This window comes from Sphingomonas sp. Leaf10, from assembly GCF_001421245.1.
GTDB lineage: Bacteria > Pseudomonadota > Alphaproteobacteria > Sphingomonadales > Sphingomonadaceae > Sphingomonas.
The window spans coordinates 175,918-225,981 of record NZ_LMKE01000006.1 but is presented as its reverse complement, the minus strand read 5'-3'; the positions used below and the strand labels follow the sequence as shown (position 1 = coordinate 225,981).

Below are 50,064 nucleotides of genomic sequence, written 5' to 3'. Positions count from 1 at the left end.
GGGGGGGGGGGGGGGGGGGGGGGGGGGGGGGGGGTCCATTGTGGCACGCTCCGGGATCCTCTCGGGCCGACCCACCCCCAGCCCCTCCCTTCCAGGGAGGGGAGCATGTCGATCTGCTCTGGCACCCTTCAGCGCGAAGCCGGCATAGTCGGCGCGGGCCTGCTGCCATTCGCCTGCATCCAGCGCGCGCCCGCCGAACAGGCTGCGTTCGACCGCGGCGACGATGCCGGCGAAGACGCCACGCGCGGCGGGCGGCAGCGCGTCGGCGCGGGCGATGTCGCGGCTGGTATCGGCCGGGCGGACCACGTCGCCGCGCCATGCGACGATGTCGTCGATGCTGCGGAATAGCAGCAGATGGACGGCTTCGTCGAACCGCCCGGCGGCGGCGAACGCGTCGGCATCCTCCAGCAGCGCACGGGCGCGGGTCTCGGTCGGCGCCCATTGCGGTTCTTCAGCCACGGCCTTGCCGGCGAAGCGTTCGCGCAGCCAGTCACGCAGGCCGGGGACCAGTGCGAACAGGAGCGCGACGGCGATGGCGATGCCGATGATCCACAGGATCAGCTGCCATCCGCCGCCGACCCATTGGATGAAATCACCGATCGCGCGCAGCACCGGTTTCAACCAGCCGGGCGGCGGATTGCGTGGCTCGATCGCCTTTTCGGGCAGGTTGAACTGGATCGACGGATCGGCGCGGATCGCCTTCCACGCGGCGCTGACCCGATCGGAATCGAGTCCGGGCGGTGCCGACGCGGCATTGTTCACGCTGTCCGCGATCTGCCCCCGCGCCACGTCCGTCCTTTCGGTACGCCCCCGCGGCGTGTGCCCTGCTTGGAGCAAATCGCCGATTTACATGCAACGCTTTTCCACCCAGACTTTCGGGCGATGCCGGGGCAGGCATCGGGGGGACGGAATAGATGCTGGCGTTCGGAATGCTGGTTTTGTTGTTGCCGCTGGTCGCGCTGGCGATCATTCTCGTCGGGGCGTGGATGGAGGGGCGGCGATCGCCCCACGCGTTCGGCATTGGTCGCGTCATCTCCAACAGTTTCGGCGCGGTCGGTGGCGCGCCGCTGATCTTCCTTTCGGCCAGCTTTCTGCTCAACGCGCCGTCGTCGTTGCTGCCGCCGCTGCTCGGGAACGATCTGACCGGCATGTGGACAGTGTTCGCGGGGGGCGGGATCGTCGGCGCGGTTGTCTGGACGTTGCTGCAACTGGCGCTGACCCGGCTCGCGCTCGACACGTTGGCCGGTCGTGCACTCGATCCGGCAGCGACCTTCGCCTTGGCCGGGCGGCGGCTGTTGCCGGGGCTGGCGCTTTTCCTGCTGAGCGTGATCGGCATCGTCGTCGGGTTTCTGTTCCTGGTGGTACCGGGCATCATCCTGGTGCTGACATGGTTCGTCATCCTGCCGGTCATGATCGGCGAGGCGCGTGGCGTGTTCGACAGCTTCGGACGCAGCGGCGAATTGATGCGCGGGATGCGTTGGCGGCTGTTGCTGTTGCTGCTGATCCTGCTGGTCGTGTGGTCGTTGTTCGCCGGGCTGGGGCAGGGGCTGGCCTTTGCCATCGGTGGCGCGGACGGCGTTTGGCCGCGGGCGATCGTCGGCGCGATTGGCGGTACGCTGGTCGGCATGGTGCAGGCCGCACTGCCCGCCGCCGTCTATCACGAGGTGCGTACCGCGAAGGAGGGCATGGGCAGCCATGACCTCGAAGCGGTGTTCGCCTGAACATTATAAAAAAGGGAGTAAGGCGTGATCCGAACATTGACGATGGTGGCGCTCGCCGCCGGGCTGGTCGCCTGTACCGGCGACAACAAGGAGGTTCGGTCGGCCTCGGCCGATGCGCCGAAGGGCAAGGGGCCGGGTGCGGGCAAGGGCTATGACCATGACCCGTATCCGTCGACCTACCGCGCCTATCCGGGGCGGGCGACGCTGGTGACCAACGTCACCATCTATGATGGCGAGGGCGGGCGGATCGATAAGGGATCGGTGCTGTTCCGCGACGGCAGGATCGTCGAAGTCGGCCAGTCGATCGCCGCCGCCGATGGCGTGACGGTGATCGACGGGCAGGGCAAATGGGTGACGCCTGGCATCATCGACGTGCACAGCCATCTGGGCGACTATCCCAGCCCCGGTGTCGAGGCGCACAGCGACGGCAACGAGATGACCGGGCCGGTCACCGCCGATGTCTGGGCCGAACACAGTGTCTGGCCGCAGGACCCCGGTTTCTCGCGCGCGCTGACCAATGGCGGGGTGACGACGCTGCAGATCCTGCCGGGCTCGGCGAACCTGATGGGCGGGCGGTCGGTGACGCTGAAGAACGTCTATGGCCGGACGATGCAGGCGATGAAGTTCCCCGGCGCGCCCTACGGCCTCAAGATGGCGTGCGGCGAGAACCCCAAGCGCGTCTATGGGTCGAAGGGGCGGATGCCCTCGACCCGGATGGGCAATCTGGCGGTCGATCGCGCGACATGGCTGCGCGCGAAGGAGTATGATCGCAAGTGGGACAAGTATGAGGCGGATGGCGGCGAGGCGCCGTCGCGCGACCTTGCCATGGATACGCTGCGCGGGGTGCTGGACGGCGAGATCCTCGTCCACAACCACTGCTACCGCGCCGATGAAATGGCGATCGTCATGGATATGGCGAAGGAGATGGGATACAAGGTCACCGCATTTCACCATGCCGTCGAAAGCTACAAGATCGCCGATCTGCTGAAGGCGCAGGGCGTGTGCTCGGCGGTGTGGGCCGACTGGTATGGCTTCAAGATGGAAAGCTATGACGCGATCGGCGAGAATTTGCCGATCCTCGACAAGCAGGGCGCGTGCGCGATGATCCATTCGGACGACGCGAATGGTATCCAGCGGCTGAATCAGGAAGTGGCGAAGGTGATGGCGTCGGCCAAGCGTGCGGGCATGGCGGTCACGCCCGAACATGCCTGGACGTGGCTGGGCATCAATCCGGCGCGGGCGCTGGGCATCGACAAGGTCACTGGCTCGCTCAAAGCCGGCAAGATGGCCGATGTCGTGTTGTGGAACGGTGATCCGTTCAGCGTCTATACCCGCCCGCAAATGGTGTGGGTCGATGGCGCGCTGCTCTACGACGCGAACAATCCGCGGCTGCGGCCGGTGTCCGATTTCGAACTTGGCCAGCCCGGCGAAGGGGATGTGAAGTGAAGCGCCTGATCCTTGCCGCGCTGCTTGCCGGCAGCACCACGGTCGCGCCTGCCGCTGCGCAGGATGTGACCATCACCAATGCCCGGCTGGTGCTGGGCGACGGATCGGCCCCGGTCGAGGGCGGCACCGTCGTCATTCGCGGCGGGCGGGTCGTGTCGGCAGGACGCGGCGCTGCCGCTGGCGGGGGCAGGACGATCGATGCGGGCGGGCGCTATGTCACGCCGGGCATCGTCGCGGGCTTCACGCGCCTCGGCATCGTCGAGGTCGATGGCGTCGGCACGACCAACGATGCATCGGCGCGCGAGAGCGTGTTCAATGCCGGGCTGGACGTGACCGCCGGCCTGAACCCGCGCGCGACACCGATCGCGATCAACCGCACCGACGGCGTCACCCGCGCGGTGGTCGCGCCCGACAATGGCGGGTCGATCTTCGCCGGACAGGGCGCGGTCATCGATCTGGGCAACGACATGGACGCGGTCACCCGTCCGCGCGCCTTCCAGTTCATGGAATGGGGCGAGGCGGGCGCACGCGCCGCAGGCGGCAGCCGACCGGCGGCGATGGCGATGTTCCGCAACGCGCTGTTCGAGGCGCAGGCGTACGGCCGCAACCCGGCGAGCTTCGCCGATCGCGGCAAGGAAGCGCTGCTGACCCGTGCCGATGCGCAGGCGTTGCAGGGCGTGCTGTCGGGACAGGTCCCGCTGCTGATCCATGTCGAGCGGGCGTCCGACATTCTCGGCGTGCTGGCGCTGAAGCGCGAGTTCGCCGGATTGAAGCCGGTGCTGGTCGGTGCGGCCGAGGGCTGGACGGTCGCGCAACAGATCGCGGCGGCGGGCGTGCCGGTCCTCGCCAGTGCGCTGGCCGACCTGCCCGCCAGCTTCGAGCAACTGGCCGCGACCCAGTCCAATATCGGGCGGATGAAGGCGGCGGGCGTGACGGTCGGCATCGGCATGATCGGCGACGATGAAGCGCGGCAGGCACGGCTGGTTCGGCAATATGCCGGCAATCTGGTCGCGCTGTCGAAGATTCCGGGGGCGGCCGGGCTGGATTGGGGGGCGGCGTTCGCGACGATCACCTCGCTGCCGGCGCGCGCGATCGGCATGGACGCGGAAATCGGGACGCTGGCTGCCGGACGACGCGGCGACGTGGTGATCTGGGACGGCGATCCGCTGGAGATCGGGTCGGTGCCGACGCAGTTGTTCATCGACGGGGTCGAACAACCGCTGACCAACCGCCAGACGCGGCTGCGCAACCGTTATCTGGTGCCCGAGGAACAGGGACTGCCCAAGGCGTATCAGCACTGATCCGGGGAACCGTCGGCGCGGTCGTTGATTGTCCGTAACGGACGGTGGCCGCGTCGGCGGCACCCTTGGGAGACGGAAACATGCGTGGGTTGCTGGTGATGCTGGGTGGATCGCTGATGCTGGCGGCCTGCGGGCCGAGCGCCGAGCAGCAGGCGGCGGCCAATCAGGCGGCGATCGCCAATGCGCAGGAAGCGACGGCAATGGCCGCAAAGGTCGATGCTCTCGCCCCCGGCCAGCGCGAAGGCGTGTTCATCCGCGCGATCCGCGACGCGGGGTTGCCATGTCAGGGCGTAACCGCGTCGGAACGCGGCGAACAACCGGGCAGCTGGGTCGCGACCTGTAAGGAAGGATCGCGGCATGTCATCACGTTCGGCGCGAACGGCATGGCGAACGTGACCAGCTTCACGCCGCAGCCGGCGGCGCAGCGGTAAACTCGGTCGCGTTCCGGTCCCAACCGATATCGTCGCCCCGGGTCAGGCTGCGGGTGACGATGAATTGGCTCTCACAGGGCCGCCGTTGCCGGACGTAGACGCGCCCCGAGATTGGGGCTTTCGTGGCGGCTTTGCGAGCCATTACCGGGGGGGGGCAGCCTTCGCTGGCATGACGTCCGCGTTTCGTCGAACCTCGCGATCGCCCTTTAATCCCCGACATATCCGCTTTGGAGGAAACGCCGCTCCGAAGCGGATTCGCTTCTCCTGTTCGTTCGCTAAACGATGCGGCATCAGCGTCGCATCGCGGGTTTGGCGGGGTTGGGGCATGACGGGGTTGGTGGATTCGGCGACGGCGGTGATGCGCATGGCGCAGGCACGGCTCGATGTCGCGGCACATAATATCGCGAACGTGGCAACGCCGGGGTATAAGCGGCGGATCGGCTTTGCCGATACAGTCGCGGCGCGTAGCGACGTTGCGCTGGCGATGCGGATCGATGCAGCGCAGGCTTCGCTGACCGAGACGGGCAATCCGTTCGACATGGCGATCAGCGGCGACGGATATTTCCGCGTCCGCGACGGCGAACGCACGCTTTACACGCGGCAGGGGCAGTTCCGCCGCGACGCCGATGGCGCGCTGGTGACGCCGCAGGGCTATGTCCTGCAACAGGCGGGCGGCGGCGATCTGGTGCTGGACGGCGCGACCATCGACAAGGCGCGCATCTCCATCGAACGCTGCGACGATCCCGCAGGCATGATCGCGGTCGGTGAGAGCTTCTTTACCGGGCAGGCCATGGTCGAGAGCGACGGGGCCGAGGTGCGGACCGGGATGCTCGAAGCGTCGAACGTGACGCTGGGCGACGAAATGACCCAGACGATGGTCGCGATGCGGCAGGCGGAAAGCGGCGCGCGGCTGATCCAGCTATATGACGAGCTGATGGGCCGTGCCGCCACCACCTTTGGAGGCCGGGGATGAGCGACGCCTATCAGATCGGTGCGATCGGGTTGCGCACGCAACAGCTGGCGCTGGATGCGATCGCCAATAACATTTCGAACATCAACACGTCCGGTTTCAAGCGGTCGGAAATACGCTTTGCGGATGTCGTCGCCAGCCGGCCCGATGCGATGTTGCTGCCCGCCGATCTGCAATCGGCGGCGCCGACCCTGGCCGGGGTGGCGCTGGATTTGCAGTTCATGCTGAACGATCCCGGCGAGTTGCAGCGGACCGGCGCGGCGATGGACGTGGCGATCGATGGGACGGGCTTCATCGAATTGATGGGGCCGGACGGGCAGAGCGTGTTGTGGCGCGGCGGGCGGTTGCGGGTCGGCGACGATGGTGCGCTGACCGGCGCGGGTGGCTTTGCACTGAAGGCCAATATCACCGTGCCCGACGATGTGACCGCACTGACGATCAGCGGCGATGGCACGGTGCGGGCACAGGGGGCCGACGGCGCGGCGCCGGTCGAACTGGGGCAGATCCGGCTGGTCCGGCTGAACGACGCGGCGGACGTGACGCGGATGGATGGCGGGTTGTACCGGGTCGCCGATGGCGCGCGCCTTGAGGAACTGGTGCCGGGCGAGGATGGCGCGGGGCAGGTGATCCAGGGCGCGGTCGAGCGGTCGAACGTGCAACTGACCGAAGAGATGGTGCGGATGATGCTGGTCCAGCGCGCCTATGCGGCGAATGCGCAGATATTGCAGGCGGCCGACCAGATGATGGGGATCGCGAACACGCTTCGGCGCTGACGCGGACACGGGGAAACGGACAATGCTGATGACGGTGGCGGCCGGGCTGATGCTCGTGGCCGAAGCGAAGGTGCGCGTGCGCGAGGTGACGCTCGCCGATCTGGTGCAGGGCGCCGGCGAAGCGGGGCGGCAGGTCGTGCTGCGCCTGCCGGTCGGGCGGCGGCAGATGACGTTGCCGGCGACGACGGTCGCGGCGATGGTGCGGCGGGTGACGGGCATGCAGGTCGGCGGGACCGGCACCGTTGCCATCACCTTTTTGGCCCCTGCGCCGGTGCGCCGCGACTGGACGCCGGAACCGGTCTTGCCGCACGGTAGCGACCTGACGCTGCGCTCGGTCGCGGGGCCGGTCATGATCGAGCGGCCGGTGACGACGCTGCAACCCGGCAGGTCGGGGCGATCGGTGTTCGTGCGCGACGGACAGGGGCAGGTGTTCGCCGCGCCGCTTGCGGTTGGCGACGACCTGTATCGGCCGGGCGGCTGGGGCGCGCTTGCCACCGATCAGCGGGCGGCGCAGGTCGGCGATGCGCTGACCATCGTCGTCTTTCAAAGCGCCGATGCCAGCAATTCGGCGCAGAATGCGACGCGCAAGGCGACCGATGTGTCGGCGTCGATCGATGCCGGATCGCTCAGCGAGGGCGGTCGCGCAGCCTTGGGTGGTGGCTTTACCGGGCGGGGCGAGGCACGGCGCAGCGAGCGGCTGGTCACGCGGTTGAGCGCGACGGTCAGCGCGGTACTGCCCAATGGCGACCTGATCGTCACCGGGCGGCAACGCATGGCGATCAATGGCGAGCGGACCGAGGTCGGGGTGCGCGGGCGTATCCGCGTGGCCGATATCGGGCCGGACAACAGCGTGTTGTCGTCGCGCATCGCCGATGCCGAGATCGATTATGGCGGGCGCGGCTTCGTATCGCGCGGCAGCCGGCCGGGGCTGCTCAATCGCCTGTTCGGCGCGTTGGGGCTGGGTTGATGCGGTTCCTCTTCGCACTTGCGCCGCTGTTGCTGCTGGCCGGGCCGGCGGGTGCGCAGTCGGTGCCGATCAAGGCGCTCGGCCGGTTCGATGGCTGGCGACAGAATGCGCTGGTCGGATATGGGCTGGTCGTCGGCCTGTCCGGATCGGGCGATACACGGCGCAGCGTCGTGACGCGGCAGGCGCTGCGCAATGTCCTCAATCGCCTGGGCACCAATGTCGCCGAGGCGGAGATCAGCAGCCGCAACGTCGCGGTGGTGATGGTGACCGGCATGTTGCCGCCCTCCGCCAATGTCGGCGACCGGATCGACGCGACGATCGCATCGATCGGCGATGCACGCAGTCTGGCCGGCGGTACGCTGGTGATGACGCCTCTGCTGGGGCCGGATGGCAAACCCTATGCGCTGGCGCAGGGACCGCTGCTGGTCGGCGGGCATCGCTTCGACAGCGATCTGAACCGCGAACAGCGCAATTATCCGACCTCCGCGATCCTCGAAGGCGGCGCGACGATCGAGACGGCGGTCGACAGCAATATCCTGAAACCCGGTGGAGAGGTGTCGTTCCTGCTGGCCGATCCGAGTTTCGAGACCGCCGAACGCGTCGCGGCCGGGATCGTGCGGCGCTTCGGCGCGGGTGTGGCATGGGCGCGCAACGCCGATGAGGTGCGGGTGCGTTATGGCGGCGGCGCGGCCGGGCTGACCGGGTTTCTGGCGGCGATCGAGAATGTCGGGGTCGAGCCGGCGGCGACGCGCCGCGTGGTCATCAACGAACGCACCGGCACCGTCGTGGCGGGCGGCGACGTGACGCTGTCGTCGGTCGTGATCGCGCAGGGCGATATCAAGGTGTCGGTCGTGGCCGATAATTTCGCGTCGCAGCCCGATTTCTATGCCGGCTTCGCCAGCGACGTTGAAGCGGGTGCGGGCGTCCGCAGCCTGATCGTCACCAACACCAAATTGGACGTGCGGCAGGGCAGCGGCGACGCGACCATCCGCTTCGCCAACACCACCATCGCCGATCTGGTGCAGGGCCTGTCGCGCGCCCGCGTCGATACCCAGCGGATGATCGGCATCCTGCAGGCCATCAAGGCCGCCGGCGCCTTGCACGCCGATTTGATCGTAAAGTGAGGAAGTTCAAATGGATGCGCTGACATCGGTCGTCATCGCCAGGGCGCTCGACGGGCTGACCGCCCGGGCCGAGGCGACCGCGGCGAATATCGCCAACGCCAATTCGCCGGGATACCGGCCGATGCGGGTCGATTTCGAAGGAGCGCTGCGCAGCGCCGCCGGGCGGGGTGCCGATGCGGTCGCGGGCGTCCGGCCGGTAACGTCGTGGGGCGTGACGCCGGCGTTCGGGACCGAAGCGCGGCTCGACCTCGAACTCGCCACCGCTTCGGAAACGTCGCTGCGCTTCGCCGCGCTGATCGACGTGCTGGGGCGCGAGATGGGGCTGATGCGCGCCGCGATCGCGGGCGGGCGCTGATGGACGCCGCCCGGATCAGCCGTACCGGCCTAGACGTCGAATGGCAGCGTTTGCAGGTCATCGCCGCGAACATCGCGAACGCCAATACCACCGGGTACCGCGCGCAGCGGCTGCTGACCGGACCGATGGCGGGCTTCGGGTCGCTGGTGCGATCGGGGGTCGGCGTCACGGGGTTGCAACCGGTCGCGAACGGGGTGCGCCGCGTCCACGAACCCGGCCATTTGCAGGCCGATGCCGAGGGGTTCGTTGAATATCCCGATCTCGATCAGGCCGGCGAAATGGCGCTGATGATCCGCACCGCGCGCGCCTATGAGGCGAATTTGACCGCGATGGGGATCGCGCACCAGCTGTACGCGCGTGCGCTCGATCTGGGGAAGCAGTCGTGAGCGGGGCGATCCCGCCACTGGCCGGGGTGACCGCCGCGCCGCTGGCGCTGCAACTGGGGCCGGTCGCCCCGCCGCCGCCGCCGGCGCAGGGGTTCGGGGCGTTGCTGCTGTCGGGGCTGCACGCGCTGGATGCCAAGCTCGACGCGGCCGACGCGCTGGTGCGGCGCTTCGCGGTCGATGACAGCGTGCCCATTCATCAGGTGAGGATGGCGCTGGAGGAAGCGCGGCTGTCGGTCGAACTGGCGATGCAGGTCCGCGCCCGGCTGGTCGAGGGATATCGCGACCTGATGAACATGCAGCTATGAGCGACGCTGCTCCTTCGCCGCGCCGGCAATGGATGTTGATCGGTGGCGTGTTCGTGGTCGTGCTGGGGTTGCTTGGCGGGGCGTATTGGGCGTTTTTGCGCGACGGATATTCAACCTTGGCCGATCATGTCCGGCCGGGGGAGGCGGCGGCGATCGTCGCCGAACTCGACAAGCGCGGTACGCCCTATGAACTGCGCGACGGGGGCACGACGGTGCTGGTGCCGAGCGGCGAGGCGGATGCGACGCGGCTGGCGATGGTCCGGGCCGATGTGGGCGAGGTCGGGTTCGAACTGTTCAACAAGTCCGACATGGGCCTGACCAACTTCGCCCAGAAGATCAATTACCAGCGCGCGTTGCAGGGGGAACTGGTCCGCACCATCGCACTGATGGACGGCGTGGAAAGCGCGCGCGTCCACCTCGCGCTGCCCGAACGCACGCTGTTCCGCGACGACCGGATCGAACCGAGCGCGGCGGTGACGGTGCAGATGCGGGAGGCTGCGGCGCCCGATGCGGCGAAGGTGGCCGGAATCCAGCGACTGGTCGCGGCCGCCGTGCCCGACCTGCCCGCCCAACGCGTGGTGGTGCTCGATGCCGACGGCCGGGTCGTCAGCGCCGATGCCGCGCCGCAGCCAGTCGAGGGCGATGCGACGACGGCGGTCGAGAATTATTACAAGGCCCGTGCCCGCGCCGCGATCGAAGGCGTCCGGCCCGGCCTGCGCCACGAACTGCGCGTCGAGGTGCTGGCGCAGGGCGATGCGATCGTCGATCCGGCGAACTGGACGCCGGGCGAGGCGGACGGCGCACGCAATTTCCGGCTGCGCATCACGCTGGTGACGCCCAAGCCGCTGGATGCGGGCGAGCAGGCGGCACTGGCGGGGGCGATCCGGCCGGCGGTCGGGCTGGACGATGCGCAGGGCGATACGCTGTCGTTCGAAACGGGCACATCCGCGCCACCGGTCGCGCCGACGGTGCCGACCTATGTGCCGCCGATCGTGGCGAGCGAGCCGGTGGCGGCGCCGGCATGGTGGCCATGGGCGCTGGCGGCATTGGGTGTCTTTGCCCTGATCGCCGTGGCGCTGCGTCGGATGCGGGCGACGCGGTTGTCGGGTGCCGAACAGGAAGCGTTCGCGGCTTTGCTGCGGCGGCGGATCGAGCCGGAGGGGGGCGAGCATGTCGCCGGCTGACGATCCGATCGCACGGTTGCGCGCGTTGCCGCCGGCCGATCGGCGCGCGGTGCTGGCGCGGCTGACTCCGGCCGAGCGGCTGCGGGTCGAGGCGGTGCCGCTAGCGACGCCGTTTGCTGCCGATATCGCGGCGCGGCTGGCCGATCCGGGCGAAGCGATGACGGCCGCCGGGCGGGTAGCGCTGGCCAAGGCGGCGGAAGCGTTCGCCACGCCGGTTCTGCCGGGACCGGGGCCGTCGCTGCTCGGCCGGTTGCGCGGCGCGATCGGGGGGCGCTGACATGGCGGTGCTCAAACCGACCGATGCTACCTCGGTTCGCGCACTCGTTGCGCCGCCGACGGTGGCGATTGACGAAGCCGAGCGTCTGCGCGCCGAACTCGCGGCATTGCGCGCGGATGCGGTCCGGGCGGCGGAGGCGGCCAGGATCGCGATCGCCAAGGCGCGCGAGGAGGGTCTGGCGGAAGGGCGCAAGGCCGGGATCGCGTCGGTCGAACGTAGCGAGCACGAGCGGGCCGACCTGCTGGCCAAAGGACTGGCGGCGGAAGCGCAGCGTCTGTCCGAACGGTTGCAGGCGCTCGATGGCCTTGCCGCGGCACTCGCGCGCGCCTGCCTCGACCGGGTGTTTGCCCGGCCCGAGGCGATGGCGGCGATGGTCGTCGATGCCCTCGACCACCGGCTGGGGAAGTTGCGCGACCGGACCGGGCTGACGGTGCGGGTGAGCGGCAATGATTTTACCGACGCGGCGTCACTGGCCGGGCACGGCCAAGTCACGATCGATCCCGGTTTGCCATCGGGGGCGTGCCGGATTGGCGTGCGGTTGGGGCAGATCGACCTCGACGTGCCGCAGCAATGGGCGGCGATCGCACAGGCGCTGGACGAAATGGCCAGGGCATGACCGAACATCGCTTCCTCACCCGAATTGCCGAGCTCGATCTCGCCTTGCCCTATGGCGAGGTGCGGCGGGTGATGCCCGGCCGGATCGAGGCAAGCGGACCGATGGCGACGGTCGGCGCGCTATGTCGGGTCGGCGGGCTGCTGGCCGAGGTCGCGGCGGTCGATGCCGATACACTGGTGCTGGTACCGGTCGAGGACGGCAAAGCCGTACCGATCGGCACGCGCGTCGAGCCGGTTACGCATAACGGCGTCGGGGTCGGCGACGGCTATGGCGGGCGTGCGATCGATGCGCTGGGCCGGCCGATCGATGGCGGGGCGGCGATCCGGCCCGACCCGCGCGTCGCCCCGCGCGGCGTAGCACCGGGGGCGCTCGACCGCATCGCTCCTACCGCGCTGCTGGAAACCGGGGTGCGGGCGATCGACGGGTTGCTGACGCTGGGGAAGGGACAGCGCATCGGCGTCTTCGCGGCGAGCGGGGTCGGCAAGACCAGCCTGATCGAACAGATCGTCGCGCAGACCGAGGCGACACGGCGCATCGTCTGTCTGGTCGGCGAGCGCGGGCGTGAGGTGTCGGGGTTCTGGCAGGCGCTGTCGTCGCGGGGCGAGGCGGCGACGCTGGTCGCCGCGACGTCGGACGAGAGCGCGGCGATGCGCGCGCGGGCGGTGTCGACCGCCTTGTGCCTTGCGGAATATTGGCGCGACCGGGGCGAGCATGTGCTGCTGGTCGTGGATTCGATCACCCGGTTGGCGATGGCGCTTCGCGAAATCGGCCTGGCGGCGGGGGAGCCGCCGACGGTGCGCGCTTACACCCCCAATGTCTTCGCCGCCCTGCCGCGCATCGTCGAACGGTGCGGCGCGGTGCGCTCCGGTGGCGCGATCACCGCGATCATGACCGTGCTCAGCGAAACCGACGAGATCGACGACCCGATCGTGGAGACAATGAAGGCGTTGCTCGACGGGCACATCCTGTTGTCGCGAACCTTGGCCGATCGCGGGCATTTCCCGGCGATCGATCCGATCCGGAGCATCAGCCGACAGGCGGTGCGGCTGATGACGCCCGCCCATGCAGCGGCGGCGCGGGCGGCGACCGCGCACCTTGCCACCTATGACGAAGCACGGGTGATGATCGACAGCGGACTGTATCAGGCGGGGGCGAACCCGGCGATCGATGCGGCGATTGCCGCGCGCGACGGGATCAGTGCGTTCCTGCGGCAGGAGCAGGGCGTGGCCGTGCCCTTCGCCGAAACGCTGCGACATCTGACCACACTGGCGCAGGGGAAACGGCATGGCTGATCGCGTAGGGCGCGCGTGGCGGGCGCTGCGGACGATCGCGGCGTTGCGGGTCGATTGTGCGCAGGCAGAGCATCGCCGGACGGTGTTGGCGGAGCGTGACGCCGAGCATGCCCTGGCGGCGGCCGATAGCGCGTTGATCGATGCGGCGGATGCGTGGCAGCGGCAGGTGCGCGAACGGTTCGATCCGGCGCTGGGCGGGGCGTATGCGCGGGTGCTGACAGCCCGTTCCGAAGCGCAGACGTCGGCCGCGGAAACGCGGCGGGCAGCGGCGCGGGCAACCGAAGCGGCGGCGGAGACGACGCGCCGGGAACAGGCGCGGAACGAGGCAGTCGCGACGCAGGCCGATGCCGCCGTGCGGAAGGCGCGCAGTCATGCCGACGAACGCGCGTTAATGGCGATCACCGATCGCGCGGCGCTGAAGTGGATTCAGCGATGATCCCGCCGCTGACCGACCTGCCGACCGGTTTCCGGGGCGAGGAGCCGATGGTGGCGGGCGTGCCGGTCGTCGCGGTGCCGACGCTGCGTTTTGCCGACTTGCTTGCCGTGGAGCCGGCATCGGCGACGAAGATCGAGGTACAGGCCGAGCGGTTCAATCAGGACGGGTTCTTCGGCACGTCGGTCGCGATGCCGGCAGCGGTGGTTGCGACGGTGTTGTCGGGGGCGTCGGTCGAGCCGGCCACCGAGGTTCCGGTGGTGTCTTCGGTCGAGGGGCCAGCCGCTTCCGTCGCCACGCCGGTCGCCGATACGAAAACGCCAGCACCCGTCGTAGCACCGATGCTGCCGGCCGTTGCCAAGTCGACTGCGCCGCAGTTCGTGGCACCATTGCCGGCGACGGCAACCGTCACCGCGCCGCGCGCGCCATCGTCCCGCGCGATCACGGCTGCACCGGTCCAGCCCCGGCCGCCGGTCCGCCAGCGTCCGATCCCGACCGGCTCGTTCGTGGCGGTCGTGGTGCAGGCGGTGGCACACGGCGTCGAGGTCGTCGCGCAGGTCGCCGGGCTGGACGAACGCGACCGCGCGGCCCTGGCCGACGAGGTCGCCGCCCTGCTTGCCGCGCATGGCTATGCGCCCGCGCACATCACCATCACCGCCATGTCCGGCACCCGACAGGAAGCACGCTGATGCAGACCGCCCCCGTTTCGTCCGTCACGTCAGGCAGCGAGGCCAGTCCCGCCCAGAGTGCGACCAATGCCTTCGGCCTCGGCTTCGATGCGCTGCTCAAGATCATCCTGACGCAGCTGACCTATCAGGACCCGTTGAAGCCGATGGACAATTTCCAGTTCGTCTCGCAGCTCGCGCAATTCTCGCAGGTCCAGCAGGGGCAGACCGCGAATGAGCGGTTGCAGGCCTTGACCGCGATGCAGGCGACCAATCAGGCGACCGGGCTGCTCGGCAAGCGGGTCGATATCGCCGCCGGATCGGCGACGCTGTCGGGCATGGTCACCGCCATCGCCCTGTCGAGCGGCACGCCCAGCATCACCATCGAAACCGACGACAAACGCACCATCGCCGGCCTTGCCATCGGCAATATCGTCCAGATCCGGGAGAAGAATTGATGTTCGGCGCGATCTATATCGGCCTGAGCGGCCTCAACGCCTATTCGAAAGGGTTGCAGCAGGTCAGCAACAACGTGTCGAACCTGAACACGACCGGGTTCAAGGGATCGACGGTCAGTTTCCACAATCTGTACGCGACGCCCGATCGCGGCGGCATGTCGCTGACCGGGCAGGGCGGTAGTGACGGCTATGGCGTCGAGGTCGATGACGGCACGCTGAATTTCAAACAAGGCGAGTTGCGCAGCACCGACCGCGATCTCGATTTGTCGGTCGATGGCAACGGCTTCCTCGTGCTGCTCGACGGCGATCGGACGCTGTACGCGCGGACCGGCAGTTTCGAGGTCGATCCGGCCGGGTTCATCGTGCTGAGCGGGACGAATTACCGCTTGGCGACGCTGGATGCGAACGGTCGCGCGGTCAGCCTGTCGGTCGATGCGCGCCGGACCAGCGCGCCCAGGGCGACGACGGCGGTGACCTTTGCCGACAATCTGTCGTCGACCGCGACCAGCTATACCGTCAGCGACCTTCGCGTGTTCGACGCGAGCGGTGCGGCGCATGTGTGGAAGGCGGGGTTCGCCAAGGGAACCGACGGGTGGACGGTGACCGTCACCGACGACAAGGGCGCGACGGTCGGTACGCAGCTGCTGAAGTTCAACGCCGGCATCGTCGATCCGGCGACTGCGAAGCTCGACTTTACCGATACGGCATCGGGCCTGACGGTGCAGTTCAATTTCTCGAATGGCGTCACGTCGTTTTCGGGGGGCGAGGTGTCGACGCTGCGCGCGGCGAAGGTCGATGGCTATGCGGCGGGGACGATCACCGGCATCGCTCCCGACAGCGCGGGCAAGCTGCAACTGACCTATTCGAATGGGCAACGGCACGATGGCGGCGCGATCGCGCTGGCCGATTTCCGCGATCCGACGCGGCTGGAGCAACGCGACGGGCTGTTCGTCGAGCGCGAGGCCGGCCAGTCGATGCTGCTCGCCAGCGACGATCCGCGTGTCGGGCAGGTGCGGTCGAAGCGGCTGGAGGCGTCGAACGTCGACCTGTCGCAGCAATTCGGCGACCTGATCCTGATCCAGCGCGGATTCCAGGCTTCGTCGCAGATCGTCAGCGTGTCGAACGACATGATCCAGCAGCTGTTCGGCATCCGGGGGCAGGGATGAGCGCGGTGGCATGGCTGCCGGCGGATACGCAGCCGCCCGCCGCGCTTGATGCGCTGTTCGCCGGGGCGGTGGCGGCGTGGGAAGCGCAGTGGTTCGTCGGCGGGGCGGGGCCGGCGCCTCGACTGCGGCGCGGCGGCGGATCGGGCTGGCGGTGCAACGCCGCCGGGCTGGCGATCGGGACCGCGCCCGATGCCGCGCTGCGCATCGGCGCCCGGATCGTCGGGGTGTCGGCGGCGGCGCGGGACGGTGTCGACCGGGCAGTGCTGGAAGCGGTTGCCGAGCCGTGCCTGATCGACCTGCGGACGCGGTTGATCGCGGTGGCGGGTGGCGATGACGGCTTCGTGCCGGTGGCCGGGTCCGATTGGGTCGCGACGCTCGGCGACGGGCTGGCATTCGGATTGTCCGAAGCCCTGTTCGCCGTGCTGGTGCGGCGGCTGTTGCCGCCGGTCGGGTTGCCGCGACTGGGGTCGGGGGCAGCGGCGTTGGCGGCGGTTCCGGTCGCGGTGGGTGCCGCGGTCGGGCAGGCGTCAATGCGGCTGGCCGACCTGCGTGCGCTGGAGGTTGGCGACGTCGTCGTGCTCGACCGGGCGCTGAATGATCCGGTGCCGATCGCGCTCGACGGGCGGCCCCTTCCACGTGGGCGGGTGCGGGTCGTGCCGGCCGAACCGGTCCCGTCGCTGCAAATCGTCGATGTTGCTGCGTGAGTATGTCCATGTCTGAATCCAAGCCTTCGCGCGTCAGTGCGACGTTGATCGACAGCGTCGCGGTCGAACTCGACGCTCTGTTGGGGCAGGCGAAAATGACCGTCGGCGCGCTGACCGCGCTCAAACCCGGCGCGGTCGTGTCGCTGGAGGCGGCGCTGAACCGCCCGGTCGAATTGCGGCTGGGTGAAGTGGTCGTTGCGCGCGGCGAACTTGTCGCGGTCGACGACAAGTTCGGCGTGCGCCTGACGGAGATCGCGGCGTGGCCGGAATGATCCTCGCCGCTGCACCGGCGCGGTTGGGCGGCGGGGCGGCGCTCGACGTGTCGTTGACGCGGATCGTCGTCGCGCTGCTGGTCTGCCTGATGCTGGCCGGGCTGGCGGCGGTGCTTATCAAACGAGGCGGCGGGCGGTTGACGCTGCCGAACCGGGCGGAGCGGCGGATCGCGGTGATCGAGAGCCGGCGGATCAGCCCGCATGCTGACCTCTGCCTGCTGCGCTGCGACGGGCAGGAATATGTGATCCTGTCGTCCGCCACCGGGCAGCAGGTGTTGCGCGAGGGGCCGGCGGCATGAACGAGATGCTGGCCGGCGGCGCGATCGGCAACGATGTGGTGCGCACCGCGCTGATCCTGACGCTGCTGGCGGTCATTCCGGCGGTGGTCATCAGCATGACCAGTTTCGTGCGGACCGTCATCGTGCTGTCGATGGTGCGCCACGCGTTCGGCATGCCGGAGACGCCGCCGACGCCGGTGCTGGTCGCGCTGTCGATGTTCCTGACCGCGTTCACGATGGCGCCGACCATGACCCGGATCAACGCCGATGCGCTGCAACCCCTGCTCGCCGGACGGATCGGGGTGGAGGCGGCGATGACCGCCGGGGCCGCGCCGCTCAGGCGGTTCATGCTGGCGCAGACGCGCGATGCCGATCTCGAATCGATCTATGCGATCAGCCGCACGCCGCTGCCCCGCCGGGCCGAGGACGTCGAGACGCTGAAGCTCGCCCCCGCCTTCATCCTCAACGAACTGCGCGTGTCGTTCACGATCGGCTTCGTCATTCTGCTGCCGTTCCTGCTGATCGACCTGGTGGTCGCCAGCATCCTGCTGGCGCTGGGCATGATGATGGTGCCGCCCGCGACGATCTCCTTGCCGATCAAGATATTGATGTTCGTGCTGATCGATGGCTGGGGGCTGGTGCTGCAAGGGGTGCTTGGCAGTTTCCGATGATGCGGCGCGTGGGGTTCGACCTGGTGCTGGTGCCGCCGCGCGTCGAGGCGTCGCTGTGGCGGCGGTTGCGCTTCGAGAATGAGAAAGGCTGTCGGGAGCAGATCTTCACCCGCTATCGCCTGCTCGCCCGCGCCATCGCCCGGCGCCAGCATGGCCGGCGGCCCAAACATGGCGCGGACCTCGGCGATATGGAGCATTTCGCCTACGAGGGGCTGCTGCAGGCGATCGACCGCTACGACCCGCTGCGCGGCATTCCGTTCGGCGCCTATGCAAGGCGGCGGATCGTCGGCAGCATCGCCGACGGATCGGCCCGGATGAGCGAAAGCGACGCGACCTGGTCGCAGCGTCGCCGGGCCGAGACCGATCGCGCGCGATCGCTGCGCCGCGACGAGGAGGACGATCCGGTTGCGGCGTTGGCGGCACTGGTGTCGGGCCTTGCCATCGGGCTGATGCTGGAAGGGAGCGCGCTGGTCGTCGGCGCGGACGGCATCGATCCGCGTCCCAATGCGTATCAGAGCCTCGAATGGCGCGAACTCCACGCGATACTGGCCGGCGGTATCGCCGCATTGCCCGAGCGCGAGGCGGTGATTATCCGCCAGCATTATGAAGCGGGCGTCAGTTTCGCCCAGATCGCGGACCTGCTCAACCTGTCGAAAGGGCGGGTGTCGCAACTGCATGCCACAGCGCTCGGCCGGTTGCGGCAACGGCTGCACGGATATCGGAGATAGGAACATGTGCGACGACGACGACATCCGCGAGTTGCTGGCCGTGGCGGAGGCTTCGCCGAACGACGCGCTGCCGCTCGCCGAGCAATTGATCGCGGCGTATCCCGGCGACGCACGGTTGCACTTCTTCCGTGGGTCGCTGCTCGCCGGCAGCGGTCGCCCGATCGAGGCGCATGCGTCGCTGTCGCGCGCGGTCGAACTGGCACCCGACTTCGCGCTGGCGCGGTTCCAGCTGGGGTTTTTCGAGCTGACCTCGGGCGAGCCGGTGCGCGCGCAGGCGACATGGGCGCCGCTGTCGGCGCTGCCCGACGACCATTATCTGCGGCAGTTCGTGACCGGGCTGACCCATCTGATCCACGACCGGTTCGGCGAGACGATCGCGGCGCTGGAAAGCGGCATCGCCGCGAATGCGGAGACGCCGCCGCTGAACCATGACATGCAGCTTATCATCGACCAGTGTCGTCCGTTGCTCGACCCGGCGTCCGAGACCGAGGAAGCGTCGCCGACCTCGTTCCTGCTCGGGCAGCTCGGGCGGGGCAGCCTGCATTGAAGGTTGCCGGTACCGACCATGTCCTGCTGCTGTTGCGTGCGAAACTGGCGCGAATGTCGAGCGAACGGACGGACAAAGCGGGACGAACGGCGCGCAAGGGCGATCCGCGGCCGGTCGAGCGGCTGCGGGCGATGGCCGGGTTCGATGCGCTGGGTGACGACGAACGCCGCCGCGCGGTGGTGCACGGCCTGTTGACCGAGGAACTGGGTGAAGCGGTCGCCAACGACCCGGCGTTCGCGGCGGTGCTGGACGAAGTGCTGCGGATCGTGGGTGACATGCCGGGTGGGCATGAGTTGATCGACCGGGCCGCGACGGCGATGCGGGGACGTTAGCCGGTCGTAGGGTTCGGGCGCGGACCATCGAGACGCGTTCGATGGCCGCGCCGATCGAGCTACCCGCGCGTCGCCATCCGTGCGAGTGCCTGCGCGATAGTGGAGCCTTGGTCGTCGAGCGGGGTGGATAGCGCCAGCGTCACGATCCGCTCCGCCTTCGCCGTATCGCCGTCGCCTGCCGCCAGCATCGCTGCCGCCAGCCCGCCGGCGAAACTCTCGCGGCCGAGGCGTAGCGCGACCGCTGTGCGCCGCCGGGCGCTGTCGGGTTCGCCGGCGAGCAGGTCGAGCACCGCCAGCGATCCATGCGCTTCGGCGAAATTGTCGTCGATCGCCAGCGCCCGATCGAAGCGCAGCCGTGCCGTCGCCGCGTCACCGGCGAGCAGATGCGCCCAGCCGGCGGCGATCCATGAGCCGAGATGCGATCCGAAACCTTCCGCCCCGCGATCGAGATCGGCGGTCGCGGCGGCGGCATCCTGCCCCGACAGCGCCAGCAGCCCGCGGCCGATCCGCGCGCGCGGATTGTCCGGCTGCACCGCCAGCACCCGGTCGAACAGCGCCGCCGCCGCCGGATCGGCGGCCTCCATCGCCAGTGTCGCCTGCGTCACCAGCCCTTCGGGATGATCGCCCGCGCGTTCGGCGGCGGCATGGGCGAGGTCTAGGTCTTCGAGATCGATCGCCAGCGTCGAGATGGCGGCATTGACGCCTTCGTGGTCGGGAAAGCGGTCGAAGGCCGCGCACGCGACCGCCTCGGCACGATCCATTTCGCCGCGATCATGGAGCAGGCCGATCAGCAATTGGGCCGCCTGCGGCAGTTGCGCGGCGAGATCGTCGTCGAGCAACGCCAGTGCTTCGTCCGTTTCGCCCTGCATCATGAGCGACCGGGCGAGATTGTAGCGGACGCCGGGCGCACCGACGCCGGCCTCGGTCAGCGCATGGAACGCGGCGGCAGCCTCCGCCCAATCCCTTGCCGCCATCGCCGCCAGTCCGATCAGGTGGTCGATCGCCGGCGATGGTCCCTCGATCGCGCGCAGCCGCTCGATCAACGCGCGTGCTTCCGCCGGACGTCCGGCGCCGATGGCGGCATGGGCGGTGTCGGTCAGCAGCGCGACATTGGCGGGATCGACGGCGAGGAAGCCGGCGAGCTGGTCATATTCGGTCATCATGTCCCCTGGTCCAACCGGACGATATCGAAGGATTTGAGCGTGATCCGCATCGGAATTTCGGCGACCGACAGGACCGACAGCGTCGGCAGGCTCCGCCGCGTCAACGTCTTCAGGTGGCGACGCAGTTCCGCCCCGCACAACAGCACCGGCGCGCGGCCCTGCCGGAACATCGCTTCGCTCAGCGGCATCAGCCGGCGGATCAGTTGCTCGGCGAGGCGCGGTTCGACCGCCATCGATCCGCCGCCGCTCGCCGCGCCGATGCTGGCGGCAAGCTGGTTTTCGAGGCGGGGGTCGAGGCTCAATACCGCGAGATCGGCATGACGCCCGCGCAACTGGTGGCAGATCGCATAGCTCATCCGCTGGCGGATCAACTCGGTCAGTTCGATCGGATCCTTTTGCGTGCGGGCGAGGTCGGTCAGATGCTCGACGATCAGGTCTAGATTGGCGATCGACACGCCCTCGGCCAACAGTGCCTGCAACACCCGCTGCACGTCGGACACCGACAGCGTCTGCGGCACCAGTTCTTCGACCAGCCCCGGTTGCCGCTTGCGCACGCCGTCGAGCAGCCCGACGACGGTGGCGCGGGTCAGCAGCGTGCCGACCTCGCCACGCACGATCTCGCCGAAATGGGTGGCGAGCACGGTCAGCGGGTCGATGATCGTGCATCCCGCCGCCCTGGCCGCATCGGCCTGTTCCGGCGCGATCCACCATGCCGGCAGGCCGAAGGCTGGGTCGGTGATGGCGATGCCGTCGATCGCCGGCTTCTGGCCCTGGCCCGCCACCGCCAGCACCTGATCGGGATGAATGTCGCCCGCGCCATAGCGTGCGCCGAACAGGCGGATTTCATAGCCATGACTGCCCAGCCCCGCACCATCCTCCAGCCGGACGGCGGGGAAGGGCAGGCCGAACTGTTCTTCATGCACCCGCCGCAGCCCGGCGATCCGGTCCATCACCAGCGCGCCTTCGCCTGCCCATGCGCTCGACAGCGCCTCGCCCAGCCGGATTTCCAGCGGCGGCGAGGCGGTCGATTCGGCGGCGACCTCTTCATCGACCGGTTCGGCCGCGGCGTCGGCGGCCGACTTGCGGATGCGTCGCCATGCGACGAAGGCGATGGTGCCGATCACGACGATCGGCCATTTCGGCATTCCCGGCAGCAGCAACAACGCGCTCAGGACCGCCGTGACGATCAGCGGGATGCGCGGCACCGACCCGAGTTGTCGGAACACCTCGGTCGACAATTCGCGGTCGGAGGCGGAGCGGGTGACGATGATGCCGGTCGCGATCGCGATGATGAGTGCGGGCAACTGGGTCGCGATGCCGTCGCCGATGGTCAGCAGGGTGAAATGGCCGAGCGCCTCGCTCCATTCCATGCCCATCTGGGTCACGCCGACGATCCAGCCGGCGATGATGTTGATCAACAGGATGATGATCCCGGCGATCGCGTCGCCCTTCACGAACTTCGACGCACCGTCCATCGCGCCGTAGAAGGACGCTTCCTTTTCCAGTCCCTTGCGCCGCGCCACCGCTTCGTCGCGGTCGATCAGGCCCATGTTCAGGTCGGCGTCGATACTCATTTGTTGGCCGGGCATTGAGTCGAGTGTAAAGCGTGCGGCAACTTCGGACACGCGCTGTGCGCCGCTGGTGATGACGACATATTGCACGACGACGAGGATCGCGAACACGACCAGCCCGACGACGAAATTGCCCCTGACCGCGAACGCGCCGATCGATCCGATCACCGCTCCGGCATCGCCACCGGTCAGGATCAGGCGGGTCGCGGCGACATTGAGCGACAGGCGGTAGAGCGTCGCAACCAGCAACAGCGAGGGAAAGGTCGAGAATTCGACCGGTTTGCCGACATAGAAGGTCAGCAGCATGATCGTCAGCGCGAGGCCGAAATTGGCGATGATCGCGAGGTCGAGCAGCGCCGGCGGGATCGGCGCGAACAGGATGACGAGGATGCCGATCGTCGCGGCGACGAGCGCCAGATCGCGATTGGCGGCGGGAAGCGCGGAAAGGCGCGGCAGGATGCCGGTCGACATGGCGGATCAATCCAGTGGAACCGCGCGGGCGCGGCGAAGGTCGATGTAAAGGTCGGCGACCGCCGCATAGCGGTCGGACGGAATGGCGTTGCCCACCGTGCAGGCGCGGAACAGCGCGCGGGCGAGCGGCGGGTCGGCGACGATCGGCACGCCGCGACGCACAGCTTCCTCGCGGAGACGCAGCGCGTGGAGGTTGCGGCCCTTCGCAGCGACTTCAGGCGCGATCATCGCGGTCTCGTCATAGCGTAGCGCCACCGCGAAATGTTCGGGGTTCACCACCAGCAGGTCAGCCCCGTCCAAGCTGCCCTTGCCCTGCGCCGCCGTTTCGCGGTGCAGTTCCTTGCGGCGCTGTTTTTGGCGCGGTTCGCCCTCGCGTTCGCGGGCCTCGCGCGTCACTTCGCGGCGGCTCATCCGCATCTGGCGGATGAATTCGCCGCGCGCGAGAATCTGGTCGAGGATGGCGATGGCGACGGCGACGATCAGGAACGCGAACACCAGCCGCAGTCCGGCCGCCTGCATGGTTGCGACCAGCCGTTCGCCATCGGTCGCATTCTCGGCCAGATGCGCCACCGCCCAGCGGACCACCATCCATGTCGCCGCAGCGTAGAGCGCGAATTTCAGGATGCTTTTCAGCGTCTGCTTCAGCATCAGCAGCGAAAACAGCCGCTTGATGCCCTTGGCGGGGTTGAGCCGGCTCCAGTCGGGCTTGAGCGGGTGAAAGGTCAGCAGGAAGCCGCGCAACTGGATCAGTTCGAGCAGGATGACGATCCCCGCCATCGTGCCCCCCAGCAGGGCGACCGGCGCGATGGCTTGCCGACCGAGCGTGCCGAGCAGCTCCGCCGCACCGCCCGGCTCGCTCGCCCCCGCAAAGCCGCCGGCCAGCGCCATCCGCATCGCCTGCGCGAGCGTCGCCATCAGCGCCGGTCCGGCGATCAGCGTGTAGGCGGCGAGCGTCAGCAGGCTGGCGAGGAAGCCCAGTTCGATGCTGCGCGCGACATTGCCCTTCTCGCGCGCCTTTTGCAGCTTGAACGGGGTCGGTGCCTCGCCGCGATTCTGATCCTGTTCGGCCATCAGCCGATCCGCGCCATGGTGTCGAACGCCGCCGACAGGATGGTGACGAACAGCGACCCCGACAGCGCCAGCGCGATCGGTAGCACGATCATTGTCGCCAGCGTCTTCACCTGAAAGCCGAGCAGCAGCACGTTCATCTGCGGCAGGGTGCGCGACATGAACGCGATGGCGAGGTCGAGCACCAGCAGCACGACCAGCAACAACCCCGCCAGCCCCAGCGCGATCAGGAACACGCCAGACACATAGCCGATCAAGATCTGCGGATCGGTCGCGGTCAATGCGCTGCCCATCGGCGCGCGTTCCAATGATGCGGCCCAGATCGCCAGCAACCGCGCCGGGCCTTCGGTCGCGAAGAAGATCGCGCCGGCGGCATAGGCAAGGATCGTCCCGACCAGCGGCAATTGCGCGCGCGTCGCCGGATCGACCAGCACGGCAAGGCCGTATCCGGCCTGGATATCGATCGTCCGTCCCGCGACCAGCAACGCTGCGAACGCCAGTTGCAACGCGAGCGCTAATGCGGTGCCGAGCAGCAGCTCGCCCGCCGCCAGCGCGACCCATCCCCCGGGCGGCGGTGGCGCCTGCCAGGTCGCCGCCGGATTGCCCGCGACCAACCATGCGGACAGGGCGATGGCGAGGCCGACGCGGACCATGGCGGGGATGCGGATCAACGTGAACGGCTGCGCGAAGGCCAGCGTCGGGACGATGCGGAGCGACAGCAGCAGCGTGGCCACGGCTTGCGGAACTAGTGGCTCCATCAGTGCACCAGCACCGGGATGGCAAGGTACAGGCCGCGCGCGAAATCGGTCATTCGCGTCATCATCCATGGCCCCAGCAGGATCAGCAGTCCGGCCGCGACCAGCAGCTTGGGGACATAGCTGAGCGTCGCTTCCTGAATCTGCGTCGCGACCTGAAACACGCTGATGACGATGCCGATCGCCAGCGTCGCGATCAGGATCGGCGCGGCCACCATCAGCGACTGCCACAGCATGTCGTCGAGCAGATTGAGCGCCCGGTCGGCTTCCATCGATCATCCCGCTGCCTGCGAAGCCCCCCGGCTCCGTCCTGCGGTCCGTCTACCGCGACGCGGTCGATCGCGCCCGTCGAACTTAGTCCTAAACGAACGAAAAACCTCCCCGACAAGGATCAGGAGAGCGGCAGGGCGCAGGCGCCGGCTGCGGGATTTCTTGGGGGATTTGGGACCATGGTGGCCATTTTCACGGGCGCGGGAACGGGGTTCGAGCGCGGGTCGGGCAATGTGCTGGGCGGAGCGGGAACGCTGGGGCAGGCCGCGCTCGGCCGCTCGGGCGAGCAACTGTTGCTGAACGCCGCCAACGGCAATCTGATGCTGATGCAGCAGGACGAATTGCTGCTCGGGCGCGGTCCCGATGCGGCGATCAGCCGGACCTATAACAGCCAGGGCGATCTTTCCGACGAAAATGGAGACAATTGGCGCCAAAGCACCGACCGGCGGCTGTTTTCGCTGGTCGGTACCGCGAACACCTTCGGTTCGACCATCAAGCGCGTGTCGTCCGACGGATCGGTCATCACCTATGCCTATAACGGCACCAACTACCGCACCACCGAAGGTGCCGGCGCGCATGACAGCATCACCTATGCCGACGGCACCGGCTGGACATGGACCGATGGCGATAGCCAGGTCGTCGAGCGCTACGGCTATCAGTTCGGCGGGCAATCCTACATCACCGAACAGCGCGATCCGAGCGGCAATGCGCTGACCTTCACCTATGCCAGTGGCAAGCTGACCGAGCTGCGCACCGCGAACGGCGAACGCATCCAATATGGATGGAGTGGCAATGCGATCACCGACATCCGCACCTTTGCGACGCAGGGCGGCGTCGAGCGGATGCAGACGCGCACCCGCTATGCCTATGACAGCCTCGGCCGGTTGAGCCATGCGACCGTCGACCTGACTCCGGCCGACAACAGCATCGCCGACGGCAAGAGCTATGGCAGCGCGTACACCTATGTCGGCGATACCCGCCTGATCGCATCGGTCGCGCAGACCGACGGGACGCGAGTCGATTTCGAATATGACGTCTATCAGCGGGTCACCGCCGTTACGCAGAATGTCGACGGTTCGGCGACGCGCGTGACGCGGTTGAGCTATGGTGCGGACAATACGACGATCACCGATCCCGCGGGGCAGGTGACGCGGCTGGATTTCGCGGCGGGCGATTTCGCGCTTGCCGGCGGAACCTGGAACAGCGGCAACGTGGCGCGGCAGGCCGATACCATCGATGGTGCGTCGGCCACCCGCTACACCGTCCAGACCGGTGGCCAATGGGCAGGTATCTCGCAAGGATTCCCGGTCACTGCCGGCGAAACGATCAGCTTCGGTATCAGTCTGAAGGCGGTTGGCGACATCACCACCCAGGACCTCGGCCTGTATTCGGATCAGACCGGATGGGGCGGCCCCGGCGTCTCGACGGCGCGGATCGTGTCCGGTCCGGGGACCATCGAACATCTGGGCGGCGGCTTCTGGCGCGTCGTCGGTCTCTCAACGACGCAGGGTACGCGTGTCGAAATCACGCGCACCTACGACAAGACCGGATCGGGCGGCGCGTATTTCTACGTCGATCAGGGCAGTAATTTCCGCGCGGGCACCTCGCTGATCGCCGGCGGGCAGACGCTGGTGCGCAGCAGCGACGCATCGTCGCTCGACCGGATGAACGCGACCAAATGGACCGCGAGCAACCTGAACCGCGCGACCGATAGCGCGATCGGCGGTGCATCCGCCTATAAGTTCACCGTCAAGACCGCCAACACCGCCGCGAACCTGCAACGCAACTTCACCGCCCGGGCGGGTGAGACCTACAGCTTCCTCATCACGCTGAAGGCGACCGGTTTCGATCAGGGGCACCATTTGGGGCTGGGTGGTTCGGCATCGGGCTGGGGTCCGGACGACCTTGCCAGTGCGCGGGTCCTGTCGGGACCGGGCGCGATCGATCCACTGTCGGGCGGCTTCTATTCGGTACGCGGCCTGTCGACGACCGAGGCGACCACGATCCTCGTCACGCGCACCTATGCCCGCGACGATACCGGTTTTGCCCGGCTGTTCGTGGCACTGGGGGCCGACGAACCGGCGGGCGCCGGCGTCATCGTTGCCGGCATGAACCTGATCGGCCCGGTGGACGAACCCGAAACATCGCGGCTGCTGACGAAGATCACCGCACCGGCGACCGAGGCAGGCGGCGTGCAGCAGGTGACGCAGTTCAGCTATACCAGCACCGGCAATGTCGCGACCGTCACCGACCCGTCGGGTGCCGTGACGAAGATGGCTTATGACACGGCCGGCAATCTGCTGACCACCACCGACCGGCTCGGCAACGTCGTCACCCGCACCTACGATGCCAAGAACCAGTTGCTGCGCACCTCCGCCAGCGCGGTGTCGGCGGGTGCTGCCGAGACGATCGCCAGCAACAATATCTACGACAGCATCGGCCGCCTGCGCTACGCGGTTTCCGCCGAGCGGCGGGTGACGCGCTACACCTACAACGCCAACGGCCTGCTGGTTCGCACCGACAGCTTTACCGCCGATACGCTCGGCACCTCGGTATCGCTGACCGAGGCCGCGCTGAACAACTGGGTCGGGGGGCTGACCAACAAATCGGCGCGGATGATAGTCCGCTACGAATATGATGCGCGCGGCGAAGTCTCGCGCATCCTGCGCGACGGCGCGGCGGATGCCAGTGGCGAGCCATCGACGGCGCAGGGCTATGCCGAGACCGTGTTCGTACGCGACGCATCGGGCCGGTTGCTCGAACGGGTGACCGGCGGGCAGCGCGAGCTGTTCGTCTATGACGGCATGGGCCGGATGATCGGTTCGACCGACGTGCGCGGCGGTCAGACGACGATCGCGTTCAACGATGTCGGCGCGCAGACGGTGGTGACGCTGGCAAGCGGCGCGGTGCAGACCTCGACCTACAATCGTGCCGGCGATCTGGTGTCGAGCAGCGAGGCGGGCAGCTATAGCGGCACCGGCAGCGCCAGCTATCGCTACGACCGGGTCGGGCGCGTCCGCATCACCACCGACAGTTTCGGCAAGAACCGCTATGTCGTCTACGACCCGACCGGACGGAAGACCGGCGAGGTCGATCCGCTCGGCCGGCTGACCGAATATCGCTACGACCGCAACGACCGGCTGGTCGCGACGATCGGATGGAGCACCGCGCTGTCCGCCGAACAGGTGGCGCGACTGGGCGATCCGGCGATCGATATCGATATCGCCACGCTCCGCCCGGCTTCGTCGGCGGCCGACACGTGGAACTGGATCGTCTACGACCGCGAGGGCCGCGTCGCCCAGCGGATCGACGCCACCGGTGCCAGCGTCGTCTATGACTATGACGCGTCGGGCCGGCTGCTGAAGGAAACCGCCTATGCCAACCGGCTGGCGGTGGAGGGGCTGAAGACGACGCTGCCGACCGCCGTCACCCGTCCGACGGCCGATGGCACCCGCGACAGCGTCAGCCGCAGCTTCTACGACCGCGACGGCAATCTCGTCGGCATGCTCGACGGGGAGGGGTATCTCAGCCGATCGACCTATGACGCGGCGGGCAACCGCGTGTCGGCGACCAGTTTCGCCAAGCGCACGACCGATACGCTGCGCGCATCGGCCAGCTTCACCGCGCTGCTGTCCGACGTCGGCAGCACTGCGAACGACCGCACCGTCCGCTCGGTCTATGACGGGCAGGGGCTGCTGCGCTTCACTATCGATACCGTCAACCGCGTTACCGAATATGTCTATGCGGGGCCGCGGGCCGGCGATGCGACCGGCACGGTGCGTCAGACGATCGCCTATGCCCGCCCGATCGCGGCACTTGGCAGCTACAGCGTCGCCACGGTCACGCAGGGGCTGGCCAATGCCGGCGCGACGAACGATCCGGCCAACCGCTGCAGCTTCGCGGTGTATGACGGCAAGGGCAATCTGACCTTTGCGATCGATGCCGCCGGATCGGTCACCGGGTACGGCTATGACACGGCCGGCAACGTCGTGAAGACGACGCGGTTCGTCACCGCCTATGCCACCACCGTCCTGCCCTCGCACGAGACGATGGCGGCGTGGGGCAGTGCCAATGGCGGCCATGGCGACAACCGCATCACGCGCAGCTATTACGCCGCACGGGGCGAGTTGCGCTTCACCATCGATCCGATGGGCTATGTCAGCCGCTATGATTACGACGCCGCCGGGCGGGTCGTCGCAGTCGTCCGCTACGATACCGCCATGGCCGGCGCGAATGACGCGACGACGATCGCCGGCGTCGCTGCGTGGCAGAATGGCAGCTACGTCGTCACCGCCACCAGCTACGATGCCGCCGGGCGCGTGTTCGAAACGACCGACGCCGCCGGCACCGTCACCCGCTATACCTACAACGTCAACGGCACCGTCCAGTCGACGACGATGGCCTATGGCACGGTCGATCAGGTCCGCACCCAGCTCGGCTATGACGCCGCCGGTCGCGTCGTCACCCGGATCGAGGATGCCGACGGTCTCCAGTCGACCACCCGCTACAGCTATGACGGCCTTGGCAACCTGCTCGCCCAGGTCGCACCCGACGGCACCAGCACGACCCGGTTCACCTACGACCGCGAAGGGCGGATGCTGACGCGCACCGATGCGCTGGGGCAGGTCCAGGCCTATGACTATGACTCGTTCGGGCAGCGGGTGCGGATCGTCGATGAAGCCGGTCGCGCGACCTACAGCCATTATGATGCTGCCGGTCGCGTCATCGCCGTCCGCGATGCCGAGGATTACGTCACCGAGACCAGCTATACCGCGTTCGACCAGATCGCGACCGTCACCCGCCGCAAGCAGCGCGCGACCAACGCCGCTGCGATCGGCACGCTGCCGACCGTGGCCGCCGATCCGAAGGACGCGGTCACCCAGTTCGTCTACGACAGGCTCGGCCGCGTCGTGCGCACCGTCGATGCCGAAGGGTATAGCGAGAACAGCCGCTACAACAGCTTCGGCGAGGTCGTGCAGGCGACCAATAAACTGGGCGGCGTTACCTTCCGTTTCTACGATCGGCGCGGACAGGTATCCGCGGAAAATGTAGCGAAGACCGCTTCGGACACAGCAGGATACGCGCGGGCGAACACCTCGAAGATCGTCGATTTCGATCCGGTCTATTACGCCAATACCTATGAGGATTTGGCAAGTATCGCCAACGATCCGGCGGCATTGCGCGCACATTGGCAAAATTCCGGTTGGCGTGCCGGTCGCAACCCGAATGTCGACTTCGATACCCGTTACTATCTGGCGACCAATCCGGACGTCGCCGCGGCCGGTGTCGATCCACTGGATCATTATGCGCGATATGGTGCGGCGGAGGGCCGTAGCCCCAACGCACAACTCGTCGCCGGCGCACAGGAGGCGGGCGGGGTCCGGACCGAGTATCGGTACGACGCCCGCGGGAACCGCACGCGGATGATCGAGGCGTGGGGCCTGCTGGAACAGCGCATCACCGACTACAGCTATGACGCACTCAACCGGCTGGTCGAAAAGCGGGGCGAGGCGGTCGATTACGGCATTCCCGGCTCCAGCGTGAACGCCGGCAATGCGCAACCGACCGAGAAATATCTCTACGACCGGCACGGCAACCTGACCCGGCGCACCGACGCCAATGGTCGTAACACCTGGTATTATTACGACGCGCTCGACCGCAAGAATGGCGAGGTCGACCCGACCGGCGCCTATGTCACCTATGCCTATGACAAGAACGGCGGCCTGATCCGCAGCCGCGCCTATGCGACCGCGATCACGTCGCAGTTGACGACCGACAGCCGCCCGGCGGTCACCGGTGACTATCGCGAAACGACCTATGCCAACGACGCTCTGGGCCGCCGCGTGTCGACCAGCATGGCCGGCATCCGCACCGGCGCGTGGGACGTGGCCAGCGGCAGCTATGTCTATGGTACCGGTACGCTGACCGACAGCGTCGTCTATGACGCGGTCGGCAATGTCGTGCGCACCACCGACGCCACCGGTGCGTCGGTCCTGTCCTATTACGACAGACTGGGCCGCAAGGTCGGGCAGGTCGATCAGTTGGGCTATCTGACCGAATGGACCCGCGATGCTGAGGGCAATGCTTTGTCCGAGCGTCGCTATGCGCTGGCGGTCGCCAATGCATCGGCGACCGAACGTCCGGCCGGGACCGCCCATGCCGACGACCGGGTGACCGACTTCACCTATGACCGCAACGGCCGCCGCCTGACCGAAACGCGCAAGGACGTGGTGGCGTGGAGCGTCGATCCGACCAGCGGCGCGCTGACCAACGTCACCGGCGATGCGCGCATCGCCTATACCTATAACGGTCTCGGCCTCGTCACTTCGAAGCGCGAGGCGACCGGCGATACCACGCTCTACGCCTATGACCGCGCCGGACGGCTGGTCGGTGAACAGCGTCCGAACCTGATCAACAGCACCACCGACGACGCGACCCCCCAGGTCGCCTATCAGTATGACGGCAACGACAATCTGGTCCGCACCGTCGAAGGGGCCGACCGCGTCACGACGCACCGCTATGACGAACTGGGTCGCAAGGTCGCGATGACCGATGCGATGGGTTCCACCCGCTTCTACTTCTACGACCGCGTCGGCAACATGGTGGAGGCGTATTCGCGCCGCAACAGCGCCAATACGACCGTGCGCGAAGGTGCGATCTATCGCTACGACGCTATGGGGCGGCTGCGCGGACAGACCTCCGCCACCAACTGGACGCAGTCGAACGGCAAGTTCACCAGCCTGACCACGTCCGGTGCCCCGCCCGAAGTCGCCTTCACCTACAACGTCTTCGGCGAACTCACATCCCGCTCGGTCGGCGGGCTGGTGCAGGAACAGCATGAATATGACGATGCCGGCCGCATGTGGCGCAGCACCGGCGGCGACGGGACGTGGCGCTATTTCCTGTACGACGGGGCCGGTCGGCAGACGCTGACGCTCGAAAGCGACGGCGCGACCAGCGTCCAGAACTACTCGCTTGGCAACGTCCTGCGCCTCGCGACGCTCGACGGGCGGGTGCTGGGCGATCCGGCCAACGGCATCGTGGCGACCGCCACCCAATATGACGCCCGCGGACAGGTGGCGCGCGTCCATAGCCTGCAACGCGAATTGGCCAGCGGCGTGACCGGCGGGACCGACCTGCGCACGTCGCGCAGCTATACCGCGTTCGGCGAGGTCGCGAACGAAACCGACGCGCGCGGCGCGACCACCTATTACGGCTATAACCGGATGGGCCGGGTGACGTCGATCCGGCGGCCGGTGGTGCTGGGTGCCGATATCGACGAAACCGGCATTGCCGAAACCCGCTATTACGACATTTCCGGGCGGCTGGCGGGTGCCAGGGATGGCAACGGCAATCTCACCACCCGGCGGTTGGCCGCCGGCACCGGCTATGGCGGGGCGGCCGAACTGGTCACCGCCGAATATCATGCCGATGGCGGCCGCGTGTTCCAGCGTTACGACGATGCCGGCAATCTGGTGACGCGCACCGACGAACTGGGCCGTGCGACCTATTCGACCTATGACAAGCTCGGCCGCCTGCTCACCACCAGCAACGTCAACAGCCGCGACGTCGCGCACAGCTACACCTACGACTCGCTCGGCCGGCGACTGACGCACAGCCAGACCGGGCGCGCCACGTCCGACCGCGAGACCACCGATTACGATGTCGCCGGCCGCGTCACGACCAGCCGCGCCTTTGGCGGCGAGGTGACGACCAATGCCTATGCATGGGACGGCGCCATCGACAGCGGCCTGGGCGCCACCGGCGGCTGGCGGCAGACCACCACCTACGCCAATGGCAAGCAGACGATCGAGGCCAAGGACACCTTCGGTCGCCTTACCACCCGCACCGACATGGGCGGCAACGTCGCGACCACCAGCTATGACCAGGCCGGGCGGGTGGCAACCATCTCCGGCCTCGAAAAACAGACCTTCACCTGGCTGAATTCGGGGTTGCTCGCCACCCAGACCAGCGACCTCGGCTCGGGCTATGTCCGATCGGTCGCGACCTTCGGCTATGATCAGGTCGGCAACCGCACGACCGAAACCTTCACCCGCGACGGCACCGTCTATCGCCGGTCCGAAGCGGTCTTCGACATGCAGAACCGGATGCGCAGCTGGGCGGACACCGGCGACGCAGTACCCGCCGCGTCGATGGGGTGGACCTACGACAAGAACGGCAACATCCTGCAGACGACGGCGACGCGTGCCTTGCTTAATGCGGCCGGCGGCGTCGCATCGACCAGCACCGAGGAACGCTGGTTCCGCTACGATTCGATGAACCGGGTAACGCTCGACGGTGGTCGCATGGGCGCCAACGGCATCGAACGTGGCAGCGGAACGGAAATCACCTATCGCGCAGATGGCAGCCGGGCGACGTCGACGCGGACGCTCCGGGCGTTCATGTGGGTCGACGATCCTTACAATGACGACGGCGTCGACATTCGGACGGTTCGTCGAAGCGACTTCGAAGATTCAACCGACGGGAATGCAACCGCGCGTCAATCCTCCGGTTCCGGTCGCATCCGCGCCTTCTACGATGCCGAACACCGCGAAACCTTCACCTGGCACGATGACGGCCAACTCTCGACCGTCCAGATCGAGAGGACGGGTGGGATCGATGAGGGCAATGGCACCGTCACGCCGGACGGCATTTTCGCCTACGCCGGTGCGGCCGAATATCAGTATGACGCAATCGGGCGGCAGGTTCGCCAAATCGATCGGAACGAGGGTGGTGCCGCCGTTTACGACCGTACGATCTCCCAGGACGACCGCGGACTGATCGTCTATGATCGGACGGTGGTCGTTCAGGGATCGGATACGGTGACTACCGTGACCACCACCGACTACGGCACCGGCACCGATTATGCGCTGGGTGCGGTCAAGAAGGTGACGTCGACCACTACCGTCAATGGCGGCAGCAGCACTACGACGACCAGCACCAACAGCTATGAATGGCGCGACGCCGCGCAGTTGACCGGTACGGTGACGACGAAGACAAACGCCAACACCGCCTACACCAATTACTATTACAGCGGCGTCGGCCAGCTCGATAGCGTATCGATCGGCGGCGATCGTCCGCGGACGGTGACCTTCATCAACGACCTCGCCGGTCAGGTCATCCGCCGTGACGAGGCGGACAACAAATACGACACCGGCGACCCGCACGAAATCTGGTACCGCCATGGCGGTCGCGAGATCGGCTATGTCGGCAATAACGGCAGCGCGTCGGACAGCTATGCCGAATCGATCCGTCGCCGCGCGACCAAGCCCAGCGACACGTCGACCTTCGCGCCGCTCAGCGGCCAGCCGCGCGGATCGCATTTCGCCGAGACGATCGATCGCATCAACAGCTTCGAAACCGGCAGCGCCGGGCGCAGTTATACGGTGCAGGCCGGCGACACCCTGAGCGGTATCGCCGAGCAAATCTGGGGCGACGCCTCGCTCTGGTACAAGCTGGCCACCGCCAATGGCCTGGGCGCCGACAGCATGCTGGCGGCGGGGCAGGTCTTGACCATACCCGCCGGCGTCGTCCGCTCGACCTACAATGCCGATACGTACAAGCCTTATGACCCGACCGACGTGCTGGGCGACGTCAATCCGAACCCAAAGGGAAAGCGCAACAACAAGTGCGGTGGGTTCGGACGGATATTGGTAGCCGCGGTGGCGATCGCGGTAGCCGCTGTCGCTACCGCCGGTATCGGCGCCCTTGCGACGGGTGCTTCGTTCGCCGGCTCGCTCGGCGCGCTCGGTACCGGCAGTCTGGCCACGTTCGCTGCGTCGAGTGGCGCGACGCTGGGAGTGACTGGTACCATCGCTGCCGGCGTAGCCGGGGCGATGGTCGGTTCGGCGGCGAGCCAAGGCCTCGCCATCGGTATGGGAATGCAGGATAAGTTCAGCTGGGGCGGGGTCGCCATGGCTGGCTTGAGCGCAGCGGTCGGCGGCACGCTGGGAACGCTCTCACTGGGCAGCGGCGTGCAGGGGGCGGTCGTTCGGGGCGTCTTGGGCAACGTCGTAACGCAGGGCGTTGCCATCGCGACGAAGCAGCAAAGCCGGTTCGATTGGGCCGGGCTTGCAGCGGCGGCCGTAACTGCCGGGGTCGGCCAAGCCGTCGCCGGTAACGGTACGTCAAGTTGGCGGCAGGGGGCGGCCGGCTATGCGTCCGGTTTCGCTGGCGCTGCGACGCGAAGTATTCTTACGCGTACAAGCTTTGGCGACAACGTCTTGGCGGTCTTGCCCGATGTGATTGGCGCAACCATCGGCAGATTGGCGGCAAGGGGTGTTGCGAGCCTAAGCCGGTCTGGCGGCGGTGGGGCGACCGGTGGGTCGGCTTGGGGAGAATATTCGGACATTCAGGGTATTCCCGACGCCATGAGCGCTTCCGATGGTGGGAGCAATAGTGATCTGCCGGCTCCAAGGGCGAGCGATGTCGACGCTGATAGTCGTCAATACACGCCGCGCATCATAAAAGACGCGGTACCGATCTACGAACCTCGCCAACCCAGTGTCGTGTATGCCGTCAATAACGGCGACGAACTTGTCGTAACCGGTGATTTGAGCAAACGTACGGTCACATCCAATTTCGACTACAGCCAGTTTCACTGGCTCCGCCAGCCTGACAACTACCAACCGTCCTTCTCACCGAATAGCTCGCTAGCTTCGTATGTTAGTTCGTTTTCGGGAGCCCGGTGGTTATACCAGCCCGGGTATCATTTCGCTGGGCGAGATTACAGTTCCCGGCAAGCCGCCATTTCCGCAGGAATGCTAATCGTAACGAACCCACCCAGCGACGCATCCATCGAAGCAATGCGACGCAATGTCGCGTTCGTGAACGCACTGGGCGTTGCCGATCAGGTTCCGACAGGCGCCGGAATAGTTGCTTATAATCTCGGTGCCGATGCGAACGTGATAAACGCCAGCACGAACGCTGATATCATAGCGGGTGGATTGCTTCTCGGTGCCTCGATGAGGCCAATCGGCAGGATATTTCCTGCAGGTGTTTCTCGTCCGGGGTTGGACCCCGTATCCGGACGAATGTTGGGCCCGGCAGAGTCGGCAACTGCTCGAGCAACTCGCTTAGGGCGTGAAGGCGAAGCGGCCGCCGGCATCGGAGGTCCGAAGGTAGGGGTAGAGATCAATGGTCGAATGCGCTTCCCGGATGAACTCTCGCCGACCCTGTTGAAGGAGGTGAAAAATGTTGCCAGACAGGGTTGGACGAAGCAGTTGAGGGACTACGCTGAACTTGCACGCCAACGGGACATTCCCTTTGAGTTATGGGTGCGTCAGAACACCAGACTCAGTGGGCCCTTGCGAGCCGCCGAGATACGGGGTGATGTTATCATTCGTAGGGAGTTGCCTAGGCAATGATTACGTTGAAAGAACTGGAAGCGATTTCCGCATCTCGTGGCGATATGCCAGCAGATGAATGGGCTGCGCTGCTGGAAAGCTGTCCCGAATGGGTGACGCAGCGAGATGATCGTGAAGCGCTGATGCAGGCGAAGGAAGCGCGTTATTTAACAGAAGAGGCACCGCTTCGCGAGGATCTTCGCCGTCTCGGTTTCTCGGTAAAGTGGGTGTGGGATTTCGTAAATGCGAAGGAGAATTATTACGTCAGCGCCGTGCCGACATTGATCAACCATCTCAAACGGCCCTACAGCGATGAAATACGGGAGGGGATTGCTCGGGCGTTGGCCATAAAGGAGGCCCGCGGCGTTGCCGGGACTGCAATTCTAGCGGTGCTGGAAGAGGACGGTTTGAGTGATCAGCTACGTTGGGCGTTAGCTAATACATTGACAACCGTTGCCGATCGATCGAACAAAGATGAAATCAAAAAATTACTTAGGGTAGAAACCAATAAGCAGGTGGCCGATCGCTTGAATAGAGCTTTGAAGACCGCTGTGAAGCCTTAGCTACCGGCTTGGAAAGGCGGCGAACATAACCTTGTCATGCTAATATTTGAGGGCGTATATCCCTGGTGCATGATGCGGACTTGCAGTGTGTGAAGAGTAGGGCAATGCGTGTTTCGCGCCAGCGTTTCTTTCAAAGGTATGTAGCCCTATAGGAGCGGCGGCTAGTTTCCTTAGAATGACCTTAACTTCGCAAAAAGGGGGGGCGGGAATTGCTAGGCGATCGAGCTTTAGCACCATGATGGTGTGACGATAAAAGGGTTGGTGGACTCGTCTGTTCTATATATGCGCCATGAATCGGACGGCAGAAGAGAATGGTACAGCGATTAATATTAGCGGCAGCGCCGTAGGCGAGATCGTGCCCGTATGAAGTTGATGTTGGAGCTTCATCAAACCAACCCCTTCAACCGATACAAGGCCTCCATCGCCTCCCTCGGCGACATCGCGTCCACATCCATTCCCTCCAATGCCTCGCGCAGCGTATCGACAGTCGGCTCTTCCACTTGGGCAACGGCGGCGAAAAGGGGCAGGTCGTCCAGACCGGCGGCAATCCCGCCGGTCTTGGCCTTGCCGGCCTCCAGCTTCGCCAGCACCGCCTTTGCACGGTGCAGCGTCGCGGGAGGCAGGCCGGCGAGGCGCGCGACGGCGATGCCGTAGCTGCGGTCGGCCGGCCCCTCGGCCAGTTCGTGGAGCAGGACCAGATCGCCCTTCCACTCGCGGGCGCGGACATGGTGGAGCGACAGCGCGTCGCAGCGCTCCGCCAGCCGGGTCAGTTCATGATAATGCGTCGCGAACAGGCAGCGGCAGCGATTGTCCTCGTGGATCGCCTCGACCACCGCCCACGCGATGGCGAGGCCATCATAGGTCGAGGTGCCGCGCCCGACCTCGTCGAGGATCACGAACGATCGGGGCGTCGCCTGCGCCAGGATCGCCGCCGTCTCGACCATCTCGACCATGAAGGTCGAGCGGCCCCGCGCCAGATTGTCCGATGCGCCGACCCGGCTGAACAACCGGTCGACCAGCCCCAATGTCGCCGAGGTCGCCGGCACGAAACTGCCCGCCTGCGCCAGCACGACGATCAGCGCGTTCTGCCGCAGGAAGGTCGACTTGCCGCCCATGTTCGGACCCGTGACCAGCCATAGTCGCGAGCTTTCCGACAGGCGGCAGTCGTTCGCCACGAACCGCCCGCCGCTGTTCGCGACCGCGCTCTCGACCACCGGATGTCGCCCGCCGGCAATCTCCAGACAGGCATGGTCGACCAGCACCGGCCGCGCCCAGCCACCCTCCGCCGCGCGTTCGGCGAGCGCGGTCGTCACGTCGATCCGGGCGAGCGCGTCGGCGGTCGCGGCGATCGCTTCCCGGTTGGCGAGCGCGGTTTCGGTGAACGACTCCAGATGCGCGGCCTCGGCCGCCAGCGCGTGAGCGCCGGCCTGCGTCACCTTCAGCGCTGCTTCGTGCAGGTCGGGCGCGTTGAAGCGCACCACCCCGGCCAGCGTCTGGCGATGGGTGAAGCCGCTATCGGCCGCCATCAGCTTGTCGGCGGCGCGCGCCGGTACCTCGACATGATAGCCGAGCACGCCGTTATGCCGGATCTTCAGTGCGGTGATGCCGGTGCGTTCGCGATATTCCGCCTCCAACGCGGCGATCGCCCGCCGCCCGCCGGCCCCCGTATCGCGCAGCGCGTCGAGCGCGGCGTCGAAGCCGCTGGCGACATACCCCCCTGCGTTGGCATCGATCGGCGGCATCGGCACGAGGCCCCGCGTCAGCAGGTCGATCAACGCGCCATGCCCGCGCAGGCGCGGCGCCAGATCGGCGATCAGCGGCGGCACCGCCGGCAGCTTGTCGAGCCGCTGCCCCAGCGTCCATGCCGCGCTCAACCCGTCGCGTAACTGGCCGAGATCGCGGGGGCTACCGCGCCCCGCCGCGATCCGCCCCAGCGCCCGCCCGATATCGGGCAGCGCGCGCAGCGTGGTGCGCAGTTCGTCGCGCAAACCGGGATCGTCATGCGCCCACCCGACTGCCGCCAGCCGCCCCTCGATCGCGGCACGGTCCATCAACGGCGCAGCGATATCGCCCGCCAGCAACCGCGCGCCGGCACCGGTCACCGTCCGGTCGACCTCCGCCAGCAAGCTGCCGGCGCGCGCACCGGCGGCGGTACGGGTGAGTTCCAAACTCTCGCGCGTCGCGGCATCGATCGCCATGCACTGGCCGTCGGCGGCGCAGACCGGCGGGCGCAGGAACGGCAACTGCCCCCGCGCATTATGGTCTAGATAGGCGATCAACCCACCCGCCGCCGCCAATGCCGCGCGCGAAAACTGGCCGAAGCCGTCGAGCGTGGCGACGCCGTGCAACGCCTTCAGTCGCGCTTCACCCGCTGCACTGTCGAAGTCCGCCTTGGCCCGCAGCAGCGTCGCGACCTCGGTGAACGCCGACGTTTCCGCCGCGACCACCTCGACCGGCTGCAACCGGGCGAGTGCTGCGGTCAGGCCGGCGGCGTCGGTTTCGATCACCTCGAACTTGCCCGTAGAGACGTCGGCGGCGGCGATGGCGACCCCGCCCGCTGCCTCGCCGACGCCGACGCACCAATTGGCGGCGCGCGCGTCAAGCAGCGACTCCTCGGTCAACGTGCCAGCCGTCACGACGCGAATGATCGCGCGGGACACCAGCGCCTTGGACCCACGGGCCTTCTTCGCTTCCTCGGGGCTTTCGACCTGTTCGGCGATGGCGACGCGGTGCCCGGCCTTGATCAGCCGCGCCAGATAGCCCTCGGCGGAATGCACCGGCACCCCGCACATCGGGATCTTCGCGCCCTCATGCTCGCCGCGCGCGGTCAGCGCGATGTCGAGGCACGCGGCGGCGATCTTCGCATCGTCATGGAACAGTTCGAAGAAATCGCCCATTCGGTAGAAGAGCAGGCAATCGTCGGCCTCCGCCTTCAACGCCAGATATTGCTGCATCATCGGGGTGGGGGCGGGGAAATCGTCACCCTGAACCTTGGTCGCCATGGGCGGTGCGATACCGGTGCAGGCAGGGCAGGGCAACGCCATGCTGCTTCCCAACTTCCGGGATAACACCCTTGCCCGATCCGCCTTCCCCTGCGTAAAGCCCATCCAAACGGGAGAAGCGCCAGTGTCCGAAGCCACCGACCAGTTTTCCGAGCGCGAGGCGCTGCTGTTCCATTCGGAGGGGCGTCCGGGCAAGATCGAGATCATCGCGTCGAAGCCGATGGCGACGCAGCGCGACCTGGCGCTGGCCTATTCGCCCGGCGTTGCCGTGCCGGTGAAGGCGATCCACGAAGATCCCGCCACCGCGTACGACTATACCGCCAAGGGCAATCTGGTCGCGGTCATCTCCAACGGCACCGCCATTCTCGGCCTGGGCAATCTCGGCGCGCTGGCGTCGAAACCGGTGATGGAGGGCAAGGCGGTCCTGTTCAAGCGCTTCGCCGACGTCGATTCGATCGATATCGAGCTGAAGACCGAGGATGTCGATCGCTTCATCGACGCGGTCGAGCTGATGGAGCCGAGCTTCGGCGGCATCAACCTCGAAGATATCAAGTCGCCCGAATGCTTCATCATCGAGCAGACCTTGCGCGAACGCATGAACATCCCGGTGTTCCATGACGACCAGCATGGCACCGCGATCATCTGCGCCGCCGGCCTCATCAACGCGTGCCTGCTGACCAAGCGCAAGCTGTCGGAAGTGAAGGTCGTGGTCAACGGCGCGGGTGCCGCTGCCATCGCCTGTACCGAACTGATGAAGGCGATGGGTGTCGCCCATGACAACGTCATCATGTGCGACCGCACCGGCGTGATCTATCAGGGCCGGGACGATGTGAATCAGTGGCAGTCGGCCCATGCCGCCGCCACCGATCGCCGCACCCTGACCGAAGCGCTGCACGGGGCCGACGTGTTCCTCGGCCTGTCGGCCGCCGGCGCGTTGAAGCCCGAAATGGTCAAGGACATGGCCCCGTCGCCGATCATCTTCGCGATGGCCAACCCGGAACCGGAAATCCGCCCCGAACTGGCCAAGGCGGCGCGCCCCGACGCGATCGTCGCGACCGGCCGCTCGGACTATCCGAACCAGGTCAACAACGTCATTGGCTTCCCCTTCATCTTCCGCGGCGCGCTCGACGTGCGGGCGACCGGCATCAACGACGAGATGAAGATCGCCGCCGCCAACGCCATCGCCGAACTGGCGCGCCAGCGCGTGCCGGAGGAAGTGGCGCTGGCCTATGGCACGCAGCACAGCTTCGGCCCCGAATACATCATCCCGGCGCCGTTCGACCCGCGCCTGATGGAACTGGTGCCGAGCGCGGTGGCGAAGGCGGCGATGGATTCGGGCGTCGCGACGCGCCCGATCCTCGACATGGACGCCTATCGCCAGCAGCTGCGCGCGCGCCTGAACCCGACCACCTCGGTCCTGACCATGGCCTATGAGGGCGCCCGCGCGCATCCCAAGCGCGTGCTGTTCGCCGAGGGCGAAGAGGAAGTCGTGCTGCGCGCGGCGATCGCGTTCAAGGAAGGCGGCTATGGCATCCCGGTGCTGGTCGGCCGCGACGACGTCTATGACCAGTTGCGCGCGCTGGGCGTCGCGAACCCTGAGGAATATGAAGTCCATAACAGCCGCACCAGCGAGATGGTGCCGCAGATGGTCGACTTCCTCTACGAACGACTGCAGCGTCGCGGCTTCCTGAAGCGCGATTGCGAACGCATGATCAATCAGGATCGCAACACCTTCGGCGCGGTGCTGCTGCAGCTGGGCGTCGCCGATGCGATGATCACCGGTATCACCCGCACCTATGCGCAGGCGTTCCGCGGCATCCGCCGGGTGATCGATCCGGTCGGTGGCAAGGTGCCGTTCGGCATCCACCTGCTGGTCGGGCAGAGCCATACCGTGTTCATGGCCGACACCACCATCAACGAACGCCCGAGCGCCGAGGAACTGGCCGACATCGCCGAACGCACCGCCGCCGTCGCCCGCCGCATGGGCCACGAACCGCGCGTCGCTTTCTTGAGCTATTCGACCTTCGGCAATCCCGAAGGGCAATGGATCGACAATGTCCGCGACGGCGTGGCCGCGCTCGACAAGCGGCAGGTCAGCTTCGAATATGAAGGCGAAATGGCCCCCGACGTCGCGCTCAATCCGCGTCAGATGGCGAACTTCCCCTTCGCCCGCCTGTCGGGTCCGGCCAATGTGCTGGTGATGCCGGGGCTGCAATCGGCCAATATCTCGGCCAAGCTGCTGCGCGAACTGGGCGGCGACGACGTGATCGGCCCGATGCTGATCGGCATGGAAAAGCCGGTGCAGATCGCGCCGATGACCAGCACCGCGAACGAACTGGTGACGCTGGCGGTGCTCGCCGCCGGTGGCATGGTGGGGTGAGGGGGCGGGGGCGCTCGCCGGTCGGCAGCGCCCTCTTCGTCCTGCGCGCGAATGACGAATCCGCCCGTCAGAACTCCTTGATCAGCCGGACCCCGCCGATCGGCCGCGCTGGTTCACCGCGCTGACGATCCACGCCGGCACCCAATTGCACATTGACCTTGTCCGCCAGCGGCGCATGGAATTGCGGGATCAGCGCGATGCCGCCGTCGCGATGCGACTTGTAATTGACCTCCAGCCCGACGACCCGGTCGCGGGCAAGGTCGTAAAAGGTCGAATGGTTGACCAGCAGCCCGGCGTCGCTTTCTGACTGGCCCAGCCGCACATCGCCGACGCCGACCATCGTCATCGTGCTCAACCGTTCGTTGTGCCGCCGCCCCAGCATATACAGCAGTGCCTGCGACGTGCGCTTGCTCTCGCGTTCATAGATGCCGAGGAACTGGACGCCGTGGACGATCCGCCCACGGTCCATCGTCCCGAACGTCGCCTGCGCCCCCATTTTCAGTTCCGCCAGCCGCGTCCCCTCGAACGGCAATTCGAACTCAAGTGCAAAGCCATCGGCGACGGCATATTCGACCTCCGGTGCCCATTCCAGCGCGCGCTCCTGTCCCGACAGCGGCGATAGCGCGAGCACATTGGTCTCCAATTCCCCGCGCCGTGCGCCCATCGGGCGGACCATGTCGAACACCATCGGTTCGGGAATGTCGGGATAGGCATTGGCCTCGGCAGCGAATGCCGGCGCGGCGGTGGTGATGGCGAGCGTAAGCGCAGCAAGACGGCGACTAAACATCGATAGATCAAACCCTTTTCGTGAGCGAGCGGTGTAGCGCAGGATAAGGGGGCGGGAAACCGCAGCGGTCCCGCGCGCCGCTCGCCCGGCCGCAGGGACATTGCCGGCGCTATCGAACGTTCGTGCGATCGATCGACACGGGAGAGGCGAATGACGGGCGCAATGGTGATCGGCGCGAATGGCGGGATCGGTGCGGCATTGGTCGCGGCGCTCGCGGCATCGGGGCGCTACGGTCGTGTCATCGCCGCCGCACGTCGCGAACCGGCGACGCTGCCAACCGGCGTCACCTACGCCCCGATCGACGTCGCCGACCCCGCCTCGATCGCCGCCGCCGCCGCGCGGATCGACACGCCGCTGACCCGCGTGATCGTCGCCACCGGCATCCTGCACGACGAAGCAGGCGGACCGGAGCGCTCGCTACGCGATCTCGACGCGGATCGCCTCGCGCATCTGTTCGCGGTCAACACCATCGGCCCGGCGATGGTGCTGCAGCAGTTCGCGCCGCTCCTGTCCCGCGACGCACCCGCCGCCATCGCCTGCATCTCGGCACGGGTCGGCAGCATTTCCGACAATCGCCTCGGCGGCTGGTATGGCTATCGCGCGTCGAAAGCGGCGCTGAACCAGATCGTCCGCACCGCCGCGGTCGAACTCGCGCGCAGCCGGCCGCAGGCGGTCTGTGTCGCGCTCCATCCCGGCACCGTCGATACGGGGTTGAGCAAGCCGTTCCAGCGCGGCGTGCCGGCGGAGAAACTGTTCACGCCTGCCTATAGCGCCGAACGGCTGCTGGCGGTGCTCGACGGGCTGACGCCCGTGCAGTCCGGACGGATATTCGCATGGGACGGCACCGAGATAGCACCTTGACGGCCTTGAAGGCGAAGGGATCGGCCAAGGCCGATCGACATTCAGTCCGCCGCGCGAGGCCGTGACCGGCGGACACCCTATCGTCACTCCCGCGCAGGCGGGAGTCCATAGCCGCAGGGGTCGCCGATCTATCAGGAAACCGTAGCGGCTATGGATTCCCGCCTGCGCGGGAATGACGAAATACGTTGGAGTCGCTGCATGTCGATCGGCTAGCCGTCGATCGCCCCGCCCATCGACGCGTTGACCAACCCGCCATCGACGGTGATCGTCTCGCCCACCACATAATCCCCGCCCCGCGACGCGAGATAGATCGCCGCCGCCGCCATATCCTCATCCATCCCGATCCGCTGCGCCGGAATGCGCTTCGCCACCCCGTCGCCATGATCGCGCGCCGCCTTGTTCATGTCGCTCGCGAAGGCTCCCGGCGCGATCGAGGTGACGTGGATCGCATCGCTCACCAGCCGCGCCGCCATCCGCCGGGTCAGGTGGATCAGTGCCGCCTTCGACGCCTGATAGCTGTACGTCTCCCACGGATTGACCCGCTGTCCGTCGATCGAGGTGATGTTGATGACCTTGGCCGGCCGTGCGCGCGATGCCGCCGCCTTCAGCATCGGGTGCAGCGCCTGCGTCAGGAAGAAGGGCGATTTGACGTTCAGGTCCATGACCTTGTCCCACCCGGCCTCGGGAAACGTCTCGAACGCCTCGCCCCACGCCGCGCCGGCATTGTTGACGAGGATGTCGAGCCGGTCGGTCTGCGCCGCCAATCGATCGGCCAGCGCGCGGCATCCTTCGATGGTCGACACATCCTGCGGCAGCGCGGTCGCGCCGATCTCCTCCGCCGTGGCGATACAGGCATCGGCTTTCCGTGCCGACACGAACACCTTCGCGCCCTGTGCCACGAACCCCGCCGCGATCATCCGCCCGATCCCGCGCGACCCGCCGGTGATGAGCGCGACGCGTCCGTCGAGGCGGAACAGGCTGGCAGTGTCCATAAACTCTCCTGCAACAAACCGGATCTTCGAATCGTCCGGCTCGTCAGGATGGCAGGCGATACCCGATCACGCAATCGGGCGCACCGCCCGCAAGCGACGCGCCCGTCCGCGCTTAGGGAGCGTGGATCAGATCCGGCCCAGCCGGTGGTACAGATGGGCGAACTTGCTCGATTGCGGCTGGTCGGCGATCGTCTGGATATGCGTCGCCAGCGCTTCCTTCAGCAACCGGAAATCCTCGGTCGAGAAAACGGCGCGGCTGCGGGTTGGTTCGGGCATCGTACTTCTCCTCTCTTATGGTTCAGGCGGCCTTGTCGAACTGGGCCGTTTCGGTGGATTCACCAAGCGCGGTGGTCGACGAACTGCCGCCGGCCAGCGTCGTCGCGACGAGGTCGAAATAGCCGGTGCCGACCTCGCGCTGGTGGCGGGTCGCGGTATAACCATTGGCCTCCGCGGCGAACTCGGCCTGTTGCAGCTCGCTATAGGCCGCCATCCCCCGGTCGCGATAACCCCGCGCCAGTTCGAACATGCCGTAATTCAGCTGGTGGAACCCGGCCAGCGTCACGAACTGGAACTTGTACCCCATCGCCCCGATCTCGCGCTGGAACCGGGCGATATCGTCCTTGTCGAGATTCTTCTCCCAGTTGAACGACGGCGAACAATTATAGGTGAGCAGCTTGTTCGGATATTTCGCCTTGATCGCCTCGGCAAAGCGCCGCGCATCGTCGAGGTTCGGCTTGCTCGTCTCCCACCACAACAGGTCGGCATGTTCGGCAAAGGCGAGGCCGCGGGCGATGCAGTGATCGACGCCGGTCCCGTCCTTCAGGCGGAAGAACCCCTCGGGCGTCCGCTCCCCGGTAAGGAAAGGATGGTCGCGTTCGTCGATGTCGGAGGTGATGAGCCGCGCGCTTTCGGCATCGGTCCGTGCGCAGATGATCGTCGGCACCCCCGCCACATCCGCCGCCAGCCGTGCCGCATCGAGGTTGCGGATATGCGCCTGGGTCGGAATGAGCACCTTCCCGCCCAGATGCCCGCACTTCTTTTCCGACGCCAGTTGGTCCTCGTAATGCACCCCCGCGACGCCGGCGGCGATATAGGCCTTCATGATCTCGAAGCAGTTGAGCGGTCCGCCGAACCCGGCCTCGGCATCGGCGACGATCGGCGCATACCAGTCGCGGGTCGCACCCCCCTCCATATGCTCGATCTGGTCGGCGCGGGCCAAGGTCGCGTTGATCCGCTTCGCCAGTTCAGGCCCGGCGTTCGACGGATAGAGCGACTGGTCGGGATACATCTGCCCGGCGGTGTTGGCGTCTGCCGCGACCTGCCAGCCCGACAGATAGATCGCCTTCAGCCCGGCGCGCACCATCTGCATCGCCTGATTGCCCGACAGCGCGCCCAGCGCATGGACATAATTCTCGCTGTGCAGCAACTCCCATAACCGGTTCGCGCCACGCCGCGCCAGCGTATGCTCGACCGCGACCGATCCGCGCAGCTTCGCGACGTCGGCGGCGGTGTAGGGGCGGGTGATCCCGTCGAAGCGGCCGGGCGGGGCGGGGACCAGATCGGCGATATCCATTGTCATGTCCTTTACAGCGTGTGTTTCCGTTGACACCGATATGCCGCCGGAAACGTCGCCTGCGCAGTCTCCATCGCTCAGAATTACAGTTGCAATGTCGCGCCCGGCGGTGTTCCTGTCGTCAATCTGTAAAGACATGACAAAGCGATCGGATGGAAACCAAGCTCTTCGCCGGCCACGCCGTCCGCCGCCTGCGCCGTGGACAGGCGCTTACGCAAGCGGCGATGGCCGACCTGCTCGGCGTCTCGCCCAGCTATCTGAACCTGATCGAGCGCAATCAGCGTCCGTTGACCGCGACGCTGCTGGTGGCGCTCGCCGAACGCTTCGGCTTCGACGCGCGTACCTTGGCGGCCAGCGAACCGGCGGGCGGCGCCGATGCGCTCCGCCGCCGCCTCGCCGATCCGATGTTCGCCGACCTGGCGCTCGATCGCGGCGACATCGCCGAATGGCTGGCGAGCGCGCCGGGCGGCGCCGAAGCCTTTGCCCGCGCCTTCGACCGTCTCGGCAGCGGGGCAGGGGAGACGATCACCGCCGACCCCGCGATCGAAGCCCGCGCCGCGATCGAACGCTGGCGCAACCACTTCCCCGACCTCGACGCACAGGGCGAAGCACTCGCCGACGACCTGCGCCAAAGCGGCGGCGACGCGGCGGTGGCGATGGCCGATCGCCTGCGCGTCCGCCACCATCTCTCGGTCCGCTTGCTGCCGGTCGAGGCGATGCCCGACCGCCTCCACCGCACCGACCTGCACGCCCGGCAACTGCAACTCTCCGAACGCCTCGACCCCGCCTCGCGCAGCTTCGCGCTCGCCCGCGCACTCGGCCATGCCGAGGCGCCGGCCGAAGTCGACGCGGTGGTGCGCGGCGCGGGCCTGACCGATCGCACCGCCGAACTATGGCTCCGCCGCCATCTCCACGGCTATTTCGCCGCCGCGGTCATGATGCCCTATGCCCGGTTCCTGCGCGCGTGCGAGGCGACCGGATACGACATCGCTTTGCTCGGTCGTCGCTTCGGCGCGGGGTTCGAACATGTCGCCCACCGCCTGACCACCCTCCACCGCGTCGGCGCGCGCGGCTTGTCCTTCTGCCTGCTGCGCATCGACCGTGCCGGCCAGATTTCGAAACGCTTTGCCGGCGCCAGCCAGTCGCCGCTGGTCGAGGGCGCGCCCTGTCCGCTGCTCGGCGCATTCGACGCCTTCGCCCGCAGCGGGGAGGCGATCGTGCAACTGGTCGAACCCGAAGCCGGCGGGCGCTGGCTGACCATCGCCCGCACCGTCACCCCGCCCGGTGCGCTCGCCGGCGAAGTCCGCGCGCGCTTCGTGGTCATGCTCGGCATCGCCGCCGAACAGGCAGGCAGCCTCGCCGCCGCGCGCGGCCTCGATCTCACCGCGCGCGGCGTGCCGGTCGGCGCGGGGTGCCGCGCTTGCACCCGCGGCGACTGTCCGCAACGCTCGGCCCCGCCCGCCGGCCGCGCCATGCGCCTCGACGATCGCGATGGCGGCCTGACGCCCTTCGCCTTTGCCGGGGATTAGGATTATCGTGGCTTTACATCTCCGTTAACCAAGTTCGGGCAAGAACAGGCCATGCGAGTCCTCCATATCCTCGATCATGGTCTGCCGCTGCACAGTGGATACACGTTCCGCACCCGCGCGATCCTGACCGCGCAGATGGCGCGCGGCTGGAGCGTGGCGGCGGTCACCGGCGCGCGGCAGGGGGTAAGCGCCCATACCCACGAGACGATCGACGGCATCGATTTCCACCGCACCGTGCCACCGCGCAGCCTGCCGGCACCGTTCGGCGAACTCGCCGAAATCCGCGCCTTTGCCGCGCGCATCGACGAAGTGGTCGCCGAATTTCGACCCGACATCCTCCACGCCCATTCGCCCGTCTTGGACGCGCTCGCCGCGCTGAAGGTCGCCCGCAAGCGCGCCCTGCCGCTGGTCTATGAGATCCGCGCCTTTTGGGAAGACGCCGCGGTCGGCAACCGCACCGGCACCGAAGGCTCGCCCCGCTACCGCGCGACTCGCGCACTCGAAACTTGGGCCGTCCGCCGCGCCGATGGCGTCGCCGTCATCTGCGAAGGATTGCGCCGCGACCTGATCGCGCGCGGCATCGATGCGGACAAGATCATGGTCTCGCCCAACGGCGTCGACCTGACCCTGTTCGGCGATCCGCCCACGCGCGACGCCACGCTCGCCGCCGAACTCGATCTGACGGGCAGGGACGTGCTGGGCTATCTCGGCAGCTTCTACGACTATGAGGGACTCGACACATTGATCGCGGCGATGCCCGCTTTGGTCGCCGCGCGGCCCAATGTCCGCCTGCTGCTGGTCGGCGGCGGCCCGATGGAATCGGCCCTGCGCGCCCAGGCCGAAGCGTCCAGCGCCGCGCACGCGATCCGCTTCATCGGTCGCGTGCCGCACAACGAAGTCGAACGCTACTATGGACTCGTCGATCTACTCGTATATCCCCGTAAGGCAATGCGCCTGACCGATCTCGTCACCCCGCTCAAACCGCTCGAGGCGATGGCGCAGCGCCGGCTGGTCGCCGCGTCCGATGTCGGCGGCCATCGCGAGCTGATCCGCGACGGCGATACCGGCACACTGTTCGCCCCCGACGATCCCGCCGCACTCGCCACCCGCGTCGCGGCGCTGCTCGCCGACCGCTCGGGGTGGGAGCCGATGCGCGACCGCGCCCGCGCCTTCGTCGAATCGGAGCGTAACTGGGCCTCGAACGTCGCGCGCTACCAACCGCTCTATCAGCGGCTGATCGGTCGTAACGCCTGTGCAACCACTTCGCCTGCCCGGCCGTTGGTCGACGCATGAAGCGGTCACAGGCCCCGATCGTCGCGATCTTCACCGCGCTGACGGTCGCGCTCGTCATCGCGCTGCTGCCGGTATGGCGGATCGAGGCTGCGGTGGAGGCGAGCGGCCTGCCGGCGCTGCTTCCCGCCGCCGCCCCGCCGCTCGGGCTGACTGCCCGTGTCGCGCTGATGCTCGCCGCCGCGACGCTGATCGCCGGGCCGCTCTGGATCGGGCTGTGGCTCTTGCTGCCCGCCAAGCGCCGCCGCCGTGCCGCCAATGCCGAACCCAGCGTCCGCCGCGCCGACGCCCATCCCGACGCCCCGCCGCGCCCGCCGGTCCGCGCCGCGCGTGATCTCGGCAAGCCGTTCCTCGACCCGCTCGATCCCGTAGAGACCGAGATGGACCTGCCGCGCGACCTGAACGTGCCGATGGCGATCTTCGACCCCGCCGCCGTGCCCCCGGTTCCCGCCGCCCCGGCACAGGCGGTTCGTCCGCTGTTCCGCCCGACGCCTGCGCCGGCCGACGAACCGACCGTCGATACCGACGCCTTCTTCGCGCCCCCCGAACCAGAGGCGCCCATGCCGCCGACCCCCGTCGAACCGCCGCGTGCCGAAGAACCGGTTGCCGAACGGCCGGGACAGGAGGACGTCTTGCCGCTGCCGGCACCCGAGCCGCCGGTCGTCGCTATGGTCACGGTCGAGCCGGAGGAAATCGCACCCCCGCCCGCGCCCGAACCATCGGTCGTGACGGAAGCGGCCGCGCCTGTGCCGGAGGAAATCGCCCCACCGCCCGCCGCCGAGCCGCCGGTGCTGGAAGCGATCGCGGCGCAACCCGATATCGCGCCGCCAGAACCAACGACCGAACCCGCGCCGCTGCCAAGCCTCGACGCGCTGCTCGATCGCCTCGACGAAGGTCTGCAACGCCGCCGCTCCGCCGAGATCGAACGCCAGGAAGCCGCCAAGGCCCAATCCACCGGCCTAGCCTCCGCTCTCGGTGCGCTCCGCCGCATGGCCGGCGGCGAGTAGGGTCAAAACCCTCTCCCCAGCGAGGGGAGAGGGAT

General features: G+C 67.4%; 44 protein-coding genes. 33 read left to right on the top strand and 11 right to left on the bottom strand.

Annotated features, from left to right (window positions below; all coding sequences use genetic code 11):
* On the bottom strand, positions 1-789 hold a 789-nt coding region (locus ASE59_RS07540; protein ID WP_056454515.1), incomplete at its 3' end, for a DUF4129 domain-containing protein.
* A gap of 125 nt (positions 790-914) precedes the next feature.
* Here ASE59_RS07540 and ASE59_RS07535 point away from each other — a divergent pair.
* From ASE59_RS07535 to ASE59_RS07410, 26 genes are all read left to right on the top strand, one after another.
* Positions 915-1,721: a hypothetical protein gene (locus ASE59_RS07535; protein ID WP_056454512.1), complete on the top strand. Its 807-nt coding sequence runs from the start codon at positions 915-917 to the stop codon at positions 1,719-1,721.
* 42 nt (positions 1,722-1,763) lie between these two features.
* A complete protein-coding gene (locus ASE59_RS07530) occupies positions 1,764-3,167 on the top strand; it encodes an amidohydrolase (RefSeq protein WP_056454509.1) in 1,404 nt (467 codons plus the stop codon).
* The gene (locus ASE59_RS07525) at positions 3,164-4,468 is read left to right on the top strand and encodes an amidohydrolase family protein (protein WP_056454507.1); all 1,305 of its coding nucleotides are present in this window, start codon (positions 3,164-3,166) and stop codon (positions 4,466-4,468) included. The genes ASE59_RS07530 and ASE59_RS07525 overlap by 4 nt, the downstream gene beginning before the upstream one ends.
* Before the next feature lie 80 nt (positions 4,469-4,548).
* Positions 4,549-4,899 carry a hypothetical protein gene (locus tag ASE59_RS07520; RefSeq protein WP_056454504.1) on the top strand — a complete coding sequence of 117 codons (351 nt, stop codon included), beginning with the start codon at positions 4,549-4,551 and terminating at the stop codon, positions 4,897-4,899.
* Positions 4,900-5,224: 325 nt separating this feature from the next.
* Complete coding sequence (locus tag ASE59_RS07515) at positions 5,225-5,872, top strand: flagellar hook-basal body protein (RefSeq protein WP_056454501.1); 648 nt, start codon at positions 5,225-5,227, stop codon at positions 5,870-5,872.
* Complete coding sequence (locus ASE59_RS07510; RefSeq protein ID WP_056454498.1) at positions 5,869-6,642, top strand: flagellar hook-basal body protein; 774 nt, start codon at positions 5,869-5,871, stop codon at positions 6,640-6,642. Before ASE59_RS07515 ends, ASE59_RS07510 begins: the two co-directional genes overlap by 4 nt.
* Positions 6,643-6,664: 22 nt before the next feature.
* Positions 6,665-7,609, top strand: a complete 945-nt coding sequence (locus ASE59_RS07505) for a flagellar basal body L-ring protein FlgH (RefSeq protein WP_056454495.1) — start codon at positions 6,665-6,667, stop codon at positions 7,607-7,609.
* On the top strand, positions 7,609-8,733 hold the full coding sequence (gene flgI, locus ASE59_RS07500; RefSeq protein WP_082458162.1) for a flagellar basal body P-ring protein FlgI: 1,125 nt from the start codon (positions 7,609-7,611) through the stop codon (positions 8,731-8,733). The genes ASE59_RS07505 and flgI overlap by 1 nt, the downstream gene beginning before the upstream one ends.
* Before the next feature lie 10 nt (positions 8,734-8,743).
* Positions 8,744-9,088, top strand: a complete 345-nt coding sequence (locus ASE59_RS07495; RefSeq protein ID WP_056454492.1) for a flagellar basal body rod protein FlgB — start codon at positions 8,744-8,746, stop codon at positions 9,086-9,088.
* Positions 9,088-9,474, top strand: coding sequence for a flagellar basal body rod protein FlgC (locus ASE59_RS07490; RefSeq protein WP_056454489.1), 387 nt, complete (start codon positions 9,088-9,090; stop codon positions 9,472-9,474). The genes ASE59_RS07495 and ASE59_RS07490 overlap by 1 nt, the downstream gene beginning before the upstream one ends.
* The gene (locus ASE59_RS07485; protein ID WP_156359944.1) at positions 9,471-9,779 is read left to right on the top strand and encodes a flagellar hook-basal body complex protein FliE; all 309 of its coding nucleotides are present in this window, start codon (positions 9,471-9,473) and stop codon (positions 9,777-9,779) included. Before ASE59_RS07490 ends, ASE59_RS07485 begins: the two co-directional genes overlap by 4 nt.
* Positions 9,776-10,963, top strand: a complete 1,188-nt coding sequence (gene fliF / locus ASE59_RS07480) for a flagellar basal-body MS-ring/collar protein FliF (protein ID WP_056454486.1) — start codon at positions 9,776-9,778, stop codon at positions 10,961-10,963. Before ASE59_RS07485 ends, fliF begins: the two co-directional genes overlap by 4 nt.
* Positions 10,950-11,240, top strand: coding sequence for a hypothetical protein (locus ASE59_RS07475; RefSeq protein WP_056454483.1), 291 nt, complete (start codon positions 10,950-10,952; stop codon positions 11,238-11,240). The genes fliF and ASE59_RS07475 overlap by 14 nt, the downstream gene beginning before the upstream one ends.
* 1 nt (position 11,241) lies before the next feature.
* Positions 11,242-11,856, top strand: a complete 615-nt coding sequence (locus ASE59_RS19605) for a FliH/SctL family protein (protein WP_056454480.1) — start codon at positions 11,242-11,244, stop codon at positions 11,854-11,856.
* Entirely contained in the window at positions 11,853-13,148 is a 1,296-nt protein-coding gene (locus ASE59_RS07465) for a FliI/YscN family ATPase (protein ID WP_056454477.1), read from the top strand. Before ASE59_RS19605 ends, ASE59_RS07465 begins: the two co-directional genes overlap by 4 nt.
* Positions 13,141-13,584, top strand: a complete 444-nt coding sequence (locus ASE59_RS07460; protein WP_056454474.1) for a hypothetical protein — start codon at positions 13,141-13,143, stop codon at positions 13,582-13,584. The genes ASE59_RS07465 and ASE59_RS07460 overlap by 8 nt, the downstream gene beginning before the upstream one ends.
* Entirely contained in the window at positions 13,581-14,270 is a 690-nt protein-coding gene (locus tag ASE59_RS07455) for a hypothetical protein (RefSeq protein ID WP_056454471.1), read from the top strand. Before ASE59_RS07460 ends, ASE59_RS07455 begins: the two co-directional genes overlap by 4 nt.
* Positions 14,270-14,704, top strand: coding sequence for a flagellar hook assembly protein FlgD (locus ASE59_RS07450; RefSeq protein ID WP_056454468.1), 435 nt, complete (start codon positions 14,270-14,272; stop codon positions 14,702-14,704). Before ASE59_RS07455 ends, ASE59_RS07450 begins: the two co-directional genes overlap by 1 nt.
* Positions 14,704-15,870, top strand: a complete 1,167-nt coding sequence (locus ASE59_RS07445; RefSeq protein ID WP_056454465.1) for a flagellar hook protein FlgE — start codon at positions 14,704-14,706, stop codon at positions 15,868-15,870. The genes ASE59_RS07450 and ASE59_RS07445 overlap by 1 nt, the downstream gene beginning before the upstream one ends.
* A 5-nt stretch (positions 15,871-15,875) precedes the next feature.
* The gene (locus tag ASE59_RS07440; protein ID WP_162235280.1) at positions 15,876-16,574 is read left to right on the top strand and encodes a FliM/FliN family flagellar motor switch protein; all 699 of its coding nucleotides are present in this window, start codon (positions 15,876-15,878) and stop codon (positions 16,572-16,574) included.
* An 8-nt stretch (positions 16,575-16,582) separates the two neighbouring features.
* A complete protein-coding gene (locus tag ASE59_RS07435) occupies positions 16,583-16,846 on the top strand; it encodes a FliM/FliN family flagellar motor switch protein (RefSeq protein WP_162235279.1) in 264 nt (87 codons plus the stop codon).
* Positions 16,834-17,145, top strand: coding sequence for a hypothetical protein (locus ASE59_RS07430; RefSeq protein WP_156359943.1), 312 nt, complete (start codon positions 16,834-16,836; stop codon positions 17,143-17,145). Before ASE59_RS07435 ends, ASE59_RS07430 begins: the two co-directional genes overlap by 13 nt.
* On the top strand, positions 17,142-17,795 hold the full coding sequence (gene fliP / locus ASE59_RS07425) for a flagellar type III secretion system pore protein FliP (RefSeq protein ID WP_056454454.1): 654 nt from the start codon (positions 17,142-17,144) through the stop codon (positions 17,793-17,795). The genes ASE59_RS07430 and fliP overlap by 4 nt, the downstream gene beginning before the upstream one ends.
* Positions 17,796-17,803: 8 nt before the next feature.
* Positions 17,804-18,523: a sigma-70 family RNA polymerase sigma factor gene (locus tag ASE59_RS07420; RefSeq protein WP_162235278.1), complete on the top strand. Its 720-nt coding sequence runs from the start codon at positions 17,804-17,806 to the stop codon at positions 18,521-18,523.
* A gap of 4 nt (positions 18,524-18,527) precedes the next feature.
* Positions 18,528-19,070 carry a tetratricopeptide repeat protein gene (locus ASE59_RS07415; RefSeq protein ID WP_056454448.1) on the top strand — a complete coding sequence of 181 codons (543 nt, stop codon included), beginning with the start codon at positions 18,528-18,530 and terminating at the stop codon, positions 19,068-19,070.
* Entirely contained in the window at positions 19,067-19,402 is a 336-nt protein-coding gene (locus tag ASE59_RS07410; RefSeq protein WP_056454445.1) for a hypothetical protein, read from the top strand. Before ASE59_RS07415 ends, ASE59_RS07410 begins: the two co-directional genes overlap by 4 nt.
* Before the next feature lie 59 nt (positions 19,403-19,461).
* On the opposite strand, the gene ASE59_RS07405 is transcribed toward ASE59_RS07410, so the two are convergent.
* From ASE59_RS07405 to fliQ, 5 genes are read right to left on the bottom strand one after another with little or no spacing between them, the layout of a single operon-like run.
* Positions 19,462-20,562 (bottom strand): tetratricopeptide repeat protein, encoded by a 1,101-nt coding sequence (locus ASE59_RS07405; protein WP_162235277.1) that lies wholly within the window; start codon positions 20,560-20,562, stop codon positions 19,462-19,464.
* Positions 20,562-22,607, bottom strand: coding sequence for a flagellar biosynthesis protein FlhA (locus ASE59_RS07400; protein WP_056454439.1), 2,046 nt, complete (start codon positions 22,605-22,607; stop codon positions 20,562-20,564). The genes ASE59_RS07405 and ASE59_RS07400 overlap by 1 nt, the downstream gene beginning before the upstream one ends.
* Positions 22,608-22,613: 6 nt before the next feature.
* Positions 22,614-23,678 carry a flagellar biosynthesis protein FlhB gene (locus ASE59_RS07395; RefSeq protein ID WP_056454436.1) on the bottom strand — a complete coding sequence of 355 codons (1,065 nt, stop codon included), beginning with the start codon at positions 23,676-23,678 and terminating at the stop codon, positions 22,614-22,616.
* Positions 23,678-24,409, bottom strand: coding sequence for a flagellar biosynthetic protein FliR (locus ASE59_RS07390; protein ID WP_056454431.1), 732 nt, complete (start codon positions 24,407-24,409; stop codon positions 23,678-23,680). The genes ASE59_RS07395 and ASE59_RS07390 overlap by 1 nt, the downstream gene beginning before the upstream one ends.
* 23 nt (positions 24,410-24,432) lie before the next feature.
* Complete coding sequence (gene fliQ / locus ASE59_RS07385) at positions 24,433-24,702, bottom strand: flagellar biosynthesis protein FliQ (RefSeq protein ID WP_056454427.1); 270 nt, start codon at positions 24,700-24,702, stop codon at positions 24,433-24,435.
* 177 nt (positions 24,703-24,879) lie between these two features.
* Between fliQ and ASE59_RS07380 the strand changes: the two genes are divergently transcribed.
* Both ASE59_RS07380 and ASE59_RS07375 read left to right on the top strand, forming a co-directional pair.
* Positions 24,880-36,066 carry a putative toxin gene (locus ASE59_RS07380; protein WP_056454424.1) on the top strand — a complete coding sequence of 3,729 codons (11,187 nt, stop codon included), beginning with the start codon at positions 24,880-24,882 and terminating at the stop codon, positions 36,064-36,066.
* Complete coding sequence (locus ASE59_RS07375; RefSeq protein WP_156359942.1) at positions 36,063-36,608, top strand: hypothetical protein; 546 nt, start codon at positions 36,063-36,065, stop codon at positions 36,606-36,608. Before ASE59_RS07380 ends, ASE59_RS07375 begins: the two co-directional genes overlap by 4 nt.
* A gap of 386 nt (positions 36,609-36,994) precedes the next feature.
* Here the strand turns inward: ASE59_RS07375 and mutS are convergent, their stop codons facing one another.
* Positions 36,995-39,565, bottom strand: coding sequence for a DNA mismatch repair protein MutS (gene mutS, locus ASE59_RS07370; protein ID WP_056454859.1), 2,571 nt, complete (start codon positions 39,563-39,565; stop codon positions 36,995-36,997).
* 169 nt (positions 39,566-39,734) lie between these two features.
* On the opposite strand from mutS, the gene ASE59_RS07365 reads away from it, so the two are divergent.
* Complete coding sequence (locus tag ASE59_RS07365) at positions 39,735-41,990, top strand: NADP-dependent malic enzyme (RefSeq protein ID WP_056454418.1); 2,256 nt, start codon at positions 39,735-39,737, stop codon at positions 41,988-41,990.
* 67 nt (positions 41,991-42,057) lie between these two features.
* On the opposite strand, the gene ASE59_RS07360 is transcribed toward ASE59_RS07365, so the two are convergent.
* The gene (locus ASE59_RS07360) at positions 42,058-42,777 is read right to left on the bottom strand and encodes a hypothetical protein (RefSeq protein WP_056454415.1); all 720 of its coding nucleotides are present in this window, start codon (positions 42,775-42,777) and stop codon (positions 42,058-42,060) included.
* 150 nt (positions 42,778-42,927) lie between these two features.
* Between ASE59_RS07360 and ASE59_RS07355 the strand changes: the two genes are divergently transcribed.
* On the top strand, positions 42,928-43,638 hold the full coding sequence (locus ASE59_RS07355; protein WP_056454412.1) for an SDR family NAD(P)-dependent oxidoreductase: 711 nt from the start codon (positions 42,928-42,930) through the stop codon (positions 43,636-43,638).
* Positions 43,639-43,847: 209 nt separating this feature from the next.
* Here the strand turns inward: ASE59_RS07355 and ASE59_RS07350 are convergent, their stop codons facing one another.
* The 3 genes from ASE59_RS07350 to aceA all read right to left on the bottom strand — a co-directional run bounded on the left by ASE59_RS07350 (position 43,848) and on the right by aceA (position 46,209).
* Positions 43,848-44,630 (bottom strand): SDR family oxidoreductase, encoded by a 783-nt coding sequence (locus ASE59_RS07350; protein ID WP_056454410.1) that lies wholly within the window; start codon positions 44,628-44,630, stop codon positions 43,848-43,850.
* A gap of 126 nt (positions 44,631-44,756) precedes the next feature.
* Complete coding sequence (locus ASE59_RS20210; protein ID WP_200909444.1) at positions 44,757-44,906, bottom strand: hypothetical protein; 150 nt, start codon at positions 44,904-44,906, stop codon at positions 44,757-44,759.
* A gap of 22 nt (positions 44,907-44,928) precedes the next feature.
* The gene (gene aceA, locus ASE59_RS07345; RefSeq protein ID WP_056454408.1) at positions 44,929-46,209 is read right to left on the bottom strand and encodes an isocitrate lyase; all 1,281 of its coding nucleotides are present in this window, start codon (positions 46,207-46,209) and stop codon (positions 44,929-44,931) included.
* 146 nt (positions 46,210-46,355) lie between these two features.
* Here aceA and ASE59_RS07340 point away from each other — a divergent pair, with 146 nt between their 5' ends.
* Genes ASE59_RS07340 through ASE59_RS07330 form a run of 3 tightly spaced genes read left to right on the top strand, consistent with a single transcriptional unit; the run spans position 46,356 to position 50,029 of the window.
* Positions 46,356-47,732 (top strand): helix-turn-helix domain-containing protein, encoded by a 1,377-nt coding sequence (locus tag ASE59_RS07340; RefSeq protein ID WP_056454406.1) that lies wholly within the window; start codon positions 46,356-46,358, stop codon positions 47,730-47,732.
* A gap of 51 nt (positions 47,733-47,783) precedes the next feature.
* Positions 47,784-49,025, top strand: coding sequence for a TIGR04063 family PEP-CTERM/XrtA system glycosyltransferase (locus ASE59_RS07335; protein WP_056454404.1), 1,242 nt, complete (start codon positions 47,784-47,786; stop codon positions 49,023-49,025).
* A complete protein-coding gene (locus tag ASE59_RS07330) occupies positions 49,022-50,029 on the top strand; it encodes a hypothetical protein (RefSeq protein WP_056454401.1) in 1,008 nt (335 codons plus the stop codon). Before ASE59_RS07335 ends, ASE59_RS07330 begins: the two co-directional genes overlap by 4 nt.
* The last annotated feature ends 35 nt before the right edge of the window (positions 50,030-50,064 follow it).

Excerpts from the sequence above, each read along its gene's own strand:
- ASE59_RS07535 (WP_056454512.1), top strand. The coding sequence starts at position 915 with ATGCTGGCGTTCGGAATGCTGGTTTTGTTGTTGCCGCTGGTCGCGCTG.
- ASE59_RS07530 (WP_056454509.1), top strand. The coding sequence starts at position 1,764 with ATGGTGGCGCTCGCCGCCGGGCTGGTCGCCTGTACCGGCGACAACAAG.
- ASE59_RS07520 (WP_056454504.1), top strand. The coding sequence starts at position 4,549 with ATGCGTGGGTTGCTGGTGATGCTGGGTGGATCGCTGATGCTGGCGGCC.
- ASE59_RS07515 (WP_056454501.1), top strand. The coding sequence starts at position 5,225 with ATGACGGGGTTGGTGGATTCGGCGACGGCGGTGATGCGCATGGCGCAG.
- ASE59_RS07510 (WP_056454498.1), top strand. The coding sequence starts at position 5,869 with ATGAGCGACGCCTATCAGATCGGTGCGATCGGGTTGCGCACGCAACAG.
- ASE59_RS07505 (WP_056454495.1), top strand. The coding sequence starts at position 6,665 with ATGCTGATGACGGTGGCGGCCGGGCTGATGCTCGTGGCCGAAGCGAAG.
- flgI (WP_082458162.1), top strand. The coding sequence starts at position 7,609 with ATGCGGTTCCTCTTCGCACTTGCGCCGCTGTTGCTGCTGGCCGGGCCG.
- ASE59_RS07495 (WP_056454492.1), top strand. The coding sequence starts at position 8,744 with ATGGATGCGCTGACATCGGTCGTCATCGCCAGGGCGCTCGACGGGCTG.
- ASE59_RS07490 (WP_056454489.1), top strand. The coding sequence starts at position 9,088 with ATGGACGCCGCCCGGATCAGCCGTACCGGCCTAGACGTCGAATGGCAG.
- fliF (WP_056454486.1), top strand. The coding sequence starts at position 9,776 with ATGAGCGACGCTGCTCCTTCGCCGCGCCGGCAATGGATGTTGATCGGT.
- ASE59_RS07475 (WP_056454483.1), top strand. The coding sequence starts at position 10,950 with ATGTCGCCGGCTGACGATCCGATCGCACGGTTGCGCGCGTTGCCGCCG.
- ASE59_RS19605 (WP_056454480.1), top strand. The coding sequence starts at position 11,242 with ATGGCGGTGCTCAAACCGACCGATGCTACCTCGGTTCGCGCACTCGTT.
- ASE59_RS07465 (WP_056454477.1), top strand. The coding sequence starts at position 11,853 with ATGACCGAACATCGCTTCCTCACCCGAATTGCCGAGCTCGATCTCGCC.
- ASE59_RS07460 (WP_056454474.1), top strand. The coding sequence starts at position 13,141 with ATGGCTGATCGCGTAGGGCGCGCGTGGCGGGCGCTGCGGACGATCGCG.
- ASE59_RS07455 (WP_056454471.1), top strand. The coding sequence starts at position 13,581 with ATGATCCCGCCGCTGACCGACCTGCCGACCGGTTTCCGGGGCGAGGAG.
- ASE59_RS07450 (WP_056454468.1), top strand. The coding sequence starts at position 14,270 with ATGCAGACCGCCCCCGTTTCGTCCGTCACGTCAGGCAGCGAGGCCAGT.
- ASE59_RS07445 (WP_056454465.1), top strand. The coding sequence starts at position 14,704 with ATGTTCGGCGCGATCTATATCGGCCTGAGCGGCCTCAACGCCTATTCG.
- ASE59_RS07435 (WP_162235279.1), top strand. The coding sequence starts at position 16,583 with ATGTCTGAATCCAAGCCTTCGCGCGTCAGTGCGACGTTGATCGACAGC.
- fliP (WP_056454454.1), top strand. The coding sequence starts at position 17,142 with ATGAACGAGATGCTGGCCGGCGGCGCGATCGGCAACGATGTGGTGCGC.
- ASE59_RS07415 (WP_056454448.1), top strand. The coding sequence starts at position 18,528 with ATGTGCGACGACGACGACATCCGCGAGTTGCTGGCCGTGGCGGAGGCT.
- ASE59_RS07405 (WP_162235277.1), bottom strand. The coding sequence starts at position 20,562 with ATGACCGAATATGACCAGCTCGCCGGCTTCCTCGCCGTCGATCCCGCC.
- ASE59_RS07400 (WP_056454439.1), bottom strand. The coding sequence starts at position 22,607 with ATGTCGACCGGCATCCTGCCGCGCCTTTCCGCGCTTCCCGCCGCCAAT.
- ASE59_RS07395 (WP_056454436.1), bottom strand. The coding sequence starts at position 23,678 with ATGGCCGAACAGGATCAGAATCGCGGCGAGGCACCGACCCCGTTCAAG.
- fliQ (WP_056454427.1), bottom strand. The coding sequence starts at position 24,702 with ATGGAAGCCGACCGGGCGCTCAATCTGCTCGACGACATGCTGTGGCAG.
- ASE59_RS07380 (WP_056454424.1), top strand. The coding sequence starts at position 24,880 with ATGGTGGCCATTTTCACGGGCGCGGGAACGGGGTTCGAGCGCGGGTCG.
- ASE59_RS07375 (WP_156359942.1), top strand. The coding sequence starts at position 36,063 with ATGATTACGTTGAAAGAACTGGAAGCGATTTCCGCATCTCGTGGCGAT.
- mutS (WP_056454859.1), bottom strand. The coding sequence starts at position 39,565 with ATGATGCAGCAATATCTGGCGTTGAAGGCGGAGGCCGACGATTGCCTG.
- ASE59_RS07360 (WP_056454415.1), bottom strand. The coding sequence starts at position 42,777 with ATGTTTAGTCGCCGTCTTGCTGCGCTTACGCTCGCCATCACCACCGCC.
- ASE59_RS07355 (WP_056454412.1), top strand. The coding sequence starts at position 42,928 with ATGACGGGCGCAATGGTGATCGGCGCGAATGGCGGGATCGGTGCGGCA.
- ASE59_RS07350 (WP_056454410.1), bottom strand. The coding sequence starts at position 44,630 with ATGGACACTGCCAGCCTGTTCCGCCTCGACGGACGCGTCGCGCTCATC.
- ASE59_RS20210 (WP_200909444.1), bottom strand. The coding sequence starts at position 44,906 with ATGCCCGAACCAACCCGCAGCCGCGCCGTTTTCTCGACCGAGGATTTC.
- aceA (WP_056454408.1), bottom strand. The coding sequence starts at position 46,209 with ATGACAATGGATATCGCCGATCTGGTCCCCGCCCCGCCCGGCCGCTTC.
- ASE59_RS07340 (WP_056454406.1), top strand. The coding sequence starts at position 46,356 with ATGGAAACCAAGCTCTTCGCCGGCCACGCCGTCCGCCGCCTGCGCCGT.
- ASE59_RS07335 (WP_056454404.1), top strand. The coding sequence starts at position 47,784 with ATGCGAGTCCTCCATATCCTCGATCATGGTCTGCCGCTGCACAGTGGA.
- ASE59_RS07330 (WP_056454401.1), top strand. The coding sequence starts at position 49,022 with ATGAAGCGGTCACAGGCCCCGATCGTCGCGATCTTCACCGCGCTGACG.